The following is a 41,425-nucleotide window of genomic DNA, read 5'->3' as shown; positions in this document are numbered from 1 at the left end:
GCCGCGATGAACCTTTTTTTATGCGGGAATTGTCTGTTCAGGGTGTTGCGGGCGGGGTAGTCGCCGGTTCAGCCTTGGTGGGTGGGGAGGGTTGCCACTCCACATAGGGGCGGTGGATCTTCTCGTAGATCTCGGTCAATTTGCCGGTGGCGGCCAGCTGATCGATGGCTTGGCGGAGAAATTCGTCCATCTCATCACCAGCAGCCCCTTTCTGGATGATGAAGACATCCTCGAAATCACCGAAAAATTCTCGCCTGATATTGGTCAGCCCCAGCTGCTTGAGCATCAGGTCGGCCTCCTCTTGCGCCCAGACAAAGGCGTCGATACGGCCGCGTGAGAGCTTGCGCAGTGACTGCTCGATACTCATCGAGCGCTGCACCGGGAAGGGCATATAGTCGGGAACCGCCTCGATCAGCAGATCCCGTTTGGTGGGCACTATGCCGTAGGCCATATCCGTGGTGACTGGATAACTGGTATTGCTGTAAATCACATGGGCAACCTTGCCAAAACTGCGGGTGCTGAAGCGATAAGCCAGCATATCGATATCCTTGAGGTTGCGGATGGCGGGCAGCCCCAGATCAGCCTTGCCGGAGCTCACCCCAGCCATGGCACGGGCGATGGGGTAGATGGTGATCTTGATGGTTACATCGGGGTAGAGGTCATCGATGGCGTGCACCAGATCGACAAAGGGGCCTGTCTTGTCGGCATTGATCAGCCCTGGCAGCTCGCCAAGGTGGGCATTGAGGATGCGCATCGGTTTAGGCGGCTCGGGGGCAGCGTCGTTCTCCGGAGTCTGCGACAGGCCGAGGGTGGCGCTGCCGAGCAGGGTGACCACGAGCAGCAGAAGGGGGATGTGTCTGGTCATGGCGAGTCTCTCTTGGTGATGGTTCAGCTAAAGTGTAGTCAGCCCGTCGTCAGCGCCCCTTGGCCAAACCATCATGGATAGGGTTTTACTTCTCGGCCCCTGCTCACTAGACTTCGCCTCCCACTTCTTTGTTGACGTAGCGCCATGACCTTTAGCGAACTTGCCCTTCATCCTGCTCTGCTTGCCTCTTTGCCCGCCACCTTGCAGACGCCGACCCGCATCCAGCAGCTGGCCATTCCGGCTGCGCTGGCGGGGCAGGATCTGCTGGCGCTGGCCCAGACCGGCAGCGGCAAGACGCTGGCGTTTGGCTTGCCGCTGCTGCAACGACTGGATCCCGCCTCCAGTCAGGTGCAGGGTCTGGTGCTGGTGCCAACTCGCGAGCTGGCGATTCAGGTCACTGCCGCGCTAAAAGAGGGTGCCGAGGCGCTGGGGCTGCGCATCGTGACGCTGTGTGGGGGTGTTGCGCAGGAGCGGCAACAGGCCGAGCTGGCGCAGGGGCCACAGCTGCTGGTCGCCACGCCGGGGCGGTTGCGGGATCTGCTGACCCAGCAACTGCTGGGGCTGGATGGTTTGCAACTACTGGTACTGGATGAGGCGGATCGCCTGCTGGAGATGGGCTTTGCCCCCGACATCAAGGCGCTGCTCGGCTTTATTCCGGCGGATCGCCAGACCCTGCTCTTCTCCGCCACCTTGCCTGCCGAGCTGGAGGCGCTGGCCAACGGCCTGCTGCGCGAGCCAACCCGTATCGAGGCAACCCCCCTCAACAGCGTGGTGAACGAGATCGAAGAGCGGCTCTATCTGGTCAACAAGAGCAGCAAGGTCCCGGCGCTCATCAGCTTGCTCAAGGAGCAGGCATGGCCGCAGGTGCTGGTCTTTATCAGTGCGCGGGATGATGCCGACGGGGTTGCCAGAAAGCTTGCCAAGGCGGGCATTGCGGTGGCCGCCCTCCATAGCGAGAAGGAGCAGGCGGTGCGCGAGCAGGCGCTCGGCGATTTCAAAGAGGGAAAAATTCGGGTGCTGGTAGCCACCGACCTGATGGCGCGCGGCATCCATGTTGAGGCACTGCCGGTGGTGATCAATCTGGACTTGCCCGCCAGCGCCCCTGTTTACGTACACCGCATCGGTCGTACCGCCCGGGCTGGCCGCGAGGGCTTGGCCATCTCGCTGGTTTGTCATGGCGAGAGTGACATACTGCAAGCTATCCGCACTCTGACCGGCCGCGAGCTGCCGTTGGGCGAGCTGGCGGGCTTCCCGGTCACCGACCAGCCTGCCAGCGGGATGGGCAAGCGCCCCCCGCGTGACAAGCAGGCCAATCGCCGCACTCAGGCCAAACGCAGCGTCAAGCAGTTCAAGGGCAAGCGCTGACCTCAGGGTTTGCCTTGCTCCCGCGCGAAGAAGTCACGACGCCACTGGCTCAACACCTCCTCCTTGTGTTGTTGCCATAGCGCAGGCTCCATCTGCTGTTGGCTGGCCGCCAGTTGCTGTTCCAGCTCGGCCAGCTCTCGCTGGTAGCGGCTGCGTTGATCCAGCTGCTGCTGGCGCGCTCCGGCAAACGCCAGCGTGGCTTCGACTTTCTCTGCGGGTAGGAAGTGGCGGGCCAGGGTGGCCAGCTCCTCATCTCCCCACAGCTGACGAGCTTGCTGCAGGCGGGCATCCGGGTTGAACAGCTCGCCTGCCAGATCCGGATGATCCGCCGCCCACCGATCCTGCAAGCGGCTGAGGGCGTCCAGCCGCTCGGCCAGCGGTAACTGCTCGTTCTCTTGCGCCAACTGATCCAGCGCCAGGGCATAGCGCCCCTGTAGCCGGATCAGACTCTCACCCTCGCTCAGCCACCCGGCCTCTGTTGCTTCCAGATTGCTCACACGCTGCGCCAGCGGCAACTCGCTGTCGCTGATCTCGCTGGCAAGCTGGTTGATCAGTTCATCCGGCATCGCCTGCCAGCTGCTGGGCACTTCTTTGCTTTTGCCATCCACCCCCTCAGCGCTTGGCATGCGGGGAGGCGGGCTCCCCGGTTCTGCTGGCAACTGCACATCGGTCAGAGAGGGCGTCTCCGACCGTTCTGGCGATATCGGAGACGGCTCTTCCTGCCAGCCCAGATTCACCAGCAAAAGGGTCAGGATAGCCAGCGCCAGTATCCCGTAACGGCGAGTCATTGGCTGATCTCTCCCTTGACCGGGAAGTGGTCTGAGAGGTTGCTGGCGGGCCAGAGGCTGCCATCGCTACTGCGCGGGATCCAGACCGTGTTGAGGTTGTGGCTGGCGCTGCCGTATTCCCGGCTTACTACCAGATAGTCCAGATACTCGACATTGGCGCCACCGGAGAGCGGGCCACCGGCATAGGGGTTGACCCTGGGGTCGAAGGTGGCTTCTGTGTAGCCGCCATAGGCGGGTTCATGGGCGTTCAGATTGGTCAGCATATTGGCGTAGTCATCGGCAAACTTGCGCTTGTTGACGTTGAAGTCGCCGCCGTAGATGACGGTATCCGTGGTCGGGATCTTGAGGCTGGCAGCCAGAGTGCGGATCTGGCCGAACTGGATCTGGCGCAGCTTGCGTGCCTCGTCAGTGTCGAAGCTGGCGGTGTGGGTAGCGAACAGGTGCCACGCCTTGCCCCCCTTGATCACCTCGGCGTACATCACTCCCTTGTCGGCGAAGCAGTCGGTGCCGGTGCATTGGGGATAGACCAGCTGTGCCTCCCGCACTATGGGATAGCGACTGACGATCACCACGCCGCCGTCATGAATGTTGACCCCGGGCTTGTCGAGCACCTTGGTCTGATAGGGATACTCTTTCGCCAGCGCCTGCAAAAAGCCCTCGCGGCGGCCATCGAATACCTCTTGCAAAAGCAGGGCGTCATAGCCCTTGAGATAATCAGGTAGCAGGGCCAACCGCTCGCCGATGCTGGAGGCGATGACCGGCAGCGCCCAGACGTTGTAGCTGGCCACCTTGAGCCTGTTTTCTGCCGGTTCCGGCTGCTCCCGTTTTTGGGGGGGCGTGATCATATAGTGCAGATCGTCGTAACGGCCGGTGAACTTGGCGGCAAAGGCCAGCTCTTGTGGCCCCGCAACGCGGTGGATCGCCCGATCGCGTTGCCAGCCGGATGCGCTGGTCGGCGTCTCGCCACCGTGCTGCAAGGTGGTGTTCCACCAGGTTCCCTCCATCAGCTGATTGAGCCGATAGACGTCGCCACCCGCTGTGGTCACGCGGGTTTCGAACAGATAGCGCTTGCCCGCCTTTACCCCCTCATAGCGATTAAAGCTGAGTACCATGGCGCTCTCCCACGGGCCCAGCTCGGTGCGGTGCTGGCTCCACTGACTGCCGGGTTGCAGCTGGCCGCTGCCGCTTTGGCTGATGTCGATCTGGAGCGGTTCAGGACTGTTGTTGGTGAGGTAGACATCGGTATCGGCCAGTGCCAGTTGCGGGAACTGGCTGACCAGCAGCAGGGCGGCATAGCTGAGGGTTTTCTGCATCACAGGATCCTTTTGGTTGCAGGGCAATGGAAAGTGACTGTTATGGCGAATGCAGAGGTCAGATTGTTTATATTTTTGTTACAAGTAAATGAATTGGTTTTGCTTGGCGCTTTGTGGAGGTGTAAAGCGAGCGAGGCAGCACGCTTAAACTGTGAGTGGGATCGAGAGGCGCCCGTGTAGGGCGCTTTCAGGGGTTAGCGGTGGGCCAGCGGATAGGTAAACAGCGCCAGATGGGCAAAGTTGAAGGCGAAGTGGATCAAGATGACCACAGAGAGCCGCCCGCTGAGCTGGAATGCCAGGCCGTAGCAGCAGCCTGTCAGGGTTGCAAACAGCGCCAGTAGTGGCCCACCAGCCAGATGACCAGCACCGAACAGGGTGGCAGCCACAACGATGGCAACCGCCGTGTGATAGCGCTTGGCAAGCGCTTGCTGAATCACACCGCGAAACAGCGCCTCCTCCGCCACACAGGTAAACAACAGATTGTTTATTGCAAACAACCACCACCAATGGGGCAGACCCACTTCAGGTTTCAGTGCTCCCAACTGCCAGGCTAGTACCAGCAAAGCCCCGAGTGGTAGCAACAACAACCCCAGCGGTCGCCAGCGAATAGCACCACTGCCGCCGAGCAGCGTCGGCCAGGCCAGCAGCAAGCCAAAAAAGAGCAGCGGCTTGTCGAGGTTCAGATACATGTTGAACGGCACGCTGGCGGGGCCTGCCAGCGCCTGATCCAGCACCTTGAGATTATTGAAGCCGGGGATCAGGTGCAGGGTCAGCGCAATCGCCCAGAGGATCAGCACCACTCTGGCCGCCATCGCCCAGCGGGAGGGGAGGGTTGGCGTACGCCATGCCAGCAGTAATCCTGCGACCGAGATAAACAGGGCCGGTGGAGTAATTCGGTCAAGCCAGAGCGCCAGCAGCAGGGAGAGTCCCAGCAGGGCAAAGGCCGGAGGACGCTGCCGAAACAGGGCAAACAGTACGGCGAGTGCCAGCACTCCCCAGATGAGTGAGTCAGGTAGGGGTAACATCGGAACCTCTATTGATAAATAGAGCGCACCTTAACAAGGGGGCCCGGTGAGAACAACTTGTCGGATTGGTTTGGGCGGCTTCTCTATACTAATTGACAGGGTGTAAGGAGAGGTCCCTATGAGGCAATTTAGCTGGTTGTTGTGTTGCTGCTGGTGTGGCTGGCTACAGGCCGCCCCCTTGCTGCTGGTGACCGGTGAGTTCACCCCCTATACCGGCAAGGCACTGCCTGAAGGCGGCGAGAGCACCCGGCTGGTAACAACCCTGCTGCAAGAGGCCGGGTATTCTGAACTCAAGGTCGACTACCTGCCCTGGCCCCGGGCTTATCAGTTGACGCTGCAGGGGGGGGCTGCCGCGACGTTTCCTTATGCCTGGACTGCGGAGCGTGCCAAGCTCTTCTATTACAGCGCCCCCATCCATATCGATCGCCTCTCCTGGTTTACCTTCAAGGGGAGTGATGCGGTGCTGGATGGTCGCTGGCAGGGGCTGCGAGTCTGCATTCCGGAAGGGTGGAGCACTAGCCATGCCGATATGGCGATCGCGCGTTTCAATATGTCGTTGCAGCAGCCAAAAAGTCTGGAGCAGTGTCTGAAACTGTTGGAACGCCAGCGGGTGGATCTGCTGCCGATGAACGAGACAGTGGTGGCCGATGCCAGCATGAAGGTGTTCGGAGACCCGCACTATTTGCAGGTTTTGCCCTATTTTCGCCAGAACGACACTTTTTACCTGATTATTTCCCGTCACTATCCCGGGGGGCGTGAACTGCTGGACAAGTTCAATGAGGCCCTTGCGGCGGTGCGCGCCAGCGGCCGTTATGAACAGTTGGTGCCCAGAGTCGATGCCAAAGCGACACGCAAATAGAAAGCCGGAGCAGTGGCTCCGGCTTTTCTCTATTCAGGGGGGATTAGCGACCTGATTCGGCAATCACGCGGGCGATGATATCGGCGCGCTTGCCGGCTTCCAGTTCGCCTAGGGCGATCAGGCCAGCCTTGAAGATGACGTTCTTCGGCAGGCTGACATCGTCCAGCGTGGCGATCGCTTCAACGTGCATGCCGTTCAGACGGCTGGCATCGCGCGGGCTCAGGTTGACCTGAGTGTTCAGCACCTGCTTGCCTTTCTTCTTGGCAGGTGCAGCCGCTTTCTTGGTGGACTCCTGTTCTTCGTCTTCCGGCAGTTCGTCATCAAAATCGTAAATAGACATAGTCAATCCTGTTGGTTTGGATGGTCGACCGCAGTGGCCGACCAGAATAAGCGAAACGGGGTCAATCAGCCCATATCCTCGTTACGGATAAAGGCGCGCCAGGAGATGAGCACCTGGGCAAAATCTTCCAGCCCGCACATGGCCAGCTGTTCATCATCGTAGTAGGCGAGATCATCGAGATCCTCATCCAGCTCGATATTGAGGGCGTTGGCTTTCACCTCCGCCTCTTCATGGGTCAGCAACAGGGAGTAGTCACCCCCGTTGAGCCGGTACTCGGTGCGACTCCGGCTGGAGAGCTGATCGATGATGGCAAAGAGTTCATCGATCTTCTCCTCATCCTTGCCCACTTCATCGATCAGCCACTGACCGATGGCTTCATGGCCCATGGAGAAGCGGGCGCGATAACCACCGAACGGGTCGCGGCGAAATTCATAATCCATAGCACAGTCCAGAGCGGAGGGATGGGCCATCACGGGCAGGCGGGCGCAGCACGCAATTCCTGCTCCATGGCGGGGCACACATCGGGTAAAGTGGCCTATTCTAGCGATCCCCCTCTCGCTTGTCTTGATGATGTGGCATCTTTGCGCCCATGCGCCCTGAATCAGCCCGTAGTGGCGCAGCCAGATCAGCCCCTTGTCCGGAGATGTTATGCAGCTAAACGATAACCTTGCCCGCCAGATTGTTGCACGGGCGATGAAGATCCTCTCCTTTTCGGTCAACGTGATGGACCAACATGGCCTCATTATTGCGTCCGGCAATCCGGAGCGGATCCATCAGCGCCATGAAGGGGCCGTGCTGGCATTGACCGAAAACAGGGTGGTGGAGATCAGCGAAGCGACTGCCCGCGAGCTCAAGGGGGTGCGACCCGGCATCAATTTGCCCATCTCCTATCAGGGGGAGCTGATCGGGGTGATCGGTATCTCCGGCGATCCGGATATCGTGCGTGCTTACGCCGAGCTGGTGCGGATGACCGCCGAGCTGATCCTGGAGCAGGCGGCGCTCACCGAGCAGTTGCAGTGGGACAAGCGCCACAAGGAGGAGCTGGTGTTGCAGCTCATTCGGGGCGAGGGGCGAGTCGATCAATTGCAGCAGGCGGCCCGCTTTCTAGGGCTGGAGTTGGCCCAGCCTCGGGTGGTGGCCGTGCTGGCGCTGGAGGAGGCCGACCCTGCGCGGTTGCGGGAGCTGGTCCATCAGCTGGAGAACCCGGAGCGGGACAATCTGGTCGCCATCAACGGGCTCGACGAGATAGTGGTGCTCAAACCGGCGCAATTGAGTGATGGCGTCTGGCAATCGGCGCAGGAGCGCAGCCGGATCAAGCAGCTGCTGGCGCGCATTCCCCACTTCAAGGTACGTATCGCGGTGGGCGATTACTTCGCCGGGATAGACGGGCTGGCGCGCTCTTACCAGACGGCGCGGGATACATTGCGCCGTGGCATGCGGCAGGCGCCGCGCAAGCAGGTCTACTTCTTCGAGGACTACCGTTTGCCGGTGCTGCTGGGTAGTCTGGCGGACTCATGGCAGGCGGATCAGCTGCGCACACCGCTGCAGAAACTGGCCCGGGAAGATGGCAAGGGGGCGCTGCAGAAGACCCTGCGCCACTATTTCTTGCAGGATTGTGATCTGCATCGCTGTGCCGAAGCCCTGTTCATTCACCCCAATACCCTGCGCTATCGGCTGGGGCGGATAGAGCAGATAACCGGGTTGAATTTCAACAAGTTAGACGACAAATTCTTGCTCTATCTCGGCCTTAATCTCGACTTGTGATTGTTCAAACAGACAAATAAACCCTATTCGATGATGTAATATTTAGCCATTTGGCCAAAGCATTCTGATTGCAGATCTCCATAATGGCGGCCACTCACTCCCATTGAAGGTGTCCGTCATGATCCCGGTTACAGCCCTTGGCGCCATCGCGGCGCTCTCCATCGCCATCATCCTCATTTTGAAGAAGGTGCCACCCGCTTACGGCATGATCGTGGGTGCCCTGGCCGGTGGCCTGATTGGCGGTGCCGATCTGACCGAGACCGTCGCCCTGATGATCGGCGGCGCCCAAGGGATCACCACAGCTGTGATGCGGATCCTGGCGGCTGGCGTGCTGGCGGGCGTGCTGATCGAATCGGGCGCGGCCACCACCATCGCCGAGACCATCGTCAAGAAACTCGGTGAAACCCGCGCCCTGCTGGCGCTGGCGCTGGCAACCCTGATCCTGACTGCGGTCGGCGTATTCGTGGATGTGGCCGTTATCACGGTTGCGCCCATCGCGCTGGCCATCGCCCGCCGTGCCGACCTCTCCAAGGCGGCCATCCTGCTGGCCATGGTTGGCGGCGGCAAGGCGGGTAACGTCATGTCCCCCAACCCTAACGCCATTGCCGCGGCTGATGCCTTCCATCTTCCCCTCACCTCTGTGATGGCGGCGGGTATCATCCCGGGTCTGTTCGGTCTGGTGATGGCCTACTGGTTGGCCAAGCGGCTGAACAACAAGGGCAGCAAGGTTGCCGCTGATGAGGTGGTGAGCTTTGCCGGTGCCAAGTTGCCGGGCTTTGCCGCCGCCATCAGTGCACCGCTGGTCGCCATCCTGCTGCTGGCTCTGCGCCCGGTTGCCGGTATCGTGGTGGATCCGCTGATTGCACTGCCCCTCGGTGGTCTGGTCGGCGCCCTGATGATGGGTAAATTCCGCAAGGTGAACCAGTTTGCGGTCTCCGGCCTCGCCCGCATGGCGCCGGTCGCCATCATGCTGCTGGGCACCGGAACCCTGGCGGGCATCATCGCCAACTCCGGCCTGAAAGATGTGCTGATCAGCGGCCTGACCGCCTCCGGTCTGCCCTCCTACCTGCTGGCGCCTATCTCAGGTGCTTTGATGTCGCTGGCGACCGCCTCGACCACCGCCGGTACCGTGGTGGCCTCCAACGTCTTCAGCTCCACCCTGATTGAACTGGGGATCAGCAGTCTGGCCGGGGCGGCGATGATCCATGCCGGTGCTACCGTGTTTGACCACATGCCCCACGGCTCCTTCTTCCACGCCACCGATGGCAGCGTCCACATGGGGGTGGGTGAGCGCCTGAAACTTATCCCATACGAAACCGCAGTCGGTCTGACCATTGCCACTGTCTCCACCCTGATGTTTGGCGTATTGGCCCTTTAAGGAATTGATATGAAAATTGTTATTGCCCCCGATTCATTCAAGGAGAGTCTGAGCGCCATGGCGGTGGCTGATGCCATCGAGGCCGGTTTCAAGCAGGTGTTGCCAAACGCCACCTACGTCAAATTGCCGATGGCCGATGGCGGCGAGGGCACGGTGCAATCCCTGGTCGATGCTACCGGTGGCCGCATCCTGCCGGTCGAAGTGACCGCGCCGCTCGGCAACAAGGTGCAGGGCTTCGTCGGCCTGCTGGGTGATGGCGAGCGCGCCGTCATCGAGATGGCCGCCGCTTCCGGCATCCATCTGGTGGCGCCCGAGCAGCGCAATCCGCTGCTCACCTCCAGCTTCGGTACCGGCGAGCTGATCCTGGCCGCACTGGAGATGGGGGTGAAGCACCTCATTCTCGGTATTGGTGGCAGCGCCACCAATGACGGCGGTGCCGGCATGATCCAGGCGCTCGGCGGAAAGTTGCTCAAAGCCGATGGATCTGCCATCGAGTTGGGTGGCGCGGGTCTCGGTGAGCTCGCGACTATCGACTTGAGCGGTCTGGATCCACGTTTGAGCAATCTGGTGATCGAGGTGGCGTGTGATGTGGATAACCCGCTCTGTGGCCCGAAAGGTGCCTCTGCGGTGTTTGGCCCGCAGAAGGGGGCGACCCCCGAGATGGTTGTCGAACTGGATGCCCATCTTGCCCACTACGCTGACTGCATCGAACAGGCCCTTGGCTGCCGGGTGAAGGATATTCCGGGGGCGGGTGCCGCCGGTGGCATGGGGGCCGCGCTGGTCGGTCTGCTTGGTGCCGAGCTCAAGCCCGGCATCCAGATCGTGATTGAAGCGCTGAAGCTGGCGGAGGAAGTGGCCGATGCGGATCTGGTCATTACCGGTGAAGGGCGCATCGACAGCCAGACCATTCACGGTAAGACGCCAATCGGTGTCGCACGCTGCGCCAAGCAGTTTGGCAAGCCGGTGATCGGGATCTCCGGTTGCCTGACCGATGATTGTGGCGTGGTGCATGAGCACGGGCTCGATGCGGTATTTGCCGTGGTCAACCGCGCCATGTCTCTGCCGGAGGCGCTGGCGAGCGCCAGCACCAACATTCAACTCACTGCGCGCAACGTAGCTGCACTCTATCAGCTCAAGGGCTGATCCTGTTCGGCCGATGCGCCCCATCGGCCACTCAATATCCCCGTTTGGGGCATCTCCTATCCCGCGAGATGTTTGACTGCCCTGGCACTTATTTGCCGATCCATCGTGATCGGCTCTTTTCTTTCTCTACCTTGGTCTTGCCACGCCTGTGGCGCCATGGGCCCACGCGGTTTTGATAGGTGCATCTCTCCCTTTGCGGCATAGTGGTCGAACCAAGTACAAGGAGAGACCCATGTTCCTGCTGACCCTGGGAGTTACGCTGTTTACCCTGATCCATCTCTACCCCTGTTTTGCGGTGGATCATCGGGCGCGGCTGCGCGAGCGGCTGGGTGAGAATCGCTACAAGGGGCTCTTCTCTTTACTGGTATTTGTCGCCATCGCCTGCATCATTGCCGGCTGGCGCTCGGCCAACCCGCTGCCGCTCTACCTCCTGCCGGATTGGGGGCCCATGACCATGACGGTGATGATGCCCTTTGCGCTGATCCTCTTCTTCTCCGGCCAGGGGCCCAACCATCTGCGCCGTTGGCTGGTGCATCCCCAACTGCTCGGTACCCTGCTCTGGGCGGTGGCCCATCTGCTGGTTAATAGCGAGGCGCGATCTCTGGTGCTGTTTGGCGGCATCGGGCTCTGGGCGCTGGTAAGCATCATCTGGATTTCGGTGCGGGACTGGCAGAGATATCCGCGGCCCGAGGCCAACTGGACCGGCACCGCTATCAGTGTCGGGGCTGGGTTGGCGGCTACGGCGCTGCTGATCTTCTGGGGCCACGGCTGGCTGACCGGTATTCCCCTGCATTGAGAGTGAACTGCGGCTCTGGTAACCGCGTATGATGGACAAAACACAAGGAGTCTTGGCGATGAAATGGTTCACTCTGTTGCTGTTATTGGGGGTTGGTTCGGCCTCTGCGGCGTGCCCCGATTATTTCAATGTGGAGATGCGGGAGCTAAACAACACCCAACGCCACAACCTCTGTCAGCTGACCGAGGGCAAGGTGGTGCTGGTGGTCAATACCGCCTCCTACTGCGGCTACAGCGGCCAGTTTCGCGATCTGGAGAAGCTGTACCAGAGCTACAAGGATAAAGGACTGATTATTCTGGGCTTCCCCTCCAACGACTTCTGGCAGGAGGCGGGCAACGAGACCAAGACCGCCGAGGTGTGCCGCCGCGACTACGGGGTGACCTTCCCGATGTTTAACCGGGTAGCGGTGCGGGGCTCCGATGCAGTACCACTGTTCAAGGGGCTGGCTGCAGCCGCTGACGGGGATGCGCCAAATTGGAACTTCCACAAGTATCTGGTGGGGCGTGATGGCAAGCTGATCGCCAGCTACGGTGCCAACCAGAATCCGGCTGACGATCCCCTCAAATTGCAGATCACCCGGGCGTTGGGGCACTGACCCTACCCCTTGGCGGGCGGCTCTGGAATAATGGGGACCCGCCACTCAATCCGGTTATCTTGTGCTGCAACGTCTGCCCCAAATGGTGATCTTCGATGCGCTGGTACGCGAGCAGGGGATCTCTGCCGCCGCCCGTCGCCTCGGGGTATCAAAATCTCATATCAGCAAGCAACTGGCGCTGCTGGAGACCTCTCTCGGCGCCCAGCTGGTGCAGCGCACCACCCGCCGCTTCGCCCTGACCGAGCTGGGTCAGGAGTATGCACGTCACTGCCATGCGCTGGTGGCGGTAGCACAGGAGGCGGACTCCATGATCGCCGAGCGGCGCGGCAAGGTGAGCGGCGTGCTGCATCTAGGGGTGGGCCAATCATTTGGCCGCCTGCATGTGATTCCCCACCTCAAGGCGTTTCAGGACTGTTATCCCGAGCTGGAGCTGGAAGTATCGCTGTTTGACCACAAGAGCACGCTGGTGGACGAAGGGCTGGATCTCTGGATCACCACCTACGAAGAGAAGCCTGAAGGATTGGTGGGGCAGCGGCTGGCCGACATCGGCTTCGTGGTGGCGGCCTCGCCGGATTACCTGCTGAGCCACGGCACTCCGCTCCATCCCAAGGATCTGGCCCAGCATAACTGCATCACCTACCAGAGCCGGGAGCGACGCTATCACCAATGGGCATTTCGCCAGGGCAAGGAGCGCCAGACGGTTCAGGTAGCGGGCAACTATCGGGTCGATATGGCGGAAGCTGTGCGGGATGCGGCACTGGCCGGGCTTGGTATCGCCTATATCGCCAACTACCTGCTGGACAACGAGTTGCAAAGTGGGCAGCTGATCCCGCTGTTGCCTGACTGGCGCCCTAATCAGCAGATGGCGGTGCACGCGGTTTACGCCAGGCGCGAACATCTGGATCCCAAGATCCGTCTCTTCATCGATTTCCTCAAGGCCCGCTTTGGCCCAGAACCCTATTGGGAGCAACGACTGGCGCCCTGGATTGGCGGTCGATTGTCCGGAATTGAAGAATGATTGTTTTCATATAGAAACGGTTACTTTCCACTGATACTAAAATTGAGTCAAATCAGCCAGTTGCCGCAACCGATATCGTGCAAACGTTTTTGCTAACAGGCTTGTAACCAAGTGGACTTGCAGTGATGGGGTGAGAGGCGCAGAATCCGCGCCCATCTTTTGCCCCACCTGATGGAGTCCCTATGATTGCCCTGCTCGGCATCCTGAGTATCCTGGCGCTTGCCGTCATCTGCTCTGATAATCGTCGTCGTATCCCACTGCGAACAGTTGGCCTCGCCCTCTGTCTGCAAGTCCTGTTTGCCGCACTGGTACTCTGGCTGCCAGCTGGCCAGCAGGTGCTGAACGGTGTGAGTGAAAGCGTCAGCAGCGTGATCGGTTATGGTCAGGAGGGGATCGCCTTCCTGTTCGGTGATCTGGCCAAGTTCAAGCTGGGCTTCATCTTTGCCTTCAATGTGTTGCCGGTCATCATCTTCTTCTCTGCGGTGATCGCCATTCTCTATCACATCGGCATCATGCCACGGGTGATTGCCCTGCTGGGCGGTTGCCTGCAAAAGCTATTGGGCACCGGCCGTGCCGAGAGCCTCTCCGCGACCGCCAACATCTTCGTTGGCATGGTGGAAGCGCCGCTGGTGGTCAAACCCTACCTCTCCAAAATGTCTGACTCCCAGTTCTTTGCGGTGATGAGTTGTGGTCTCGCCTCCGTTGCCGGTGGCACCCTGGTGGGCTATGCCAGCCTGGGGGTTGAACTGAAATACCTGATTGCAGCTGCGTTTATGTCAGCCCCTGCCGGCCTGGCGATGGCCAAGATCCTGGTTCCACCTGCTGCAGAAGATGTCGATCACTGTCAGGATGTGGAGATCCCCCGGGCTACCAACGTGATCGAAGCGGCGGCCGATGGCGCCATGTCCGGCCTAAATATCGCGGTAGCGGTCGGTGCCACCCTGCTGGCTTTCGTCGGGGTGATCGCCATGCTCAATGGCCTGCTCGGTTGGGCTGGCGGTCTGGTAGGACTGGATCTGAGCTTCCAGATCATTCTGGGTTGGCTGTTTGCCCCCGTTTCATGGCTGATCGGTGTGCCCTGGGAGCAGGCGCAAGCCGCTGGCGCCCTGATCGGCACCAAGATCGTGGTCAACGAGTTCGTCGCCTTTATCGGTCTGGTGCAGGATCAGACCCTGAGCGAGTCAAGCAAGGCCATCGTGACCTTCGCCCTGTGCGGCTTTGCCAACATCTCCTCGATGGCGATCCTGATCGGCGGTCTGGGCTCCATGGTACCGGAGCGCAAATCCTTCATCGCCCGTTACGGCATGCGCGCCATTCTCTCCGGCGTGCTGGCGAACCTGATGAGCGCCTGTCTGGCCGGTCTGTTCCTCGCCCTGTAACCGCAGCGGTACGGAATAGATGTAACAAGGGCGCCCTGATGGCGCCCTTGTCATATGGATAAAATGAAGCCCCCGACCAAGGTCGGGGCTTCTTGCGGGTGCTTAGTCGACGTAGAAGGTCTGCTGGAAGGTGAGGTTCTGCTGCTGCCCGCCGCCCATGATCTTCAGGGTGAACTGATAGGTATCTTCGTTGCGGTAGGGGAGGGTCGCCAGATAGTAGATGGCATCCCCCTCTTTTACCTCCTGAAAGTTCAGGGTGCGGATGGTACCGGTCAGGTTCTTGGCCTCACCGGTGATCCCCACGGCTTGCGCCACTTTCTGCTTGTCCTGTACCGCGATATTGATGATGGCGTTGTAGCGGCTGCGCTCCAGTCCATAGGACTTGGCGACCTCGGGGGTGAGGAAGCTGGAGTTGAAGGCGTTGTAATGCACCCGCCAGGGCCCCAGCTCCTTCATCTGTTCTGCCTTGAGCGGCAGGGTCATCAGCAGTGCCAGCAGGCCACTCATCCAGGCTGTTTTCATCTGTCATCCCTCTCATATCTACGGTTGGCGCAGGCCGATTCATTCAGCCTTGCGTGTCATTCAGCAGTGCGCTCACTTCTTGCGGCAACTGTTTGGGGCTGTCGATGGCGACGGTTTTGTGTCGCCCCAGCTCGCCCCGCACTATGGTGACCTGACCCTTGGCCACCTTGAACTGCTTGGCCAGAAACTTGATCAGATGGCTGTTGGCCTGGCCATCGACCGGTGGCGCCGTGATGGCCACTTTCAGCTCTTCACCGTGTAATCCGATGATCTGATCCCGACTCGCCTTGGGCTGGATCACCAGATGCAATACCAGTTCATCCCCTTGTTGCAGGACGGCTGGCATCAAATCATCCACCACAGCTGGCCAAACAGGTCCCCCAGCAGGTAGTTGATAGCTTGCAGGCCAATAAAGGCGACCAGCACCGAGAGATCCAGTCCACCCAACGCCGGCAGTACGCGGCGGATAGGGGCGAGGAATGGTTCGGTCAGCTGATGCATCACGTATTCGATGGGGTTGCGACCCTGGCTAACCCAGCTCAGGATGGCGCGGATCAGCAGGATCCAGAAGATCATCGAACCCGCTTTCTTCAGCACGGTCAGGGCGGCAAACAGGCTGATGCTGAGCCAGTCAGCCAGCAACACGTTCATGCTCTTGAGCAACGCCAGCTTGGCGAAGGCGATGGCCAGCGCCAGCACTACGGAGGCGAGATCGATACCGCCAAAGCCCGGGATCACGCGGCGCAGCGGGATCACCAGCGGATTGGTCAGCTTGACCACCATCTGACTCATCGGGTTGTAGAAGTCGGCACGGGCCCACTGCAACCAGACGCGCAGCAGGATCACCATCAGGTAGAGATCGAAAACGGTGTTAATCAGAAAGTAAGCAGTGTTCATCTGGGCTCCTGTTAGAAGAGGGTTTCCATTTCGGTGGCACGAGTGACGGCCGCCTGCATGGCTTGCGCAGTCAGCGGCATCAGCCCCTGCTGCTGGAAGGTCTTGATGGCTTCGGCTGTGGTGCCGCCCTTGCTGGTCACCTGCTCACGCAGGGTTTGCAGCGCCAGCTCGGGATTTTGCTCCACCATGGCGGCTGCACCGAGGGCGGTTTGTTGAACCAGCTGGCGTGCCTGCTCGGGCGAGAAGCCCATCGCTTCGGCCTCTTCGGCGATGGCCTGCATAAAGAGGAAGAAGTAGGCCGGAGCACTGCCCGCCGCGGCGATGACGCCGTTGATGCCAGACTCTTGATCTACCCAGAGGGTCTTGCCGACCGCCTGCATCATCTGCTCGGCAAAGTCGCGATCAGCGGCGGCAATATGTTCAGGCGCATAGAGACCGGTCATCCCCAGACCCAGCAGCGCCGGGGTATTGGGCATGGTGCGGATGATGCGATGGTGGCCACCGGCCATCTCGCCGAGGCGCGCCACCTTGATACCGGCCGCGATGGAGATAAGCAGCTTGCCCTCAAGGGAGCCCAGTTCAGCCACCAGCGCCGCCAGCATACCAGCCATCAGCTGCGGTTTGACCGCCAGCACGATCACTTCGGCATCGCGGGCCGCCTCGGCATTACTCTGGGTGATGCGAATGCCGTAGTCGCTCGCCAGTGCCTCCAGCTTGGGCAGACTGGGGTTGGCGGCAGTGATCTGCCCGGCGGGGTAGCCCGCCTTGACCAGTCCGGCGATGATGCTGCGGCTCATGTTGCCCGCGCCGATAAAGGCCAGCGTTCTATGCTGCATCAGATGCTCCTGTTGCACATGGGGTCGCGGCGGGGTTGGCGCTGCCTGCACCACCTGACGCCAGAATTCGGTGTTCCATCAAACGCTCCTGTTGATGAAGTCGCGGCAAGAGGCGGACGTATGGGTTATCCGCTGGCCTTGCCTATGAGTAGTCACGGGCGCCGAAGATGGCGGTGCCGACCCGCACCATGGTGCTGCCATGGGCGATCGCCAGTTCGAGGTCTTCGGTCATGCCCATCGAGAGGGTATCCACCGTGGGGTATTGTCGCGCAAGCTCGGTGAACAGAGTCTGCATACGGGTCATTTGGGCGGCCAGTACGCTCTCGTCACTGGTGTGCTCGGGAATGGCCATCAGTCCCCGCAGCACCAGTCGTTCACTTTGGGAGACCAGCTCGGCAAGGCGGAAAATCTCTTGTTCCGACGTTCCGGATTTGCTGCTCTCTCCGCTAATATTGATTTGCAGACAAACATTTAGCGGTGCCATGCTGGCGGGGCGCTGGTTGTTGAGGCGGTCGATGAGCTTGTCCCGATCCACGCTCTGCACCCAGTCAAACCGTTCGGCGACCAGTTTGGATTTGTTCGATTGCAAAGGGCCGATAAAGTGCCACTCTATGTCGCTATATTCCGGCTGCTGGCGCAAGGTATCGATCTTGGCCGCTGCTTCCTGAGCGTAGGATTCGCCAAAGCAGCGCTGACCTGAGGCATGGGCGGCCATGATGGCCTCGACCGGCTTGGTCTTGCTCACGGCCAGCAGGCGGATCTGCTGCAGGTTGCGGCTCGCCCGTTCGGCGGCCTGGGCAATACGTTCCTTTACCTGAAACAGGTGCTGGGCAATCTGGTTCATGTTTCGTTAGTGATCTTGTGATGGGAGAATGACAAGTCTATGGATATCACAGAGTTATTGGCTTTCAGTGTAAAGCATAAAGCCTCGGATCTACACCTCTCGGCCGGGGTTCCCCCGATGATCAGGGTTGATGGTGAGGTTCGCAAGATCAATTTGCCCGCCCTGGAACACCGGGAAGTGCATGCCCTTATTTACGACATCATGAACGACCATCAGCGCAAGGAGCTGGAGGAGAACTTCGAGGTCGACTTCTCGTTCGAGGTGCCCAATCTGGCCCGTTTCCGGGTCAACGCCTTCCAGCAGGCGCGCGGCTCGGGGGCGGTCTTTCGGACCATCCCCAGCACGGTATTGACTCTGGAGGATCTCGATGCGCCGGAAATATTCCGCAAGATCTCCGAGTTCCCACGGGGTTTAGTGCTAGTGACCGGCCCGACCGGTTCTGGTAAATCGACCACCCTGGCGGCCATGGTCAACTACATCAACGAAAACTTCCATCACCACATTCTCACCATCGAAGACCCTATCGAATTCGTTCACGAGAACAAACGCTGTCTGGTGAACCAGCGGGAAGTGCACCGGGATACCAAGAGCTTCAGCAATGCCCTGCGCTCGGCACTGCGGGAAGACCCGGACATCATACTGGTGGGCGAGATGCGTGACCTCGAGACCATTCGTCTGGCCATGACCGCCGCCGAAACCGGCCATCTGGTATTTGGCACCCTGCACACCTCGTCGGCGGCCAAGACTATCGACCGTATCATCGACGTCTTCCCTGGCGCGGAGAAAGACATGGTGCGCTCCATGCTCTCCGAGTCACTACGGGCAGTCATCTCCCAAACCCTGCTCAAGCGCATCGGCGGCGGTCGGGTGGCGGCTCACGAGATCATGATGGGCATTCCGGCGGTGCGTAACCTGATCCGGGAGGACAAGATTGCCCAGCTCTACTCGGTGATCCAGACCGGGATGACCCACGGTATGCAGACCATGGATCAGAGTCTCAAGCAGCTGGTAAGTCGCGGCGTGGTGGCATCCCTCGATGCCAAGGCCAAGGCCGTCGATCCCAACAGCATTTAAGCGACTCGCACCCAGGGAGGGATAGATGATGAATCTGGATGATCTGCTGAGCGAGCTGGTCGAGCGCAAGGGATCGGATCTGTTTGTGACGGTGGGCTCGCCGCCCACCCTCAAGGTGAATGGCCATCTGGTGTCGCTAGGAGGTGAGGCGCTCGACAAGAAGGGGGCGCTGACGCTGGTCAGGGATACCCTCAGCAGCGATCACTTCGAGCGTTATATCCGCACCAAGGAGGCCAACTACGCGATCTATCGCGAAGCGCTGGGCCGTTTTCGGGTCAGTGCCTTCTGGCAGCAGGAGCTGCCCGGCATGGTGATACGGCGGATCGAGACCCGCATTCCCACCTTTGAAGATCTGCAGCTACCCAAGATCCTGCAAGAGGTGGCGATGGCCAAGCGGGGGCTGGTGCTGTTTGTCGGCGCCACCGGGGCGGGTAAATCGACTACCCAGGCGGCGATGATCGGCTATCGCAACCAGCATGCCGATGGTCATATTCTGACGGTGGAAGATCCGGTGGAGTTCGTCCATCAGCATGGTCGCAGTCTGGTGACCCAGCGCGAGGTGGGGATCGACACCGAGTCGTTCGATGTGGCGCTGAAAAGCTCGCTGCGTCAGGCGCCGGACGTGATCCTGATCGGTGAGATCCGAAGTCAGGAGACCATGGAGTTTGCCCTGCAGTTCGCCGAGACGGGACACCTTTGTCTCGCCACTTTGCATGCCAACAATGCCAACCAGGCGCTGGATCGCATCCTCCATCTGGTGCCGCAAGACAAACACCGCCAGTTCCTGTTCGATCTCTCTTTCAACCTCAAGGCCATCGTCGCCCAGCAGCTGGTGCCAAGCATGGATGGCAAGCGACGCTTTGCTGCGTTCGAGATCCTGCTCAATACCCCGCTTGTCACAGACATCATCCGCAAGGGAGAGATGCATCGCCTCAAGGAGGTGATGACCAAATCCACCGAGCTGGGTATGCAGACCTTCGATCAAGCGCTCTTCAGCCTGTTCTGCGCCGGCCAGATTGGCTACAGTGAGGCCCTCGCCCACGCCGACTCGGCCAACGACCTGCGACTGCTGATCAAGCTTTCCGGTCGCGAACGGCTCGGTACCGGCACGCTGGACAATGTGACGCTGGATGAATGAATCATGGGGCCGCTCTGCCGTTCGGCCCCTCGCCATAAAGGAACGTTATGCTGATTGTGGTTTCCCCGGCCAAAACGCTGGATTACGAGTCACCGCTGGTGACCCCCCGCTTTACCCAGCCCGAGCTGCTGGATCACTCTGCCGAACTGATTAACCGGGCTCGTCAACTGAGCCCGGATCAGATTGCCACTCTGATGAAGATCAGCGACAAACTGGCAGGTCTCAATGCCGCCAGGTTTGCCGAGTGGCAGCCGGATTTCACCCCCGCCAACGCCCGTCAGGCACTGCTGGCCTTCAAGGGAGATGTTTACACCGGCTTGGCAGTGGAGGATTTTAGCGAGGCCGATTTTGACTTCGCTCAGGCGCACCTGCGAATGCTCTCCGGCCTCTACGGGGTGCTTCGCCCCCTTGACCTGATGATGCCCTACCGGCTAGAGATGGGGACCAAGCTCGACAATAGCCGCGGCAAGGATCTCTACCAGTTCTGGGGTGAGGTAATCACTCACCACCTCAACGATGCGTTGGCCGCCCAGGGGGATGAGGTACTGATCAATCTGGCCTCCGACGAGTATTTCAAGGCGGTACGACCAAAGAGCCTGCAAGGGCGGATCGTCACACCGGTGTTCAAGGATGAGAAGAATGGCCAGTTCAAGATCATCAGCTTCTACGCCAAGAAGGCGCGCGGCATGATGGCCAGACATATCATCAAGCACCGTCTGACCGAGGTGGAGCAGTTGACCGGTTTCAACGCTGAGGGCTACTACTTCGTACCGGAAGAGTCGGACGCCAATACCCTGATGTTTAAACGCGCCGAAAATTAGTTACAAAAAGAGGGAACCAATCTTTCGACCCACGGGTCTCAATATGTGAATCCTCTGTTGTAAGCACTTTTTATTCGCCGACGTTTGATACGTCGGCTTTTTTATTCCAGTTTTTCTTCTCCATCGATTGCCTTCGCCGGGACTATATGGTTCAGATAGACTCAAGACAGGGAGCGAGTCGTCGCGAGGTGAATATGGAACAGAAAAATGCCATTCGGCAGGTTGCCGTCCCTTGGGCTCCGTCCCGCCAGCTACCGCCCGGTCTGGTTGTGGCTGAGCTGCACCAGGATCTCTGGAGTGACTCCCTGACCATCATGCTGGGACGGGCACGCAGCATCGATCTCCCCCCACAAATCCTCTGCCGGGTTTACTTTCGCCATATCTATGCCCTGCGGGTCATCGAGGATTGCGATCTGGCCGAAGGAAAGGATAGCCACGCCATCGAAGAGCAGATCCAGCTCATCACCCCATCCCGCTTTGCCAGCTGGTTCCATCAGGAGTCGGACGGCCTGCATCTGGATGAAGATTTGCAGCACTACCGCATCTCGACCTGGGATTATTGCGCCGATGTGCTCACCTCCTCGGCGCCGGAACTGCAGTTCCTGCCCCAGAACGAGTAGCCAGCGGTCACGCCAGAGGCGAAGGAGAATCCTTCGCCTCTGTGCTTTTGGGTTGGCACAGAGCCTGTGGCACTCGGACCACCCAGCCAGAGGGTTGACTCGTTGTATTGGCACAAAAAAAGCGCCTCAGAGGAGGCGCGGGGAAAAGACAGATTGGAAGCGTCACATGGGTGCTACTTGAATCAGCGAATGAGCCGTGCCATTCAAGTATGGCGCCATCATGCCAAGCTCAATCTGAAGTAGTTCTGAGGCGATTCTTCATTTTCTGTTCATCTTGTCAGCAAAGCGTGGCCACTGACCGAAAGCCTTTTCATTCTGGTCGCTATTTTGTCACATCCTTCTCCATGGGCTCTCATCGTCTCATGGGGCCAGCTCGAATGTTGTGCCTGTCTGTTCCCGTGCCAGCAACCAGCGCTTGATGGAAATGCCGCCAGCATAGCCGGTCAGATCGCCGCTGCGTCCGATCACCCGATGGCAGGGCACTATGATGCTCAGCGGATTGCGGCCATTGGCAGCCCCCACCGCCCGCACCGCCTTGGGATTGCCGATAACCTGGGCAATCTCGAGATAGCTGACGGTCGCGCCATAGGGGATATCGCACAACGCGTTCCACACCGTTTGCTGAAACGGGGTGCCCTTCGCTGCCATGGGCAGGTCGAACTGCTGCAACTTGCCGGCAAAATAGGCGGTGAACTGGGCGAGATAGGGGGCCAGCGCCTTGTCATCCCGTTGCCAGTCAGCTTGCGGCATGACGGGCCGCTCCCCGCACATGAACTCCACGTGGCGCAAACCATCCTGATCGATGACGACCAGCAGGGGGCCGCGAGCGCTGTCGCAAAAACTGTATCTCATTGGCTGACCTCCTTGTGGATTAGCGGGAGTTGGAGGTGGCTCATTCCAGAACCGGCTTGCCGCGGGCGGATTTGATATCCCCTTTGCGTTTCTTGGCATCGACCCTTTTGCGCTGGGAGCTGCGGGTCGGCTTGGTGGCATGACGAGCCTTGGGGCGCCAGGCTGCTTTCTTCAGTAACTCTACCAGGCGGCTCATTGCCTCCTTGCGATTCATGTCCTGACTGCGATGACTCTCGACCCGGATCAGAATAAAGCCGTCATGTACCCGGCTGTCGCTCAGCTTGTCGAGCCCCTCCTTGTAGAGAGGCGTCAGACTGGGAGAGCTGCGGTAATCGAAGCGCAACCAGACTGCGGAGTCGGTTTTATTGACGTGCTGCCCACCGTTTCCCTGTGCCCGCATGGTCTGGAATTGCAGCTCATGCCAGGGCAGCGTGACGCTGTTGGAGATAACTAACATGCTGTTTTGCTCTTGTTTGGTGGATACCCGCTGCCACTGCAGCATGGTGCCTGATGATGGGACCCGCTGGCCAGTGATGTAGGGGCCTCAGGCAAGTGGCGCCGGCATTAAACTCTACTCATCTGAAATAAGACAATAAAAATACCAGCCACGGTCAGAATTTGGGGCGAACGGATGAGGCCGATTGAGGGCAATTCGATGATCCTGAAGATGACCACCACTGCTCATCACACCTCGTTACTGTCGCTCTGTATTATCGCCCCCCTAAGAGGTCAGAGTGCCATAAAGAGCTGAATGGGATTCCATCAGACCCCCTTTGTTTTTCAGCGATTAAATATGTGATGTGGCGATGCCATGCATTCTTGATCCGCTTATAAGATGTATGCAGAATGCAAACGGAAATCGTTATCACTCTGTATAGCTAATCAAGGAATGGATGATGAAAATGAAAATGTTGGCACTGGCTTTCTCTGCGTTGGTCGCTCAGTCGGCCTTGGCGGCCGGGGAAGTGAATGTCTACTCCAACCGGCAGGATGAGCTGATCAAGCCCATCATCCAGCAGTTCGAGAAGGAATCTGGCATCAAGGTGAACTTGGTGTTCGCCAAAGAGGGGTTGAACGAGCGTCTGGAACGGGAAGGCAAACTCTCTCCGGCCGACCTGATGCTGACCGTCGACATCAGCCGTCTGACCGACCTGGTAGACAAGGGGCTGGTGCAGCCGGTGGATAGCAAGATCCTGCAGGAGAACATCCCCGCCATCTATCGTGATCCGGAGAACCGCTGGTTCGCCCTGACCACCCGGGCGCGCGCCATCTACTCCAGCAAGGATCGCCTCGGCAAGTTGGACAACATCAGCTACGAAGATCTGGCCAAGCCGGAATACAAAGGGAAAATTTGTACCCGCAGTGGCAAGCATGAGTACAATGTGGCGCTGGTCTCCTCAATGATTGTCCATCACGGTATGGCAGAGACCAAAACCTGGCTGGAAGGGGTCAAGGCCAACCTGGCGCAGAAACCACAAGGGGGCGATCGGGATCAGGTCAAGGCAGTGAAAGATGGCATCTGTGACATTGCCCTTGGCAATAGTTACTATCTCGGCGCCATGTTGCAAGATCCGGCGCAAAAGCCCTGGGCGGATGCGGTCTATATCAACTTCCCAAACCAGGGTGATCGCGGTGCCCATGTCAACGTGAGCGGCGTGGCCATGACCAAGTATGCCAAGAACAAAGAAGCCGCTCAGAAGCTGATGGAGTTTCTGGCTGGCGACACTGCCCAGCACATGTACGCTGACGTGAATGCCGAATATCCGGTCAAGGCCGGGGTCGAGCCTTCCGCCATGGTCAAGTCCTGGGGCAATTTCAAGTCTGACCCGCTACCGATTAGCGATTATGCCAAGCACCGCAAGGATGCCTTGCAGTTGCTGGATGAAGTGAAGTTCGACTTGTAATCAGATGGGGCCAACGGCCCCATCAACATCTGTGGTCTCATGAAAAATTTTGGATGGATTACCGGTAGCTGGGCCATCGCCCTGCTGCTGGCTTTACCGGTTATTGCCCTGCTCTTCTCGGCCTTCTCGGCTGAGGGGGATCTGTTTCGCCACCTCGCCGATACCGTGCTGCTCGACTATCTGGGCAATACCTTGGGGCTGGTGGTCGGCGTGGTATTGCTTAGCCTGCTGTTTGGCGTACCCACCGCCTGGCTGGTGGCCATGTGTCAGGTGCCGGGGCGCCGTGCCCTGCAATGGGCCTTGATGCTGCCGATGGCGATGCCCTCGTATATCGTCGCCTACGTCTATACCGACTTGCTCGACTACTCGGGCCCGCTACAGGCCGGGCTGCGAGCACTCTTTGGCTGGCACAGTCCGGCCGATTACTGGTTTCCGGCCATTCGCACCCTTGGCGGCGCCGCCTGGGTACTGGCACTGGTGCTGTTCCCCTATGTCTATCTGCTGGCTCGTGCCTCTTTTCTGGAGCAGTCGGTCAGCCTGATCCACTCGAGCCGCCTGCTCGGCTGTACACCGTGGCAGAGCTTTCGCCGCCTCAGTCTGCCACTGGCGCGCCCGGCCATCATGGTGGCGGTATCGCTGGTGGCGATGGAGACCTTGGCCGACTTTGCCACCGTCCACTTCTTTGCCATCAACACCCTGACCACGGCGGTCTACGACACCTGGCTCGGCTATGGCAGTCTGGCCACCGCGGCGAAACTCTCCTGCCTGATGTTGCTGGCTGTGGTGCTGTTGATCGCGCTGGAGCGCCGCTCGCGCAGTCGGCAGCAGGTGTTCCAGAAGTCCATGGGCCATGAGCAGCCGCTACGTTATGCGCTGGCCGGCCCCGCCCGCTGGCTAGCTGCGATCTGGTGCTGGGGGCTGGTGCTGGCCGGTTTCGGCCTGCCGTTCGTCATCCTGCTCGATTACGGGGTACGCTACTTCGAGTTGTCGTGGACGCCGGAGTTTCTCCGCTTCGCCGGCAACAGTCTGCTCATCTCGACGCTGACCGCTCTGCTGGCGATGGGCATCGCCCTGCTGCTCGGCTTCTTCCGCCGCCTCGATGGCGGGATAAAGAGTCTGTTGCCCCTGCGCATCGCCGCCATGGGTTACGCCATGCCGGGCACAGTGCTCGCCATCGGGGTGCTGGTACCGCTCACCGCCCTCGACTTTGCCATCAATGATCTGGCTGAGTGGCTGGGGCGTCAGGGGCCGGGTCTGCTGCTGACCGGCACCATCACCGCCATCGTGTTCGGCTATCTGGTGCGCTTCGTCGCCATCGCCATCGGCTCGGTGGAGAGCAGTATGGGCAAGATCTCCCCCAGCCTCGACATGGCGGCCCGCTCCCTGGGGCAGGGAGATGGCGGCATGCTGCGCCGGGTTCATCTGCCGCTGGTGCGCCGTGGTCTGTTTGCCGGTGCCATGCTGGTATTCATCGAATCCATGAAGGAGTTGCCCGCCGCCCTGCTGCTGCGGCCGTTCAACTTCGATACCCTGGCGACCCATGTTTATCAGTTTGTTTCGGACGAGATGCTGGAGCGAGGCGCGCTGGGGGCCATTGTTATCGTGCTGGTGGGACTGTTGCCGCTGATCTGGGTCAACCGCAATCTGGACAGTGCAGGGCACTGAGTCGCCACCTCGGCTAATGAAATTGCACGCGGCCTGCTGAACCGAAAGGTTGCGCACCGCCAGAAACGAGAGGAAGTCGGTTTTGTCTTGCTTGCAAGTTGAGAATGTCAGTTGCCGTTACAACGGCCGCAATGTGCTGGAACAGCTGTCCCTGACGGTGGCAGACAATGAGATCGTCTGTTTGCTGGGAGCAAGTGGCTGCGGCAAAACTACACTGCTCAAGGCGATTGCAGGACTGCTGCCGCTGGCAGAAGGGGCAATTCACCTCGGTGGAACCCTGCTCGACGGGCCGGGGGGGCACGTGCCGCCAGAGGCGCGCCATATCGGCATGATCTTTCAGGATTATGCCCTCTTTCCCCACCTGACGGTGGCTGACAACATCGGCTTCGGTCTGACCAGGCTCGATCGCCGGGCCCGCCAGCAGCAGGTGGACGAGTCGCTGGCGCTGGTCAATTTGCAGGGGCTCGGGGATCGTTATCCGCACCAGCTCTCCGGCGGCCAGCAGCAGCGGGTGGCCATCGCCCGGGCGCTGGTGTGCAAGCCGCGACTGATGCTGCTGGATGAGCCATTCTCCAATATTGATACCCAGGTGCGGATGAAGCTGATCCTCGAGATCCGTGCCCTGCTCAAGCAGCAAGGGATCAGCGCCATCTTCGTCAGTCACAGCAAGGAGGAGGCATTCGCCTTCGCCGATCGGCTGGCACTGTTTCGCGCAGGCCACATCGAACAGGTGGGCCAGCCGGAGCAGCTCTATCGCCGCCCGCAAAACCGCTTCGTGGCGGAGTTTCTCGGCGGGGTCAACTATCTGGCCGCCGAGGTGGTGGATAGCCACTGCGTGCAGACGGCGCTCGGCGTTATCTGTGGCAGCGAGCCTCATGGCCGCGCGGTGGGCGAGCAGTTGCAATTGATGCTCCGCCCCCGACAGCTACAGCTGGAGGGTGCCGCAGATGGCGCGCTCAAGGTGGTGGAGCAGCAGTTCCTGGGCCATCACTGCCGGGTGCTGTGCGAGTGTGGCGACCAGCAGCTGGAGGCGAGCATTGGCGAGCCCCTTGAGGGGATGCGGGCCCGCATCCGGGTGGCGCCTCATCCGCTGGTCCTGTTTGATCTTTTGCCCTGAGCCCGTGATATCGTTGTGAAATCAAAGAACTGGATTCACTCTGGTTTATAATCGCGCAACGCTAATAGCCCATAACGCTAACGCCAATTCAGGGGAGAGATATATGAAAGCCCAAGCCGGGATCTGCGCAGAGCCCAATCTGCACGCCCTCTATCTGATGTTCAATCGTACCGGCGATGCCGCCGAACTGGTCGGCCGTCTGGCCAAATTGCCTGCCCTGTGGCAGGCGGTGGCCGCCGATTTCCCCGAGGCCGGTTTCAGCGGCCTGGTTGCCGTTGGCGCCGATGCCTGGGATGGTCTCTACCCTGCCGCCCGTCCGCCCCAGTTCCGCAGCTTTATGGCGCAATCCGCCAACGGTCAGGAAGCCCCCAACACCCCGTTTGATCTCTTTATTCAGCTGCGCGCCGATCGGGTGGATGTGCTGCACCACGCTGGTCACCGTGTGATGGCACTGCTGTCCGGACTGGTAGAGCTGGCCGAAGAGGTGCGCGGTTTCCGCAACCTGGATTGCCGTGACCTGACCGGTTTCGTCGATGGCACCGAGAACCCGCAGGATGAACACCGTGCCGAAGTGGCGCTGCTGGCCGATGGCGAGTTTGCCGGTGGCTCCTACATTCACGTCCAGCGCTGGGTCCACGCCATGAGCGACTGGGAGAAGCTGGCGCAGAAAGAGCAGGAAGACATTATCGGTCGCACCAAGCCCGACAACATCGAGTATGAGTCTGCTGCCAAGCCGCTGACCGCCCACATCAAGCGGGTCAATCTCAAGACTCCGAAGGGAGAGTCCATGGAGATCCTGCGCCAGAGCATGCCCTGGGGCACTATGACCGAGCAGGGGCTCTACTTTATCTCCTGCTGTCGTACACCGCAGCACTTCAACGCCATGCTCGCCAGTATGTACAAAGGTGAGGGTAGCCACTTCGACCACCTGCTGCGCTTTACCAAGGCGGTGACCGGTGCGGCTTTCTTCGCCCCATCGGAGGGTTTTCTGATGGCGCAGGGCAAATAAGCCCGCCTGACGAAGCTGCAAAAAACAAAAATCCCGGCCTTGGCCGGGATTTTTCGTTCTGGCGTGCCAGCTATGACGCGGTAGCCACCATTACGGAGTCTGTTCGAACAACTCGAGCGCCGAGATATAGAGCTCTTCAATATTGGTATCGCTGGTCGGGGTAATGAAGATGGTGTCATCACCGGCTATGGTGCCGAGGATCCCTTCTGCTTTGCCGAGGGAATCGAGCAGGCGAGCGATCAGCTGGGCAGCGCCCGGACTGGTGTGGATCACCACCAGTGCGCCGTTGTGGTCAACGTCCAGCACCAGATTCTTGAGCGGGCTGGAGGTGGTGGGCACGCCCAGCTCCACCGGCAGGCAGTAGACCATCTCCATCTTGGCGTTGCGAGTGCGAACGGCGCCGAAGCGGCTCAGCATGCGCGATACCTTGGACTGGTTGATGTTCTCGAAGCCCAGCTCTTGCAGGGCGGTGACGATTTCTGCCTGGGAGCCAAAGCGCTCCTCTTTCAGCAAGGCTTTAAAGGCCTTGGCCAGTTTTTCTTGCTTGTCGTTGTGTTTCATCTTGGTCTCACGAATGAGGAGGTGTGGCGGCCTGTGCGATACAGGCGGCAGATACGAACAGCGGGGCCATTTTGCATTCATATGCCGTTTTTTGCAAGGAAGCGGCGCTTGTTCTGCATATTGATTCAAAAATGGCTTGCATCAACCTCTATTAGGGATAGAATCGGGATGAAATTTTGAAAACTTATTCAATTGGGCTGTATGGGTATTGAATTAATAGGTATCGAAAAGTCCTGGCACAAGGTGCCGGTTCTGCAACAGGTCAGCTTTCGGACATCCCCCGGTGAAACCTTGGTGTTGCTGGGCCCGAGCGGTGCTGGCAAGAGTTCCCTGCTACGGATGATGAACCTGCTGGATACCCCGGATGCGGGTGTTCTGCGGATTGGTGAAAGTGAATTTTCTTTCCCGAACTCCCTCTCTAGTGCCGAATTCAACCGCCAGTCCCAACTGCTGCGTCGCAAGGTGGGCATGGTGTTCCAGCAGTACAATCTCTGGCCACATCTCACTGTGATGGAGAATCTGATTGAAGCGCCGGTCAAGGTGCTTGGCATGAGCAAGGAGGCTGCCATCGAGAAGGGGGCCTACCTGCTGGCCCAACTGCAACTGGCCGACAAGCGCGATGCCTGGCCTGCCCGTCTCTCCGGTGGCCAGCAGCAGCGGGTGGCCATTGCCCGGACCCTGATGATGGACCCGGAAGTGCTGCTGTTTGACGAGCCGACAGCTGCCCTCGATCCCGAGATCACCAAAGAGGTGGCCGAGATCATCCGTAACCTCAGCCAGACCGGCATTACCCAGGTGGTGGTGACCCACGAGGTCGACTTTGCCCGCAAGGTGGCCAGTCAGGTGATTTATCTGGAGAAGGGGCGGATCATCGAATCCGGCACCGCTGCCATTTTCCAATCCCCGCAAACCAGCCGGTTTGCCGAATTCTTGATGCATTGATATTGAATCGATAAGGAAGCTGTCATGAAAAAGAGTCTGTTGTTGGTTGCTGCCATGGGTCTGTTGAGTACCTCCGTCATGGCCAAGGAGATCAAGTTCGCCACCGAGGCCACCTACGCACCGTTCGAATACCTGGATGACAAGAACGAGTTTCAGGGTTTTGACATCGATCTGGCCCGCGCCATCTGCGAGCAGGCCAAGCTGGAGTGCAGCTTCCACAACCAGGCCTTCGACAGCCTGATCCCCAGCCTGAAATTCCGTCGCTACGATGCCGCCATCGCCGCCATGGACGTGACCCCGGAGCGCTCCGCCCAGGTCGATTTCTCCGATATCTACTACGAGAACTCGGCGGTATTCGTCGCCAAGAAAGATGCCTTCAAGGGGCCGGAAGAGCTGGCCGACAAGACAGTCGGCGTGCAGAATGGCACCTCTCATCAGTCCTATCTGGTGGATAACTGGGTGAGCAAGGGGTTGCTGACCGTGCCATATGCCAGTTATCAGAGCGCCTTCCTCGACATGATGAATGGTCGCATTGACGGTGTGTTTGCCGATACTGCGGTTGCTGCAGACTGGCTGAAGCAGCACAAGGAGTATGCGGTGGTGGGTGCGCCGGTGACCGATGCCAAGTACTTCGGTACCGGCTTTGGCATCGCGGTCGCCAAGGGCAATCAGCAGCTGCTGACTCAACTGAACAAGGGGCTGGCCGAGATCAAGGCCAACGGCACCTATCAGAAAATCTTCGACAAATACTTCGCGCAGTAAGCCATGTTGAGCCTGTTGTTGGATGCAGCCTGGATGACCCTCGGGCTGGCCTTGGCATCACTGGTCGGGGGCATGGCATTGGCACTGGCGTTCAGTGCGGCCGAGCTCAGCAAGCAGCGTGCGCTGGTGTGGCCGGTGGCCACCCTGACCACGCTGATCCGTGGCCTGCCCGAGTTGCTGGTGGTGCTGTTCATCTACTTCGGCTCGACCCAGGTATTGTTCCTCATCACCGGCGAGTATGTGGAGTTCAGCCCGTTCGCCTGTGGCGTGCTGGCGCTCTCCCTGCTGTTCGCCAGCTATGCGACCCAGACCCTGCGGGCGGCGCTTAATGCGGTGCCTGCCGGGCAACGGTTGGCGGCGCTGGCGCTGGGGTTGAGCAAGAGCCACATCTTCTTTCGCATCGTGCTGCCGCAGGCGTGGCGCCACGCCTTGCCGGGCCTCGGCAACCAGTGGCTGGTATTGCTGAAAGATACCGCGCTGGTGTCGCTTATCGGGGTCAACGAAATGATGCGTCAGGCCCAGATGGCCTCGGCCAGTACCTATGAGCCGTTCACCTGGTATGCCGCTGCGGCCCTCATCTATCTGGCTATCAGTCTGGTGAGCGAGTACGGCCTCGGGCTGGCTGCCCGCTACACCCGCCGCTACGGAGGTTAACCGATGCAAGCGTATCTCGTTACGTTGCTGGGCGGTCTGGTCACCACGCTGGAGCTGACCCTGTTCAGCCTGCTGCTGGGGATTGTGCTGGCGGCCCTGATGACCTGGGTGCTGGAGTTGCGCCTGCCGGTAGCGACCCAGCTGGTGCAGCTGTGGGTGTTGCTCTTTACCGGTACGCCGCTGCTCATTCAGATCTTCCTGATTTACTACGGACCGGGCCAGTTCGAGTGGCTGAAAGCCAGCCCGCTCTGGCCGCTGCTCAAGCAGCCCTGGTTCTGCGCCGTGCTGGCGCTGGGTCTCAACACGGCGGCCTACTCCACCCGGTTGTTCAAAGGGGCGCTCGATGCCATCCCGGCCGGTGAGGTGGAAGCGTGCCGGGCGCTTGGTTTTAACGGCCGCCAGACCTTGTGGATGAAGGTGCGTCACGCCGCCCGTCGTCTGGTGCCTGCCTACTCCAACGAGGTGATCCTGGTGCTCAAGGGGAGCTCCCTCGCCAGTACCATCACCATCATGGACATCATGGGGCTGGCGCAGGGGTTGAACGCCCAGACCTACGATACCCTGGCGGTGTTCGGGGTGGCTGGCGGGCTTTATCTGGCGATGAACGGATTGTTAACAATTGGTTTTCGCTGGTGTGAAAAACGGGCGCTGGCATTCCAATCCTGAGACCTTCAGATCTACCTCTTTATGGTAAGGGGAAGTGCAGAAAAACTGTGCTTCTCCTCCAACTTTTTCTATTTCCCTCCAATTTTTGCGCTCGCATGTTTCGTGGCTCACAGAACCCGTGACTGCAACTGTTATCAGATTGTTTTTTATGGGGGGATCCATTAAGGTTGGGCGCACAACAACAAACAACCTTAAACCTACGCTTAAACATGGAGTTGATCATGAAAGTTGCCGTTCTGGGTGCCGCTGGTGGCATCGGTCAAGCCCTCGCTCTGCTGTTGAAAAACCGTCTGCCGGCCGGCTCCGAGCTGAGCCTGTATGACATCGCCCCGGTCACCCCGGGTGTGGCCGTTGACCTCAGTCATATTCCTACCGACGTCGCCATCAAGGGCTTCTGCGGTGAAGATCCGACTCCTGCGCTGGTTGGGGCCGATGTGGTGCTGATCTCCGCCGGTGTGGCACGCAAACCGGGGATGGATCGCTCCGACCTGTTCAATATCAACGCCGGTATCGTCAAGAATCTGGTCGAGAAGTGCGCGGCCACCTGCCCGAAAGCACTGATCGGCATCATCACCAACCCGGTCAACACCACTGTGGCCATCGCCGCCGAAGTGCTGAAGAAAGCCGGCGTCTATGACAAACGTCGCCTGTTTGGTGTCACCACCCTGGACGTGATCCGCGCCGAAACTTTCGTCGCTGCGGCCAAAGATCTGAACATCGACAAGGTTCGCGTCAACGTGATCGGTGGTCACAGTGGCGTGACCATCCTGCCGCTGCTCTCCCAGATTGAAGGCGCTTCCTTCACCGCTGAAGAAGTGGCAGCCATGACCAAGCGCATCCAGAATGCCGGTACCGAAGTGGTAGAAGCCAAGGCCGGTGGCGGTTCCGCAACCCTCTCCATGGGTCAGGCGGCTTGCCGTTTCGGTCTCTCCCTCATCAAGGGTCTGCAGGGCGAAGCCAACGTTGTTGAGTGCGCCTACGTGGAAGGCAACGGCGAGCATGCCACCTTCTTCGCGCAGCCGATACTGCTGGGCAAGAACGGCGTCGAAACCGTACTGGATTACGGCAAGCTGAGCGCCTTCGAGCAGGAAGCGATGGAAGGCATGCTGGCTACCCTGAAAGCCGATATCCAGCTGGGTGTCGATTTCGTCAAGTAAGCGGATCCATCGATCCTATAAGGGAGCATCGGCCTGTCTCGTGAACCACTCTGTATGCTCAAGAGACAGCGCCTGCTCATAACCTTCGAGGAGGGTTGGTAACTGAAACCAGCCCTCCCATTACATCCCTATCGAGACTCGCCCTATTGGCTTGCTCTCCTTCCAGCCCCTCCCGCTATCGCCAGACTTTTGTGTGCCCACACCATATCGGGGAGCCTTATCCACCCCCCTCTTCTCCTGCGTCAATCACAGTAGCCACAACGCAATAAAGGTCAGGATGACGCTCATCCGCACCAAGCTTTTCATCCTCAACAGCTCAACCCGGATGCCCGCACACTTCCAGAGCTTGCGGTCATCCTCGATGAGCCAACGCCGACGTGGGTTAGCAAGACGCGACTGCTACTCTGGTTGGGGCATCACCCAGCTCACGATACAGAACACCTGTTGAGTGAGAGGAAAGGTAGAATCTTGAGAAAGGCTGATGAAGGGGGTCGGGTCGCACAATGAGAGAGAAGCTCAAAAAATCCCCAGCCGATGCTGAGGACTTGTGTATAAGAGTGTGCGATCAAGGCGCCTTTGTTATTTCTGGGGGATGCGGTTTGTCCGTCATCGCAGAGTTCACAAACAGAAACGGCCCTGGTTGCCGAGAGCCGTTTCATCAGACCGATGATAACGCCGGTTTCAGATGGAGAAGCTGGAACCACAGCCACAGGTCGTGGAGGCGTTGGGGTTGGTCACGGTGAAGCGTGAACCTTCCAGACCCTCGGTGTAATCCACACTGCCGCCGACCAGATATTGCAGGCTCATGGGATCTATCACCATGGTGACGCCGTTCTTCTCAACTACGGTATCCCCATCGTTGATCTTCTCATCAAAGGTAAAGCCATACTGGAAACCGGAGCAGCCCCCACCCGTGATGTATACCCGCAGCTTCAGCTCGGGATTCTCTTCCTCGGTGATCAGGTTCTTCACCTTGTTGGCCGCCGCATCCGTCATCTGGATGGGCAGCGGGGCTTCTGCTACTGCACTCATTACTGACCTCACAACCATTAGATCCACAAACATGGAAACCGCGAAATTATCCAATACCCGACCATTCAGTTCAAGTATTCACCCAGTTTAACCGGCAGCGGGCACCGGAGCTGGCGGTGTTGCGATCAGCGGCTTGATCACTTCACTCCACTCAACCAGCAACTCTTGCGCTGGTTGTCTGCCATCCTTGTTGATGGTGACACGGATCCGATCCGGCACAAAGCCTGCCGGCAACTGCCAGTTCCCTTCCAGCAGCTGGAAATAACGCAGGGCATAGCGCCACTCGCTCACCTTCATCCCGAGATCACGCCCGGTCAGCGTCTTCGGCTTGTCAGCCAGACTCCCCTCGACCCGGATCTGCACCTGGCCACGGAATAGCTCCCGCTTCTTGGCGGGCTGGGTCAGGGCAAGACGGTAGTGGTAACGACCGGGAATGCTGGTCTCCTGCAGGGTCAGGTTGTCGATCACTACCCCCACCTGTTCGCCGGTGGGGCGCATGATCCGCTCGAAAAAGGCCAACTGGCGCTTGAGCTCCTGCACCTGCGCCTCCTGACTCTTCAGGGTGGTCTGCAACTGCTCGAAGGCCGCTTTCTGGGTCGCCAGCTGGGTATCTTTCACCCCCAACTCGGTTTTGAGCTGGCTGATAGCCTTGCCCTGACGCTCCAGCGTCTCCTGTTGCACCACCAACAGACTGCTCTGGGCCAGCTCCTGACGGTTACCGGCAAAGTAACCGATGAGCCCGCCAACGGCTAACACGACCAATAACTTCAATAGATTGGACATAGCCCCTCATCCCGTTATCACGCCATTTACGGCAGCGCCTCTCCCTTCACTATACCGCCCGGTTTGGAGCCTACGGCGATAAAGGGAAAATTAACTGGCCGTGGCGCTGCCATCACCCCGCTTTTGACCCGTGGCGAGACGTAAAGTTCGCTCCAGGATCTGGGAATAGATGGGCCGGCCACCCAGCCACTGGGCAACCAGCGTCGCACCGACAGTGGTGATCATCATCGGCAGGATCAGCTGATAGTTATCGGTCATCTCGGTAACCAACACGATACCGGTGATGGGGGCACGCACGGTGGCAGCAAACAGCGCCCCCATCCCGGCGATGGCAAAGGCGCCGGGCTCGATGCCAAGCTCCGGAAACGCCGCATGAAACAGATGGCCGAACACCACACCAAACAGGGTGCCCAACGCCAGGGTTGGCGCAAACACCCCGCCCGGGGCACCGGAGCAGAAGCAGATGAGGGTTGCGACCAGCCGCACCGAGAAGATGAGGAACAGGGTCGCCATCGCATACTCACCCCCCATCAGGTGAGGGATGAGTTCAGTACCACCGCCGGTTACCGAAGGGGCAAATAGCGACAGCACACCAAAGGTCCCGGCAATCAGCATGCCGATGGCCACGAAACGGTGGCGCTTGTTCTGATGCAACGCCAGATAGCCATCCTGACAGGCCAGCACCAGCTTGTTGAAGACAAAACCGAGCACCCCGAAAGTGGCCCCCATAAAGAGGAACAGCCAGAGCGCCTTGAGGGCTGGTGCATCGTAGTGGGGCAAGGTGATCACCGCCCCCTGCCCTTTCATGTTCTGCAACATCAGGGTCGCCATGATGGCAGAGATCGCCACCGCCTTGATGGCCAGAAAGGAGTAACGAAATTGCGGTCGCATCTCCTCCATCACGAACAGGATGCCCGCCAGCGGCGCATTGAAGGCGGCCGCCAGACCGCCCGCCGCACCGGCCGCCAACAGGGCATGGCCATGCTCCTTGGGCAACCGGAAGATATCCGCCACCATCTTGCCAAGGTTGCCGCCGATCTGTACCGAGGGCCCCTCCCGCCCCAGCACCATGCCGGAACTCAGGGTGCAGATGCCGCCGAAGAACTTGACCGGCAATACCCGCCACCAGCGCACCGGGCGCAGATCGTCCATCGCCCCCTCGATCTCGGGAATGCCGGAACCGCCCGCTTCCGGGGCAAAGGTATGAGTGAGGAAGTAACCGACAAATCCCAGCAAGGCGCTGAAGCCAAAGCCAAGCAGACCGAGCTGCCACCAGGGACGGTCTGCCAGCAAATCGATACGTTGTTCTGCCAGCCAGTGGACACCCGATTCGAACAGGCCACACACCAGCCCGGCCAGGGTGCCGACCAGCGCCGCCAGCAGCAGTACCAGCAAGGGCATCTTGTCTTGCCGGATAATGCGGGAAAGCGGCCCCCGCGAAGAGGTATCGGCTTCAGAGGAGAGAGCTTGTTGCGCCATCTTGTTACACCAACTTGGAAAAACCATATCGTCAGCTAGCTGAGATCAGGATCACCCGGCGCGTTGCTCGGCTGCCCAGGGCTAGGGCTTTCTGCTATAGTCGGCCCGTTAAATTTTTGTCACGGGAGCAGACCGAGAGTCCGGGTGGCGAGAGCGCAAAGCATACTCCTGATAACCCGGCCTGCCGAGTCTCAATCGGCTGCAATCCCTTGTGTGACGACCAAAATCCCATTAAGGATGATCCATGTCAAAATCAGATCAGCTGTTTGAACAGGCCCGCCAGACCATTCCGGGCGGCGTTAACTCACCGGTCCGCGCCTTCAATGGGGTCGGCGGCACGCCCCGCTTCATCGATCACGCCGATGGCGCTTACCTCTATGATGTGGATGGTCAGGCCTACGTGGATTACATCGGCTCCTGGGGCCCCATGTTGCTGGGTCACAACCACCCGGCCATCAAGGCCGCCGTCATCAAGGCCGTTGAGAAGGGGCTGAGCTATGGGGCGCCGACCGAGATCGAAGTGCTGATGGCCGAGAAAGTCCGCCAAATCGTCCCCTCCATGGAGCAGGTGCGGATGGTCAACTCCGGCACCGAAGCCACCATGAGCGCCATTCGTCTGGCCCGTGGCTACACCGGCCGCGACAAGATCGTCAAATTCGAGGGCTGCTACCACGGCCACGCCGACTCCCTGCTGGTCAAGGCAGGTTCTGGCGCCCTGACCCTGGGTCAGCCCAACAGCCCGGGCGTTCCGGCCGATTTCGCCAAACACACCCTGACCTGTGTGTTCAACGATCTGGAGTCGGTGCATGAAGCCTTCACCCAGTACGGCAGCGAGATCGCCTGTATCATCGTCGAGCCGGTGGCCGGCAACATGAACTGCATCCCGCCGGTCCCTGGCTTCCTGGAAGGGCTGCGCGCCATCTGTGACGAGTTCGGCGCCCTGCTGATCCTGGACGAAGTGATGACCGGCTTCCGCGTCTCCCTGCGTGGTGCTCAGGGTCACTACAACATCGATCCGGACCTCACCACTCTTGGCAAGATCATCGGTGCCGGCATGCCGGTGGGCGCCTTCGGCGGCAAGAAGAAGGTGATGCAGCACATAGCCCCGACCGGCCCTGTCTATCAGGCGGGTACTCTCTCCGGCAACCCGGTGGCCATGGCGGCCGGTCTGACCATGCTGGATCTGCTGCTGGAGCCGGGCCTCTATGAGCAGCTGAGCGCCAAGACAGCGCGGGTTGCAGAAGGACTGAAAGCGGCCGCCGCCAAACACGGTATCCCGCTCGCCATCAACTATGTGGGTGGCATGTTCGGCTTCTTCTTCACCGAAGAGAGCGAAATCACCCGCTACGAGCAGGTCACTCGCTGCGATATGGAACGTTTCAAGCGCTTCTACCATCTGATGCTGGAAGAGGGCGTCTATCTGGCGCCGAGCGCCTACGAGGCGGGCTTCCTGTCACTGGCCCACGGTGACCAAGAGATCGAACATACCCTGGCTGCCGCCGAGCGCAGCTTCGCCAAGCTGGCTGGCTAAATCGCCGCTGCTTGTCGCAAAAGGGCCCGTCACGGGCCCTTTTCTATTACAGAGACTCCATCACCACACAGCTCTTCGATACGCCCATTTCTGGTGCATTCCCTCTTCGTCACTCACCAATTTGTCATCCTCTGGTGCAACTTGCCCCGCCATCCCTGTCATAAAGCAGGCCCACTATTTGCACATTCACCACAAGAGCCCACGTCACCGAGGTCCATATGGCAGAGATGAGCCCCATCGATGTGCTGCGGCGCTATCAGGAGTATCAGGAAGAGTTGACCCCGCTACTGCAGGGGCTGCTCAGCGCCCCCTTTGCCTCGCTCAAGGGGTATCCCTTTGTCGTCAGCATTGACCACTATCAGGGGCCGATGTGCATCCAGCCTGCAGCACCGGCGGCCCATAACCGGCTGCACCTTATCGTGCAGGGGCAAGGACGGGAGATCACCGTCTGTCTGAATCAGCTGATTGGCTGGTTGATGGGGGACAGGGAGCGCCGCCGCGCCATGCCCTGGTTCAAAGCGGTCTATGTGCTACTCAGCATGGCGCTGTTTCTGATCGTCGCAACGCTCATCTGGCACGGACTGGAGCAGCTCTACCAGCTATTGTGCGGCGAGCAGCAGAACCAGCTCGGCGCCTTTAGCGCCATCATCTTCCTGACGCTGGCACTGGCGGTGTTCGATCTGGGCAAGACCATTCTGGAAGAGGAGGTACTGCTACATAAGGATATCTTCCGCCACAGCGCCATTCGCCGCACCATCACCCGCTTTATCGCCGCCATTCTGATCGCGGTCTCCATTGAGGGGCTGTTGCTGCTGTTCAAAGGCTCCCTCGGCCAGAACGAGCTGCTCTGACCTGCGGTCGGAGTGATGGGGTGTGCGGTGGGTTTACTGCTGGCGCTGGGCCTCTATGTCTATCTGGGGGCCAAGGCCGAAGCGGCACTGGTACAGGCTAGCCTGCGCTCTCCACCGCCAGTTGCACAGGGGAGCGACGCGCCGCCCGCCAGGAAGCGTACATGGTCCAGGAGGTATAGATGACGATAAAGGCAATCAGCCACTTCAGCATCTCCATATCCATGGATTTGACCAGCATGGCGGCCAGCACCACACCGATGGGGCCGAAGATGGCTACCGCCAGCACTGCCTTGGCATCGAACGCCCCTTTGCGGATAAAGGTGCCTGCGGAGAAAACGCTAAGCACGGCGGTGGATCCCATCATGATGGGAAACGCCGCCAGCGGATTCATCCCCAGCAGATAGACCAGCGTCATGCAGGGGGCAAACAGGCCGATACCGACATTCATCAGCACCCCGAAGATGAAATTGCCAAGCAGGGCGATCGCCAGCTTGTAGCCGCTGAGCCCCATCGCATCGCCGCCTACAGGGAAAAGCCCCAGCAGACCGGCAAAGATAAGCCCTGCGACGACCAGTAAGGAGATGGCCATCACCAACCGGATGGTCTGCCGATCAAACGAGGCCACATGACGAGCGCCCCAGGCAGCGCCCGCTGCGGCGGCCATCATCATGCTGATCAGCGTCAGAGGATCCACCGCAACTGCGCCGACGAAGATCAGCGACTGGGTCACGGTCGGCAGCACGCACTGCCCATTAAGGGTACCCGGCAGCACCCGATCATCGATCAGCTTGAACTGCTTGTAGCAGGCGGTCTTTACCGCAAAGCTGCCCACCCCCAGGGTATCGAGAAAGTTGGCAACCCCACCGATCAACGCCACCGGCCAGAAGGGGGTCGCCTCAAAGGATCCACTCTGCTTCTTCCGCCAGCAGGCTTGCACCAGCATAAAGATGAATACAAGGCCTCCGGCTATAAAAACCAGCCGTAAAATATCAACTAACATAGGGGTTTCTCCTGCAACGGGCGGCGATTCTAAGGCAAGCAGCAGAAAAAATCTTGACCGGAATTAAGCAATGCTCACGACACACCTCTACGAGGCGAAATATTTATCAATAGACTCCGAACGACACTGCTAATACTTGTTACTGAGGCCAACAGGCCGGGTCCTGAGCACGTTGTTATGGTCCTTTCGCGACGACCACCTGTGCCAAGGGACATAATAAAAAAGAGGGCCGGTAGTGATACCGACCCTCTTTCTGTATCTGGCCGGGGCGCAGACCCCTCGACCATGGCAACTGCTTATTGAATGCCCTTGCCAGCACGCACGTCCTTGATAAACCCCTTCAGGCTGGCCAGATCACGGGGGGCACCGCGCAGGATCTGGTCACCGATGATGAAGGCCGGAGTACCGGAGATACCGAGCGCTTCAGCCAGCGCACGGTTGGTACCGAGGTTCTGGTCAACGCTGCCATCCTTGATCTTGGCCTCCACCTTGCTCCAGTCAACACCGGCCGCCACTGCCAGCTGCTTGACCTGTGCTTCATCAGCGAGCGGGCCCTGATGGCTATAGAGCTTCTCGTGGAACGCCTGGTACTTGTCAGGCTGAGCCAATTGGACAGCCAGCGCAGCACGGGCGGCGAAGTAGGAGGACTCGCTCAGAATGGGGAACTGCTTGTAGATGTAACGGATATCTTTATCTTCCGCAATCAGCTGATTGACCAGCGGATGGGCCCGTTTGCAGTAACCGCAGTTGTAATCGAAAAACTCCACAATGGTCAGCGACCCCTTCGGATTCCCTATCTCGGGATCCTGATTGGCATAAAGCTGCTTGGAGTGAGCCTTGATCAGCGCCTTGTCACTCTCGGCCTGCTGGCTCTCCTGCTTGGCACGCAGGGCATTGGACATCTCGACCAGGATCTCGGGATTCTTGACCAGATAGTCGCGAACGATTTGCTCGACATCGCTTTTGGTCAGCTCGCTTGCATGTACCGGCGTCGCCAGCAGGGTCACGCCAGCCAGCGCGCAAAACAGGGCTTTTTTAATAGTCATAATGTTATCTTGCAGAGGATATGATGGAGGCCACTATAGTGGTTGAGTCTGTTTTCAAGTCAAGTTATCTGGCCAAAAAAGCGCTTGATGCACCCTGATTGCCACTTTTTCATGTCGTTTCGCGCAATTAACCAGCAATCGAACCGGACAGGGATTTACAAGCCGGATCAGCATGGTAATATTCGCCGCACTGCTGCGGAGGGGTGGCAGAGCGGCTGAATGCACCGGTCTTGAAAACCGGCGATGGGCGACCATCCGTGGGTTCAAATCCCACCTCCTCCGCCATTCATACCGAGCCCATGCAACCATGTTGCGTGGGCTTTTTGTTTGCCTGCGATTTGCCATTCCTCAGGGCTCTCAATACAGTAGTCTTCTCCAACACCTTTCTTGAGCTTCTCACCTGCGGGCTCAACAGCTGCCACAAGATCACCTATCAATATCGAACCTCTGCGTTGCTGCGAGCATCCCTTCCCATGCCCTTCCACAACGACCACAGCTCCAGCTTGTTGACACAGCCAATAAACCCTCTTTGGCATAAAGTCAGGGCCGGTTAACACAGTCATAGAAAAGCAGAGACGATGGGGTTGCAGCTTAAAAAGAGGGGACGGCTAACTCAGGAAGGAGAGATCCGAAGCAAGAGATTATGACATATAGACGATCATGGGATGCACGGGATATGGCGGCACCAGAACCGCTAAGCAAAGCAACTGCTTTACATGAAGAAAGAGTAAAAGCGTAACATCAGGCTATTCGTTGAACTGAAACATAACAACGAGTAGCAATAAAAACAGAGGAAAGGGATAAGCCAGGTCAAATATCAGGCGATCAGCTGATTTTCAGGCAATAAAAAACCCCGCTCGAGTGAGCGGGCAGATTGCTGAAGAACCCCCCACTTTTTCAAAGAGGGGGGTTCTTTTTTCGCTCGGCTCCATGGGGCTGCTCACTGGCTGACAAGTCGGCCTATCGGCCATCTTCGCCATGAAAAAGGCATCAAAGACCATGCTATCGCCCTAACAAGACCATCTGCCGGGGAA

42 protein-coding genes, 1 tRNA gene and 1 pseudogene are annotated in these 41,425 nt (G+C 59.3%); 25 read left to right on the top strand and 19 right to left on the bottom strand.

The window, feature by feature from the left end:
* Positions 1 to 37: 37 nt before the first annotated feature.
* Complete coding sequence (locus BN1117_RS16050) at positions 38 to 865, bottom strand: type 2 periplasmic-binding domain-containing protein (RefSeq protein ID WP_040098994.1); 828 nt, start codon at positions 863 to 865, stop codon at positions 38 to 40.
* 144 nt (positions 866 to 1,009) lie between these two features.
* Between BN1117_RS16050 and BN1117_RS16045 the strand changes: the two genes are divergently transcribed.
* The gene (locus BN1117_RS16045; RefSeq protein WP_040098993.1) at positions 1,010 to 2,230 is read left to right on the top strand and encodes a DEAD/DEAH box helicase; all 1,221 of its coding nucleotides are present in this window, start codon (positions 1,010 to 1,012) and stop codon (positions 2,228 to 2,230) included.
* Positions 2,231 to 2,232: 2 nt separating this feature from the next.
* Here BN1117_RS16045 and BN1117_RS16040 read toward each other — a convergent pair whose 3' ends face one another.
* From BN1117_RS16040 to BN1117_RS16030, 3 genes are all read right to left on the bottom strand, one after another.
* Positions 2,233 to 3,018 (bottom strand): hypothetical protein, encoded by a 786-nt coding sequence (locus tag BN1117_RS16040; RefSeq protein WP_040098991.1) that lies wholly within the window; start codon positions 3,016 to 3,018, stop codon positions 2,233 to 2,235.
* Positions 3,015 to 4,331 carry a sphingomyelin phosphodiesterase gene (locus BN1117_RS16035; RefSeq protein ID WP_040098989.1) on the bottom strand — a complete coding sequence of 439 codons (1,317 nt, stop codon included), beginning with the start codon at positions 4,329 to 4,331 and terminating at the stop codon, positions 3,015 to 3,017. The genes BN1117_RS16040 and BN1117_RS16035 overlap by 4 nt, the downstream gene beginning before the upstream one ends.
* A gap of 194 nt (positions 4,332 to 4,525) precedes the next feature.
* Positions 4,526 to 5,356, bottom strand: a complete 831-nt coding sequence (locus tag BN1117_RS16030) for a CPBP family intramembrane glutamic endopeptidase (RefSeq protein ID WP_040098987.1) — start codon at positions 5,354 to 5,356, stop codon at positions 4,526 to 4,528.
* Positions 5,357 to 5,474: 118 nt separating this feature from the next.
* Here BN1117_RS16030 and BN1117_RS16025 point away from each other — a divergent pair, with 118 nt between their 5' ends.
* On the top strand, positions 5,475 to 6,215 hold the full coding sequence (locus BN1117_RS16025) for a substrate-binding periplasmic protein (RefSeq protein WP_040098986.1): 741 nt from the start codon (positions 5,475 to 5,477) through the stop codon (positions 6,213 to 6,215).
* Positions 6,216 to 6,258: 43 nt separating this feature from the next.
* Here BN1117_RS16025 and BN1117_RS16020 read toward each other — a convergent pair whose 3' ends face one another.
* Both BN1117_RS16020 and BN1117_RS16015 read right to left on the bottom strand, forming a co-directional pair.
* A complete protein-coding gene (locus tag BN1117_RS16020; protein ID WP_040098984.1) occupies positions 6,259 to 6,555 on the bottom strand; it encodes a hypothetical protein in 297 nt (98 codons plus the stop codon).
* Positions 6,556 to 6,620: 65 nt separating this feature from the next.
* A complete protein-coding gene (locus BN1117_RS16015; protein ID WP_040099000.1) occupies positions 6,621 to 6,995 on the bottom strand; it encodes a YacL family protein in 375 nt (124 codons plus the stop codon).
* 208 nt (positions 6,996 to 7,203) lie between these two features.
* Between BN1117_RS16015 and BN1117_RS16010 the strand changes: the two genes are divergently transcribed.
* The 7 genes from BN1117_RS16010 (at position 7,204) to BN1117_RS15980 (ending at position 14,628) form a co-directional block, all read left to right on the top strand.
* Positions 7,204 to 8,319, top strand: a complete 1,116-nt coding sequence (locus BN1117_RS16010) for a sugar diacid recognition domain-containing protein (protein ID WP_040098982.1) — start codon at positions 7,204 to 7,206, stop codon at positions 8,317 to 8,319.
* Positions 8,320 to 8,437: 118 nt separating this feature from the next.
* A complete protein-coding gene (locus BN1117_RS16005; protein ID WP_040098980.1) occupies positions 8,438 to 9,697 on the top strand; it encodes a GntP family permease in 1,260 nt (419 codons plus the stop codon).
* Positions 9,698 to 9,706: 9 nt separating this feature from the next.
* Complete coding sequence (locus tag BN1117_RS16000; RefSeq protein ID WP_040098978.1) at positions 9,707 to 10,840, top strand: glycerate kinase; 1,134 nt, start codon at positions 9,707 to 9,709, stop codon at positions 10,838 to 10,840.
* Between the two features lie 232 nt (positions 10,841 to 11,072).
* Complete coding sequence (locus tag BN1117_RS15995) at positions 11,073 to 11,636, top strand: NnrU family protein (RefSeq protein ID WP_040098977.1); 564 nt, start codon at positions 11,073 to 11,075, stop codon at positions 11,634 to 11,636.
* Positions 11,637 to 11,694: 58 nt separating this feature from the next.
* Positions 11,695 to 12,231, top strand: coding sequence for a glutathione peroxidase (locus BN1117_RS15990; RefSeq protein ID WP_040098975.1), 537 nt, complete (start codon positions 11,695 to 11,697; stop codon positions 12,229 to 12,231).
* A gap of 82 nt (positions 12,232 to 12,313) precedes the next feature.
* On the top strand, positions 12,314 to 13,249 hold the full coding sequence (locus BN1117_RS15985; protein WP_040098999.1) for a LysR family transcriptional regulator: 936 nt from the start codon (positions 12,314 to 12,316) through the stop codon (positions 13,247 to 13,249).
* Between the two features lie 182 nt (positions 13,250 to 13,431).
* On the top strand, positions 13,432 to 14,628 hold the full coding sequence (locus BN1117_RS15980; RefSeq protein ID WP_040098973.1) for a NupC/NupG family nucleoside CNT transporter: 1,197 nt from the start codon (positions 13,432 to 13,434) through the stop codon (positions 14,626 to 14,628).
* A gap of 102 nt (positions 14,629 to 14,730) precedes the next feature.
* Here the strand turns inward: BN1117_RS15980 and BN1117_RS15975 are convergent, their stop codons facing one another.
* The 5 genes from BN1117_RS15975 to BN1117_RS15955 form a co-directional block, all read right to left on the bottom strand.
* Positions 14,731 to 15,150 (bottom strand): DUF4426 domain-containing protein, encoded by a 420-nt coding sequence (locus BN1117_RS15975; protein ID WP_040098971.1) that lies wholly within the window; start codon positions 15,148 to 15,150, stop codon positions 14,731 to 14,733.
* 43 nt (positions 15,151 to 15,193) lie between these two features.
* The gene (gene yggU / locus BN1117_RS15970) at positions 15,194 to 15,496 is read right to left on the bottom strand and encodes a DUF167 family protein YggU (protein WP_021230942.1); all 303 of its coding nucleotides are present in this window, start codon (positions 15,494 to 15,496) and stop codon (positions 15,194 to 15,196) included.
* Complete coding sequence (locus tag BN1117_RS15965; RefSeq protein WP_040098969.1) at positions 15,496 to 16,047, bottom strand: YggT family protein; 552 nt, start codon at positions 16,045 to 16,047, stop codon at positions 15,496 to 15,498. Before BN1117_RS15965 ends, yggU begins: the two co-directional genes overlap by 1 nt.
* An 11-nt stretch (positions 16,048 to 16,058) precedes the next feature.
* A complete protein-coding gene (proC, locus tag BN1117_RS15960) occupies positions 16,059 to 16,883 on the bottom strand; it encodes a pyrroline-5-carboxylate reductase (protein ID WP_040098967.1) in 825 nt (274 codons plus the stop codon).
* 142 nt (positions 16,884 to 17,025) lie between these two features.
* A complete protein-coding gene (locus BN1117_RS15955; RefSeq protein ID WP_040098965.1) occupies positions 17,026 to 17,727 on the bottom strand; it encodes a YggS family pyridoxal phosphate-dependent enzyme in 702 nt (233 codons plus the stop codon).
* A gap of 39 nt (positions 17,728 to 17,766) precedes the next feature.
* Here BN1117_RS15955 and tapT point away from each other — a divergent pair, with 39 nt between their 5' ends.
* The 4 genes from tapT to BN1117_RS15935 all read left to right on the top strand — a co-directional run bounded on the left by tapT (position 17,767) and on the right by BN1117_RS15935 (position 21,380).
* The gene (gene tapT, locus BN1117_RS15950) at positions 17,767 to 18,801 is read left to right on the top strand and encodes a type IVa pilus ATPase TapT (RefSeq protein ID WP_040098964.1); all 1,035 of its coding nucleotides are present in this window, start codon (positions 17,767 to 17,769) and stop codon (positions 18,799 to 18,801) included.
* A 28-nt stretch (positions 18,802 to 18,829) separates the two neighbouring features.
* Positions 18,830 to 19,939, top strand: a complete 1,110-nt coding sequence (gene tapU, locus BN1117_RS15945) for a type IVa pilus ATPase TapU (protein ID WP_040098998.1) — start codon at positions 18,830 to 18,832, stop codon at positions 19,937 to 19,939.
* 47 nt (positions 19,940 to 19,986) lie between these two features.
* Entirely contained in the window at positions 19,987 to 20,760 is a 774-nt protein-coding gene (gene yaaA, locus BN1117_RS15940; RefSeq protein WP_040098962.1) for a peroxide stress protein YaaA, read from the top strand.
* Between the two features lie 194 nt (positions 20,761 to 20,954).
* Positions 20,955 to 21,380 carry a hypothetical protein gene (locus BN1117_RS15935; protein WP_040098961.1) on the top strand — a complete coding sequence of 142 codons (426 nt, stop codon included), beginning with the start codon at positions 20,955 to 20,957 and terminating at the stop codon, positions 21,378 to 21,380.
* Between the two features lie 360 nt (positions 21,381 to 21,740).
* Here BN1117_RS15935 and BN1117_RS15930 read toward each other — a convergent pair whose 3' ends face one another.
* Complete coding sequence (locus tag BN1117_RS15930; RefSeq protein ID WP_040098960.1) at positions 21,741 to 22,232, bottom strand: methylated-DNA--[protein]-cysteine S-methyltransferase; 492 nt, start codon at positions 22,230 to 22,232, stop codon at positions 21,741 to 21,743.
* Between the two features lie 40 nt (positions 22,233 to 22,272).
* The gene (gene arfB / locus BN1117_RS15925) at positions 22,273 to 22,689 is read right to left on the bottom strand and encodes an alternative ribosome rescue aminoacyl-tRNA hydrolase ArfB (protein ID WP_040098996.1); all 417 of its coding nucleotides are present in this window, start codon (positions 22,687 to 22,689) and stop codon (positions 22,273 to 22,275) included.
* 439 nt (positions 22,690 to 23,128) lie between these two features.
* On the opposite strand from arfB, the gene BN1117_RS15920 reads away from it, so the two are divergent.
* The 4 genes from BN1117_RS15920 (at position 23,129) to BN1117_RS15905 (ending at position 27,927) form a co-directional block, all read left to right on the top strand.
* Positions 23,129 to 24,136, top strand: coding sequence for a Fe(3+) ABC transporter substrate-binding protein (locus BN1117_RS15920; protein ID WP_156130020.1), 1,008 nt, complete (start codon positions 23,129 to 23,131; stop codon positions 24,134 to 24,136).
* A 39-nt stretch (positions 24,137 to 24,175) separates the two neighbouring features.
* Entirely contained in the window at positions 24,176 to 25,801 is a 1,626-nt protein-coding gene (locus tag BN1117_RS15915; protein WP_040098958.1) for an ABC transporter permease, read from the top strand.
* Positions 25,802 to 25,883: 82 nt separating this feature from the next.
* A complete protein-coding gene (locus BN1117_RS15910; protein ID WP_040098957.1) occupies positions 25,884 to 26,918 on the top strand; it encodes an ABC transporter ATP-binding protein in 1,035 nt (344 codons plus the stop codon).
* A 103-nt stretch (positions 26,919 to 27,021) separates the two neighbouring features.
* Complete coding sequence (locus BN1117_RS15905) at positions 27,022 to 27,927, top strand: Dyp-type peroxidase (RefSeq protein WP_040098955.1); 906 nt, start codon at positions 27,022 to 27,024, stop codon at positions 27,925 to 27,927.
* 90 nt (positions 27,928 to 28,017) lie between these two features.
* On the opposite strand, the gene argR is transcribed toward BN1117_RS15905, so the two are convergent.
* Positions 28,018 to 28,488: a transcriptional regulator ArgR gene (argR, locus tag BN1117_RS15900; RefSeq protein ID WP_040098953.1), complete on the bottom strand. Its 471-nt coding sequence runs from the start codon at positions 28,486 to 28,488 to the stop codon at positions 28,018 to 28,020.
* A 201-nt stretch (positions 28,489 to 28,689) separates the two neighbouring features.
* Between argR and BN1117_RS15895 the strand changes: the two genes are divergently transcribed.
* From BN1117_RS15895 to mdh, 5 genes are all read left to right on the top strand, one after another.
* Positions 28,690 to 29,430 (top strand): ATP-binding cassette domain-containing protein, encoded by a 741-nt coding sequence (locus BN1117_RS15895; protein ID WP_040098951.1) that lies wholly within the window; start codon positions 28,690 to 28,692, stop codon positions 29,428 to 29,430.
* A gap of 24 nt (positions 29,431 to 29,454) precedes the next feature.
* Positions 29,455 to 30,192, top strand: coding sequence for a lysine/arginine/ornithine ABC transporter substrate-binding protein (locus BN1117_RS15890; RefSeq protein WP_040098949.1), 738 nt, complete (start codon positions 29,455 to 29,457; stop codon positions 30,190 to 30,192).
* A gap of 3 nt (positions 30,193 to 30,195) precedes the next feature.
* Positions 30,196 to 30,846 (top strand): arginine ABC transporter permease ArtQ, encoded by a 651-nt coding sequence (artQ, locus tag BN1117_RS15885; protein ID WP_040098947.1) that lies wholly within the window; start codon positions 30,196 to 30,198, stop codon positions 30,844 to 30,846.
* A 3-nt stretch (positions 30,847 to 30,849) separates the two neighbouring features.
* On the top strand, positions 30,850 to 31,512 hold the full coding sequence (gene artM, locus BN1117_RS15880) for an arginine ABC transporter permease ArtM (protein WP_040098945.1): 663 nt from the start codon (positions 30,850 to 30,852) through the stop codon (positions 31,510 to 31,512).
* A gap of 221 nt (positions 31,513 to 31,733) precedes the next feature.
* A complete protein-coding gene (gene mdh / locus BN1117_RS15875; RefSeq protein WP_040098944.1) occupies positions 31,734 to 32,669 on the top strand; it encodes a malate dehydrogenase in 936 nt (311 codons plus the stop codon).
* A 681-nt stretch (positions 32,670 to 33,350) separates the two neighbouring features.
* On the opposite strand, the gene erpA is transcribed toward mdh, so the two are convergent.
* The 3 genes from erpA to clcA all read right to left on the bottom strand — a co-directional run bounded on the left by erpA (position 33,351) and on the right by clcA (position 35,963).
* Positions 33,351 to 33,701, bottom strand: a complete 351-nt coding sequence (erpA, locus tag BN1117_RS15870; protein WP_040098942.1) for an iron-sulfur cluster insertion protein ErpA — start codon at positions 33,699 to 33,701, stop codon at positions 33,351 to 33,353.
* A gap of 87 nt (positions 33,702 to 33,788) precedes the next feature.
* The gene (locus BN1117_RS15865; RefSeq protein WP_040098940.1) at positions 33,789 to 34,484 is read right to left on the bottom strand and encodes a DUF6776 family protein; all 696 of its coding nucleotides are present in this window, start codon (positions 34,482 to 34,484) and stop codon (positions 33,789 to 33,791) included.
* A gap of 90 nt (positions 34,485 to 34,574) precedes the next feature.
* Positions 34,575 to 35,963: a H(+)/Cl(-) exchange transporter ClcA gene (gene clcA / locus BN1117_RS15860; RefSeq protein ID WP_040098938.1), complete on the bottom strand. Its 1,389-nt coding sequence runs from the start codon at positions 35,961 to 35,963 to the stop codon at positions 34,575 to 34,577.
* Between the two features lie 244 nt (positions 35,964 to 36,207).
* On the opposite strand from clcA, the gene hemL reads away from it, so the two are divergent.
* Together hemL and BN1117_RS15850 are read left to right on the top strand one after the other, a co-directional pair.
* Entirely contained in the window at positions 36,208 to 37,494 is a 1,287-nt protein-coding gene (gene hemL / locus BN1117_RS15855) for a glutamate-1-semialdehyde 2,1-aminomutase (RefSeq protein ID WP_040098936.1), read from the top strand.
* 218 nt (positions 37,495 to 37,712) lie between these two features.
* A pseudogene (locus BN1117_RS15850) lies at positions 37,713 to 38,528 on the top strand (hypothetical protein).
* On the opposite strand, the gene BN1117_RS15845 reads toward BN1117_RS15850, so the two are convergent.
* Complete coding sequence (locus BN1117_RS15845) at positions 38,443 to 39,345, bottom strand: sulfite exporter TauE/SafE family protein (protein WP_040098935.1); 903 nt, start codon at positions 39,343 to 39,345, stop codon at positions 38,443 to 38,445. The pseudogene BN1117_RS15850 and the gene BN1117_RS15845 overlap by 86 nt on opposite strands.
* A 296-nt stretch (positions 39,346 to 39,641) precedes the next feature.
* Positions 39,642 to 40,391, bottom strand: coding sequence for a DsbA family protein (locus BN1117_RS15840; protein ID WP_040098933.1), 750 nt, complete (start codon positions 40,389 to 40,391; stop codon positions 39,642 to 39,644).
* A 197-nt stretch (positions 40,392 to 40,588) separates the two neighbouring features.
* Between BN1117_RS15840 and BN1117_RS15835 the strand changes: the two genes are divergently transcribed.
* Positions 40,589 to 40,676, top strand: a tRNA-Ser gene (locus tag BN1117_RS15835).
* Positions 40,677 to 41,425: the final 749 nt, after the last annotated feature.

This window comes from Aeromonas australiensis (assembly GCF_000819725.1).
GTDB lineage: Bacteria > Pseudomonadota > Gammaproteobacteria > Enterobacterales > Aeromonadaceae > Aeromonas > Aeromonas australiensis.
This window is presented reverse-complemented; position numbering and strand designations above follow the sequence as displayed.

Coding starts and splice junctions, on each gene's coding strand:
- erpA (WP_040098942.1), bottom strand. CDS start 33,701: ATGAGTGCAGTAGCAGAAGCCCCGCTGCCCATCCAGATGACGGATGCG.
- arfB (WP_040098996.1), bottom strand. CDS start 22,689: ATGTTAGTTATCTCCAACAGCGTCACGCTGCCCTGGCATGAGCTGCAA.
- hemL (WP_040098936.1), top strand. CDS start 36,208: ATGTCAAAATCAGATCAGCTGTTTGAACAGGCCCGCCAGACCATTCCG.
- BN1117_RS16035 (WP_040098989.1), bottom strand. CDS start 4,331: ATGCAGAAAACCCTCAGCTATGCCGCCCTGCTGCTGGTCAGCCAGTTC.
- BN1117_RS15975 (WP_040098971.1), bottom strand. CDS start 15,150: ATGAAAACAGCCTGGATGAGTGGCCTGCTGGCACTGCTGATGACCCTG.
- BN1117_RS15915 (WP_040098958.1), top strand. CDS start 24,176: ATGAAAAATTTTGGATGGATTACCGGTAGCTGGGCCATCGCCCTGCTG.
- BN1117_RS16040 (WP_040098991.1), bottom strand. CDS start 3,018: ATGACTCGCCGTTACGGGATACTGGCGCTGGCTATCCTGACCCTTTTG.
- BN1117_RS15890 (WP_040098949.1), top strand. CDS start 29,455: ATGAAAAAGAGTCTGTTGTTGGTTGCTGCCATGGGTCTGTTGAGTACC.
- BN1117_RS15920 (WP_156130020.1), top strand. CDS start 23,129: ATGAAAATGAAAATGTTGGCACTGGCTTTCTCTGCGTTGGTCGCTCAG.
- proC (WP_040098967.1), bottom strand. CDS start 16,883: ATGCAGCATAGAACGCTGGCCTTTATCGGCGCGGGCAACATGAGCCGC.
- artM (WP_040098945.1), top strand. CDS start 30,850: ATGCAAGCGTATCTCGTTACGTTGCTGGGCGGTCTGGTCACCACGCTG.
- argR (WP_040098953.1), bottom strand. CDS start 28,488: ATGAAACACAACGACAAGCAAGAAAAACTGGCCAAGGCCTTTAAAGCC.
- BN1117_RS16025 (WP_040098986.1), top strand. CDS start 5,475: ATGAGGCAATTTAGCTGGTTGTTGTGTTGCTGCTGGTGTGGCTGGCTA.
- yaaA (WP_040098962.1), top strand. CDS start 19,987: ATGCTGATTGTGGTTTCCCCGGCCAAAACGCTGGATTACGAGTCACCG.
- mdh (WP_040098944.1), top strand. CDS start 31,734: ATGAAAGTTGCCGTTCTGGGTGCCGCTGGTGGCATCGGTCAAGCCCTC.
- BN1117_RS16050 (WP_040098994.1), bottom strand. CDS start 865: ATGACCAGACACATCCCCCTTCTGCTGCTCGTGGTCACCCTGCTCGGC.
- BN1117_RS15930 (WP_040098960.1), bottom strand. CDS start 22,232: ATGAGATACAGTTTTTGCGACAGCGCTCGCGGCCCCCTGCTGGTCGTC.
- BN1117_RS15955 (WP_040098965.1), bottom strand. CDS start 17,727: ATGAACCAGATTGCCCAGCACCTGTTTCAGGTAAAGGAACGTATTGCC.
- BN1117_RS16005 (WP_040098980.1), top strand. CDS start 8,438: ATGATCCCGGTTACAGCCCTTGGCGCCATCGCGGCGCTCTCCATCGCC.
- BN1117_RS15845 (WP_040098935.1), bottom strand. CDS start 39,345: ATGTTAGTTGATATTTTACGGCTGGTTTTTATAGCCGGAGGCCTTGTA.
- BN1117_RS15840 (WP_040098933.1), bottom strand. CDS start 40,391: ATGACTATTAAAAAAGCCCTGTTTTGCGCGCTGGCTGGCGTGACCCTG.
- BN1117_RS16045 (WP_040098993.1), top strand. CDS start 1,010: ATGACCTTTAGCGAACTTGCCCTTCATCCTGCTCTGCTTGCCTCTTTG.
- BN1117_RS15990 (WP_040098975.1), top strand. CDS start 11,695: ATGAAATGGTTCACTCTGTTGCTGTTATTGGGGGTTGGTTCGGCCTCT.
- BN1117_RS16015 (WP_040099000.1), bottom strand. CDS start 6,995: ATGGATTATGAATTTCGCCGCGACCCGTTCGGTGGTTATCGCGCCCGC.
- BN1117_RS15935 (WP_040098961.1), top strand. CDS start 20,955: ATGGAACAGAAAAATGCCATTCGGCAGGTTGCCGTCCCTTGGGCTCCG.
- artQ (WP_040098947.1), top strand. CDS start 30,196: ATGTTGAGCCTGTTGTTGGATGCAGCCTGGATGACCCTCGGGCTGGCC.
- BN1117_RS15905 (WP_040098955.1), top strand. CDS start 27,022: ATGAAAGCCCAAGCCGGGATCTGCGCAGAGCCCAATCTGCACGCCCTC.
- BN1117_RS15965 (WP_040098969.1), bottom strand. CDS start 16,047: ATGAACACTGCTTACTTTCTGATTAACACCGTTTTCGATCTCTACCTG.
- yggU (WP_021230942.1), bottom strand. CDS start 15,496: ATGCCAGCCGTCCTGCAACAAGGGGATGAACTGGTATTGCATCTGGTG.
- BN1117_RS15865 (WP_040098940.1), bottom strand. CDS start 34,484: ATGTCCAATCTATTGAAGTTATTGGTCGTGTTAGCCGTTGGCGGGCTC.
- tapT (WP_040098964.1), top strand. CDS start 17,767: ATGGATATCACAGAGTTATTGGCTTTCAGTGTAAAGCATAAAGCCTCG.
- BN1117_RS15985 (WP_040098999.1), top strand. CDS start 12,314: ATGGTGATCTTCGATGCGCTGGTACGCGAGCAGGGGATCTCTGCCGCC.
- BN1117_RS16000 (WP_040098978.1), top strand. CDS start 9,707: ATGAAAATTGTTATTGCCCCCGATTCATTCAAGGAGAGTCTGAGCGCC.
- BN1117_RS16010 (WP_040098982.1), top strand. CDS start 7,204: ATGCAGCTAAACGATAACCTTGCCCGCCAGATTGTTGCACGGGCGATG.
- clcA (WP_040098938.1), bottom strand. CDS start 35,963: ATGGCGCAACAAGCTCTCTCCTCTGAAGCCGATACCTCTTCGCGGGGG.
- BN1117_RS15995 (WP_040098977.1), top strand. CDS start 11,073: ATGTTCCTGCTGACCCTGGGAGTTACGCTGTTTACCCTGATCCATCTC.
- BN1117_RS15895 (WP_040098951.1), top strand. CDS start 28,690: ATGGGTATTGAATTAATAGGTATCGAAAAGTCCTGGCACAAGGTGCCG.
- BN1117_RS15980 (WP_040098973.1), top strand. CDS start 13,432: ATGATTGCCCTGCTCGGCATCCTGAGTATCCTGGCGCTTGCCGTCATC.
- BN1117_RS16030 (WP_040098987.1), bottom strand. CDS start 5,356: ATGTTACCCCTACCTGACTCACTCATCTGGGGAGTGCTGGCACTCGCC.
- tapU (WP_040098998.1), top strand. CDS start 18,830: ATGAATCTGGATGATCTGCTGAGCGAGCTGGTCGAGCGCAAGGGATCG.
- BN1117_RS16020 (WP_040098984.1), bottom strand. CDS start 6,555: ATGTCTATTTACGATTTTGATGACGAACTGCCGGAAGACGAAGAACAG.